Source organism: Fischerella muscicola PCC 7414, from assembly GCF_000317205.1.
In the GTDB taxonomy this organism is placed as follows: domain Bacteria; phylum Cyanobacteriota; class Cyanobacteriia; order Cyanobacteriales; family Nostocaceae; genus Fischerella; species Fischerella muscicola.
This window is the reverse complement of sequence record NZ_AJLK01000008.1, coordinates 1-43,021: the sequence shown is the minus strand read 5'-3', so window position 1 is coordinate 43,021 and position 43,021 is coordinate 1. Positions and strand designations below refer to the sequence as shown.

40 protein-coding genes, 1 tRNA gene and 1 pseudogene are annotated in these 43,021 nt (G+C 40.9%); 12 read left to right on the top strand and 30 right to left on the bottom strand.

Going from position 1 to position 43,021, the window contains the following annotated elements; all coding sequences use genetic code 11:
• Positions 1–499: 499 nt before the first annotated feature.
• Entirely contained in the window at positions 500–2,218 is a 1,719-nt protein-coding gene (locus UYI_RS31700) for a thioesterase domain-containing protein (protein ID WP_085948342.1), read from the bottom strand.
• 207 nt (positions 2,219–2,425) lie between these two features.
• Positions 2,426–3,244: a reverse transcriptase family protein gene (locus UYI_RS0101220; RefSeq protein WP_016864874.1), complete on the bottom strand. Its 819-nt coding sequence runs from the start codon at positions 3,242–3,244 to the stop codon at positions 2,426–2,428.
• Between the two features lie 187 nt (positions 3,245–3,431).
• Between UYI_RS0101220 and acsF the strand changes: the two genes are divergently transcribed.
• On the top strand, positions 3,432–4,508 hold the full coding sequence (gene acsF / locus UYI_RS0101215; protein WP_016864873.1) for a magnesium-protoporphyrin IX monomethyl ester (oxidative) cyclase: 1,077 nt from the start codon (positions 3,432–3,434) through the stop codon (positions 4,506–4,508).
• A gap of 171 nt (positions 4,509–4,679) precedes the next feature.
• Positions 4,680–5,333 carry a hypothetical protein gene (locus tag UYI_RS0101210; protein WP_051035533.1) on the top strand — a complete coding sequence of 218 codons (654 nt, stop codon included), beginning with the start codon at positions 4,680–4,682 and terminating at the stop codon, positions 5,331–5,333.
• Positions 5,334–5,377: 44 nt separating this feature from the next.
• Here the strand turns inward: UYI_RS0101210 and UYI_RS39500 are convergent, their stop codons facing one another.
• The 6 genes from UYI_RS39500 to UYI_RS0101185 form a co-directional block, all read right to left on the bottom strand.
• The gene (locus UYI_RS39500; protein WP_268742077.1) at positions 5,378–5,506 is read right to left on the bottom strand and encodes a hypothetical protein; all 129 of its coding nucleotides are present in this window, start codon (positions 5,504–5,506) and stop codon (positions 5,378–5,380) included.
• Between the two features lie 10 nt (positions 5,507–5,516).
• Positions 5,517–7,037, bottom strand: a complete 1,521-nt coding sequence (locus UYI_RS0101205; protein WP_016864871.1) for an FAD-dependent oxidoreductase — start codon at positions 7,035–7,037, stop codon at positions 5,517–5,519.
• Positions 7,038–7,386: 349 nt separating this feature from the next.
• Positions 7,387–7,854: a BON domain-containing protein gene (locus UYI_RS0101200; RefSeq protein ID WP_016864870.1), complete on the bottom strand. Its 468-nt coding sequence runs from the start codon at positions 7,852–7,854 to the stop codon at positions 7,387–7,389.
• Between the two features lie 159 nt (positions 7,855–8,013).
• Positions 8,014–9,408 (bottom strand): general stress protein, encoded by a 1,395-nt coding sequence (locus UYI_RS38230; protein ID WP_016864869.1) that lies wholly within the window; start codon positions 9,406–9,408, stop codon positions 8,014–8,016.
• A 619-nt stretch (positions 9,409–10,027) separates the two neighbouring features.
• Positions 10,028–10,567 (bottom strand): DOMON-like domain-containing protein, encoded by a 540-nt coding sequence (locus UYI_RS0101190; protein WP_016864868.1) that lies wholly within the window; start codon positions 10,565–10,567, stop codon positions 10,028–10,030.
• Positions 10,564–11,682, bottom strand: coding sequence for a phosphotransferase enzyme family protein (locus tag UYI_RS0101185; RefSeq protein WP_016864867.1), 1,119 nt, complete (start codon positions 11,680–11,682; stop codon positions 10,564–10,566). The genes UYI_RS0101190 and UYI_RS0101185 overlap by 4 nt, the downstream gene beginning before the upstream one ends.
• Positions 11,683–11,848: 166 nt before the next feature.
• Between UYI_RS0101185 and UYI_RS0101180 the strand changes: the two genes are divergently transcribed.
• Both UYI_RS0101180 and UYI_RS0101175 read left to right on the top strand, forming a co-directional pair.
• Positions 11,849–12,268 (top strand): XisH family protein, encoded by a 420-nt coding sequence (locus UYI_RS0101180; protein ID WP_016864866.1) that lies wholly within the window; start codon positions 11,849–11,851, stop codon positions 12,266–12,268.
• Complete coding sequence (locus UYI_RS0101175; protein ID WP_016864865.1) at positions 12,256–12,591, top strand: XisI protein; 336 nt, start codon at positions 12,256–12,258, stop codon at positions 12,589–12,591. Before UYI_RS0101180 ends, UYI_RS0101175 begins: the two co-directional genes overlap by 13 nt.
• Positions 12,592–12,659: 68 nt before the next feature.
• Here the strand turns inward: UYI_RS0101175 and UYI_RS0101170 are convergent, their stop codons facing one another.
• The 3 genes from UYI_RS0101170 to UYI_RS0101160 all read right to left on the bottom strand — a co-directional run bounded on the left by UYI_RS0101170 (position 12,660) and on the right by UYI_RS0101160 (position 15,292).
• The gene (locus UYI_RS0101170) at positions 12,660–13,175 is read right to left on the bottom strand and encodes a hypothetical protein (protein WP_016864864.1); all 516 of its coding nucleotides are present in this window, start codon (positions 13,173–13,175) and stop codon (positions 12,660–12,662) included.
• Between the two features lie 180 nt (positions 13,176–13,355).
• Positions 13,356–13,946 (bottom strand): Uma2 family endonuclease, encoded by a 591-nt coding sequence (locus UYI_RS0101165; RefSeq protein WP_026085678.1) that lies wholly within the window; start codon positions 13,944–13,946, stop codon positions 13,356–13,358.
• Positions 13,947–14,110: 164 nt separating this feature from the next.
• On the bottom strand, positions 14,111–15,292 hold the full coding sequence (locus UYI_RS0101160) for a n-acyl-d-glucosamine 2-epimerase (RefSeq protein ID WP_016864862.1): 1,182 nt from the start codon (positions 15,290–15,292) through the stop codon (positions 14,111–14,113).
• A gap of 233 nt (positions 15,293–15,525) precedes the next feature.
• Between UYI_RS0101160 and UYI_RS0101155 the strand changes: the two genes are divergently transcribed.
• Entirely contained in the window at positions 15,526–17,865 is a 2,340-nt protein-coding gene (locus UYI_RS0101155) for a cation:proton antiporter (protein WP_016864861.1), read from the top strand.
• A gap of 79 nt (positions 17,866–17,944) precedes the next feature.
• Here UYI_RS0101155 and UYI_RS0101150 read toward each other — a convergent pair whose 3' ends face one another.
• Positions 17,945–18,235 (bottom strand): type II toxin-antitoxin system RelE/ParE family toxin, encoded by a 291-nt coding sequence (locus UYI_RS0101150; RefSeq protein ID WP_016864860.1) that lies wholly within the window; start codon positions 18,233–18,235, stop codon positions 17,945–17,947.
• On the bottom strand, positions 18,232–18,582 hold the full coding sequence (locus UYI_RS0101145) for a type II toxin-antitoxin system Phd/YefM family antitoxin (RefSeq protein WP_016864859.1): 351 nt from the start codon (positions 18,580–18,582) through the stop codon (positions 18,232–18,234). Before UYI_RS0101145 ends, UYI_RS0101150 begins: the two co-directional genes overlap by 4 nt.
• A 92-nt stretch (positions 18,583–18,674) precedes the next feature.
• Between UYI_RS0101145 and UYI_RS0101140 the strand changes: the two genes are divergently transcribed.
• Together UYI_RS0101140 and UYI_RS0101135 are read left to right on the top strand one after the other, a co-directional pair.
• On the top strand, positions 18,675–20,597 hold the full coding sequence (locus tag UYI_RS0101140) for a GTPase family protein (protein WP_016864858.1): 1,923 nt from the start codon (positions 18,675–18,677) through the stop codon (positions 20,595–20,597).
• 489 nt (positions 20,598–21,086) lie between these two features.
• Complete coding sequence (locus UYI_RS0101135; protein WP_016864857.1) at positions 21,087–22,859, top strand: chemotaxis protein CheW; 1,773 nt, start codon at positions 21,087–21,089, stop codon at positions 22,857–22,859.
• A gap of 153 nt (positions 22,860–23,012) precedes the next feature.
• Here the strand turns inward: UYI_RS0101135 and cobA are convergent, their stop codons facing one another.
• From cobA to UYI_RS0101115, 4 genes are all read right to left on the bottom strand, one after another.
• Positions 23,013–23,831: a uroporphyrinogen-III C-methyltransferase gene (gene cobA, locus UYI_RS0101130; RefSeq protein WP_016864856.1), complete on the bottom strand. Its 819-nt coding sequence runs from the start codon at positions 23,829–23,831 to the stop codon at positions 23,013–23,015.
• A complete protein-coding gene (locus UYI_RS0101125) occupies positions 23,831–24,547 on the bottom strand; it encodes a sirohydrochlorin chelatase (protein ID WP_026085676.1) in 717 nt (238 codons plus the stop codon). Before UYI_RS0101125 ends, cobA begins: the two co-directional genes overlap by 1 nt.
• 376 nt (positions 24,548–24,923) lie before the next feature.
• Positions 24,924–25,613: a manganese catalase family protein gene (locus tag UYI_RS0101120; protein WP_016864854.1), complete on the bottom strand. Its 690-nt coding sequence runs from the start codon at positions 25,611–25,613 to the stop codon at positions 24,924–24,926.
• Positions 25,614–26,045: 432 nt separating this feature from the next.
• Positions 26,046–26,462: a DUF4359 domain-containing protein gene (locus UYI_RS0101115; protein ID WP_016864853.1), complete on the bottom strand. Its 417-nt coding sequence runs from the start codon at positions 26,460–26,462 to the stop codon at positions 26,046–26,048.
• A gap of 110 nt (positions 26,463–26,572) precedes the next feature.
• Here UYI_RS0101115 and UYI_RS0101110 point away from each other — a divergent pair.
• Positions 26,573–26,645: transfer RNA gene (locus UYI_RS0101110), tRNA-His, on the top strand.
• A gap of 141 nt (positions 26,646–26,786) precedes the next feature.
• Here the strand turns inward: UYI_RS0101110 and UYI_RS0101105 are convergent.
• The 10 genes and pseudogenes from UYI_RS0101105 to UYI_RS0101060 form a co-directional block, all read right to left on the bottom strand.
• A pseudogene (locus UYI_RS0101105) lies at positions 26,787–27,293 on the bottom strand (IS1 family transposase); the annotation flags it as partial.
• A 51-nt stretch (positions 27,294–27,344) separates the two neighbouring features.
• On the bottom strand, positions 27,345–27,662 hold the full coding sequence (locus tag UYI_RS40085) for an IS1/IS1595 family N-terminal zinc-binding domain-containing protein (RefSeq protein ID WP_071588800.1): 318 nt from the start codon (positions 27,660–27,662) through the stop codon (positions 27,345–27,347).
• A gap of 260 nt (positions 27,663–27,922) precedes the next feature.
• Positions 27,923–28,261: a hypothetical protein gene (locus UYI_RS0101095; protein WP_016864850.1), complete on the bottom strand. Its 339-nt coding sequence runs from the start codon at positions 28,259–28,261 to the stop codon at positions 27,923–27,925.
• Positions 28,262–28,370: 109 nt separating this feature from the next.
• Entirely contained in the window at positions 28,371–28,760 is a 390-nt protein-coding gene (locus UYI_RS0101090; RefSeq protein WP_016864849.1) for a nuclear transport factor 2 family protein, read from the bottom strand.
• Between the two features lie 51 nt (positions 28,761–28,811).
• On the bottom strand, positions 28,812–29,573 hold the full coding sequence (locus UYI_RS0101085) for a DUF3598 family protein (RefSeq protein WP_016864848.1): 762 nt from the start codon (positions 29,571–29,573) through the stop codon (positions 28,812–28,814).
• Between the two features lie 26 nt (positions 29,574–29,599).
• Entirely contained in the window at positions 29,600–29,962 is a 363-nt protein-coding gene (locus tag UYI_RS0101080) for a Lin0512 family protein (RefSeq protein WP_016864847.1), read from the bottom strand.
• A 414-nt stretch (positions 29,963–30,376) separates the two neighbouring features.
• Complete coding sequence (gene murJ, locus UYI_RS0101075) at positions 30,377–31,993, bottom strand: murein biosynthesis integral membrane protein MurJ (RefSeq protein WP_016864846.1); 1,617 nt, start codon at positions 31,991–31,993, stop codon at positions 30,377–30,379.
• A gap of 111 nt (positions 31,994–32,104) precedes the next feature.
• Positions 32,105–32,479 carry a hypothetical protein gene (locus UYI_RS0101070; protein ID WP_016864845.1) on the bottom strand — a complete coding sequence of 125 codons (375 nt, stop codon included), beginning with the start codon at positions 32,477–32,479 and terminating at the stop codon, positions 32,105–32,107.
• Between the two features lie 200 nt (positions 32,480–32,679).
• Positions 32,680–33,267, bottom strand: a complete 588-nt coding sequence (locus UYI_RS0101065; RefSeq protein WP_016864844.1) for an O-methyltransferase — start codon at positions 33,265–33,267, stop codon at positions 32,680–32,682.
• 307 nt (positions 33,268–33,574) lie between these two features.
• Positions 33,575–34,141, bottom strand: coding sequence for a hypothetical protein (locus tag UYI_RS0101060; protein WP_016864843.1), 567 nt, complete (start codon positions 34,139–34,141; stop codon positions 33,575–33,577).
• A 314-nt stretch (positions 34,142–34,455) separates the two neighbouring features.
• On the opposite strand from UYI_RS0101060, the gene UYI_RS36365 reads away from it, so the two are divergent.
• Positions 34,456–34,617, top strand: a complete 162-nt coding sequence (locus UYI_RS36365; protein WP_016864842.1) for a hypothetical protein — start codon at positions 34,456–34,458, stop codon at positions 34,615–34,617.
• A gap of 38 nt (positions 34,618–34,655) precedes the next feature.
• Here UYI_RS36365 and UYI_RS0101050 read toward each other — a convergent pair whose 3' ends face one another.
• A complete protein-coding gene (locus tag UYI_RS0101050) occupies positions 34,656–36,095 on the bottom strand; it encodes an LCP family protein (RefSeq protein ID WP_016864841.1) in 1,440 nt (479 codons plus the stop codon).
• Positions 36,096–36,213: 118 nt separating this feature from the next.
• Between UYI_RS0101050 and UYI_RS0101045 the strand changes: the two genes are divergently transcribed.
• Entirely contained in the window at positions 36,214–37,278 is a 1,065-nt protein-coding gene (locus tag UYI_RS0101045) for a mannose-1-phosphate guanylyltransferase (RefSeq protein WP_016864840.1), read from the top strand.
• A gap of 71 nt (positions 37,279–37,349) precedes the next feature.
• Here UYI_RS0101045 and UYI_RS0101040 read toward each other — a convergent pair whose 3' ends face one another.
• On the bottom strand, positions 37,350–39,944 hold the full coding sequence (locus UYI_RS0101040) for a M1 family metallopeptidase (protein WP_016864839.1): 2,595 nt from the start codon (positions 39,942–39,944) through the stop codon (positions 37,350–37,352).
• A gap of 620 nt (positions 39,945–40,564) precedes the next feature.
• Between UYI_RS0101040 and UYI_RS0101035 the strand changes: the two genes are divergently transcribed.
• Together UYI_RS0101035 and UYI_RS0101030 are read left to right on the top strand one after the other, a co-directional pair.
• On the top strand, positions 40,565–42,040 hold the full coding sequence (locus tag UYI_RS0101035; protein ID WP_016864838.1) for a 16S rRNA (cytosine(967)-C(5))-methyltransferase: 1,476 nt from the start codon (positions 40,565–40,567) through the stop codon (positions 42,038–42,040).
• A gap of 57 nt (positions 42,041–42,097) precedes the next feature.
• Positions 42,098–42,523 (top strand): tellurite resistance TerB family protein, encoded by a 426-nt coding sequence (locus tag UYI_RS0101030; protein WP_016864837.1) that lies wholly within the window; start codon positions 42,098–42,100, stop codon positions 42,521–42,523.
• 90 nt (positions 42,524–42,613) lie between these two features.
• On the opposite strand, the gene psb35 is transcribed toward UYI_RS0101030, so the two are convergent.
• Positions 42,614–42,835 (bottom strand): photosystem II assembly protein Psb35, encoded by a 222-nt coding sequence (gene psb35, locus UYI_RS0101025; protein WP_016864836.1) that lies wholly within the window; start codon positions 42,833–42,835, stop codon positions 42,614–42,616.
• Positions 42,836–43,021: the final 186 nt, after the last annotated feature.

Genomic DNA, 43,021 nt, shown 5'->3' with positions numbered 1-43,021 from the left:
AACAACCCTACCCTTACCTTAAGCCACTTCGTGTCTACGGGTTCGCCAGTCCCCCTACCCTTACCTTAAGCCGCTACCTGCGGAAGCCGCTTCGCGTCTACGCGTCTACGTGACGGAGACCGCCTTTTTGGGGGGCTGGTCTCACCAACAACCAACAATCAACAATCAACAATCAACAATCAACTACTAACCACTAAATAGTTAGTAATCACCGTTATATTTACTAAGATAGGTAACACTATTTTAAGTTTTACCATACTTTGGTAGATAAATATGCTGACTTTGATATCGTAAATAGAATCCTTAAAAATAAGGCATCATTTAAAATGAACGACTCAAAAACTCCAAATCAACTAAATCAGTCTCTGGTCATGGGAGCATTAGTAGTGCTGACTAGTGCTAGCGTTATTACGTTGATGAGTTTGTTTTAAGACAAAGATTAAAATTTTAGTAAACAAAGTTTACAAAAGCCCTTTCAGTAATGAGTGGGCTTTTTACATTATTTACAGCATGAATTCAAGCAATCTCTCAATTTTTCCCCCAAAAACTTTACATTAGCTCTGACAATGTTGTTATGATCACCAGGGATGGAATGAATCTCCACTTCAGCTATTCCCCCCCAACCTAAATTGCGATCGCTTCCAAGCCACCAAATCTGTTCTTGGCTTCGGAAAAGGGTGATCTTGCCTGAGTATGGTTGTGGGTGATAGTCTCTGACAGCTAGTCGTTGAGTTTCAAAAACAGCAGCTTCTCTTGAATTTATATTTTGTTCTAGAGGTACAAGTGGTGATTTTTCTGCAACACTACCTACACTGAACCTATTGCCTATCTCCCCAATCTTTTGCAGGCGCTGCTGCACCCCCATAAATAAGTAGTTAAATTTCTCTTTTGGTTCGATTTGTAAAAAATTATTCCAATGACGAGAAATCCATTGACTAAATGACAATTTATGAAAATATTTAGGGCTACAGGTGTCAAATAACCCCAAAAACGCCACCTTCTCCCCTTGGGCTACCAGTTGCTGTGCCATTTCAAAGGTGATCACACCTCCAGCAGAAAAGCCAGCTAGCAAATAAGGCCCCTTTGGTTGAACAGTGCGAATACCTTTGATGTATTCAGATGCCATATCCTCTATTTTAGTTTGGAAAGGTTTTTTACCATCTAATCCGTGGGGTTGTAAGGCATAAACTGGCTGGTCTACATCTAAATAACGGGCTAAGTTGTGGAAGACAAGAACGTTACCATCAGCACCGTGTACGCAGAATAGCGGTGGCTTATCACCATGAGTTTGAATTGGGATAAGCGGTTGCCAAAGTGCTTGTGATTCTTCCTGCTGGAGAATTTTGGCCAGTTGTTCTATTGTTGATGTTTGCAAGAATACCGATAGAGGCAGACTTTTGCCAAATTTCTGTTCAATTTTTCCTAACAAGCGCAAAGCAACCAAGGAATGACCGCCCAAATCGAAGAAATTGTCTGTGATACCTACAGGCTGAATGCCTAAAACTTCTTCCCAAATCTCTGCTAGCTGCGATTCTACATGATCTCGTGGTGTCGCCAAGTTTTTTACCATCTGGGAGCGATTCTGATCTGGTGCTGGTAAGGCGCGACGGTCTACTTTGCCATTTGGTGTTAGGGGTAGGGAATCTAGGATCACAAACGCCGATGGCAGCATGTAATCTGGTAGTGTTTGTTTGAGGAAGTTGCGGAGTTCGCTAACCGTGACTGCTGGTTCTCCATTAGGGACAATGTAAGCTACTAAGCGCTGATCACCCGGAATATCCTCACGGGCCATCACTACGCTTGTTTGTACACCAGGGTGTTGCAAAAGCTTCGTCTCGATTTCTGGTAACTCAATGCGGAAGCCGCGAATTTTGACTTGGTGATCAATACGACCAAGGAATTCGATGTTACCGTCACTTAAGTAACGCGCTAAGTCCCCTGTTTTATAAAGACGTTCAAATGAATTTAGGGGGTTGAGAATAAACTTCTGTGCTGTTAGTTCCGGACGGTTGAGATAACCCCGCGCCAAACCCATACCACCGATATAAAGTTCGCCGGGTTCTCCAACAGGTACGGGTAGCAAATCAGAGTCTAGGATGTAAATTTTGGTGTTAGCGATCGCACAACCTATGGGAGCAGTCACATAATTAGTGTTGCGTTGACACCTCCAGTAGATAGAATCAATAGAAGCTTCTGTAGGCCCATAGCAGTTATGCAGAAATCATTTGTGAAAAACAAGATCCCCGACTTTTCTAAAAAAGTCGGGGATCTGGGCGATGTGATTGTTTACAACTCAAATAGGATTTCTATACGTGGTTCTAACCCTTAACTTCTCCTACACCCCTACACCCTCACACCCATTTTCCAGACAGATATGAACATCTATATCTTCCCTCCTAACCTAAGGTGGAGTTTAAATCTTCACCTAGAGATTTTTGGATGCTTGACCCTTGATTTTGTGTAGCGATTTAATACGTTTTACCTGCTGCTGCAACTCTGCTCCTTTTTCCGGATTCACCATTGCGACAAAATTAGCAAAGCCAGTAATAGCAGCAATTAAATTCGGAGAATTACCCCAATGTTTGCCTTCTAAACCATCTTTTTCTATTTGGTATAAAGTAGCGCGAAATTGTTTTAATGTTTTCTTAGAAATATTGAGCTTATTGTTAACTACTACTCCTGTAACTTCCTGCTGGCGGGATTTCCGAAGAATGCGGGTTTTTTCTTGATTGAGCGTAAAACCCTCATGAGTCACAATTGATTCTGTACGTTTGATAATATTACAGATATAACGCTGACTATCACCAACCGCAGAAAAGGTGAGGTCATCGGCGTAACGAGTGTAAGTAAAGCCGAATTTTTCTGCCATCGCAGTTAATCTGCGGTCTAAGCGACGACACAACAGGTTAGTAATTACCGGGCTTGCTGGCGAACCTTGGGGAAGATGCCTTTCCCCCAGTGCAACATAATATGTCTTGCCATCTAGTTCTAATTCCTCAACCTCGGCGGCGGTACACAGCAAACCAAAAATTGTCGCAGCTGCTTCTGAATAACCAAAAGATTGAAAAAGTCCTTTGACGCGCTTGTAAGAAATCGAAGGAAAAAAGTCTTTGAGGTCAAAGTTAATAATCACATCAGCACCAACATGAGGAGTGGCGTTAGTGACAATAGAACGTTGGGCACAAAAACCATGAGCAGCGTCGTGAACTGCTATTTTTTTGAGAATATTTTCACCAATCCCCAATCCCCAATCCCCAGTCCCCCAATTTGTTGCAACTCTTAATGTTTTATCCCTCTCCTGTCACGCCATGCCTTGGTAGACTGATTTTTAATACACAAAATGCATTATTCTGTCTGTTGCACCGCCTGAAAGCAAAAACCTTGGCTTTCTAGGGCATTGAACAATAAAAAAACACAAGAGCAATCACAACATGGTAGATTCCCTAAAAAAACCAGGTTTTGAAGAATTGCGTCCAGGAATTAAAGTCCCGGCAAAAGAAACCCTGTTAACACCCCGGTTTTACACCACAGACTTTGATGCGATGGCGCAGATGGATATCTCCGTCAACGAAGATGAATTAAGAGCCATCCTAGAAGAGTTCCGCGCTGACTACAACCGCCATCACTTTGTTCGGGATGCGGAGTTTGAACAATCCTGGGATCATATTGACGGGGATACTCGCCGCTTATTTGTTGAATTTTTAGAGCGTTCTTGTACAGCAGAATTTTCTGGCTTTTTGCTGTACAAAGAACTCAGCCGCCGCCTCAAGGACAAAAGCCCTGTCTTGGCAGAGTGTTTCGCCCTGATGTCGCGGGATGAAGCACGTCATGCTGGTTTCTTGAATAAAGCATTGGCAGATTTTAATCTGTCTCTGGATTTAGGATTTTTGACTAAGAGCAAAAATTACACCTATTTCCAGCCGAAATTTATCTTCTACGCTACTTATCTTTCAGAAAAGATTGGTTACTGGCGCTATATCACTATTTATCGTCATCTGGAAGCACATCCAGAAGACCGAATTTATCCAATTTTCCGCTGGTTTGAAAACTGGTGTCAGGATGAAAACCGTCATGGGGATTTCTTTGATGCTGTGATGAAAGCGCAGCCGCAAATATTAAATGACTGGAAGGCGCGGTTGTGGTGTCGGTTCTTCTTGTTATCAGTGTTTGCGACGATGTATCTCAACGATATTCAGCGTCAAGACTTCTATGCTGCTATTGGGTTGGATGCACGGGAATATGACAAGTATGTGATTGAGAAGACAAATGAAACTGCTGGACGGGTTTTCCCAGTAATGCTGGATGTTAATAATCCGGAGTTTTACGATCGCTTGGAAATTTGTGTGAAGAACAATGAGAAATTGACAGCGATCGCTAATTCTAATACTCCCAAGTTTTTACAGTTCTTCCAAAAGCTGCCTTATTACATTTCCAATGGTTGGCAAACTCTGCGCTTGTATTTAATGAAACCTATTGACGCAACTCTTGCTGAGGGTACTGTGCGCTAAGTTCTCTAGGTTTTGCTAAAAATTAAGTGGTTCTGCTGAAGGCAGGGCCACTTTTTTTATTAACCGCCATGACGCCATAGACGCGTCAGCGGCTTCAAGGTAAGAGTAGGACGCCAAGGAATGAGAGACCAGTTGAGAGACCAGTTGTCTATTTTTTGTTTTGGATTGGGTATGAGTTTGCTTTTGGTAGCTAACCCTGGTTGGTGTGAAACTCCTAGTAAGTCTGCCCAGGATTTGGATTTAAGTCCAGAGGTGATTAAAAAGAGTCCTGTTTTGCAGCGCTGGCGACGGGAAGTACCGAATGTATTAGAGGAAATTCAGAATGATCCCAGTTTTCGTACTAAGGTACGGCTCGGCTATTCTCGGTTTACTTCTTGGGAACAGGGAGGGGGAATAATTTTTGGTGTAGAAGATGTATTTATCGGTCGGAGTGGTTTGACGGTGAGTGCTGAGTATGAGTCAGCATTCAACGGTAAGCATGAGTCTTATGGTGGCAATTTATATTATTATCTACGTCCTTTGGGTAGCTATGTTAATTTTGCACCCTTGGTAGGATATCAAAATTTACGAACTAATGATTATTCTACAAATGGGGTAAATGTAGGTATCAAGTTGCTATTGGTATTATCTCGTGGTGGTGCGGCAGATATTTCTGTAACTCAAAGTTGGATGTCTCCCGGTAGTGAAGAAGAAGTGGGTTTAACAACGGCTGCAATTGGTTATGCGATAACTCGTAATCTACGCCTATCTACTGGTTTTAAGCAACAGACTTCACGACAATATCAAGATAGTAGTGTAGGAGTGGTTTTAGAGTGGATGCCATAATGTCAAGGGTCAAGGGTTAGTAGTTAGTAGTTAGTGGTCAATGGTTAATTGTTGGTAGTTGGTTGTTCACTACTCCCCACACCCCACCTCCCCATTGCCCCATCTCCCCATCTCCCCACAGCCCCTAATCCCCAGAGGGGACCGGTGAGTTCCCCATCTCCCCACCTCCCCACCTCATACTTATTAGCCTTGGTAACTTTCTAAATCTTTGACTGGTGGCCCATGCAACACTTTGCCATCACAGTCATAACGTCCACCGTGACAGGGACAGTCCCAACTTTTTTCGGCGCTGTTCCAATTGACAATACAACCTAGATGGGTGCATGTTGCTGAAATGGTGTGAAGTTGTCCCTGTTGATCGCGGTAGGCAGCTATTTTTTTACCATCAATTGTAAGTAGCTTCGCTTCATCTTTTGCTACTGCTGACAAAGAAGAATCATCAAGTCCCTTGAGGCGATCGCCTACCCAATGAAATCCTACCTCTAGGTTATTCTTGAGTGATTCGGTGGTTAAAAATGGAGTTGTACGCGTAGAATCGTAGAGTTTTAACCAATTATTTTCTCTTCCTAAAATTAAATCTGAAAGCAACATTCCTGCTAGTGTACCTTTGCTCATACCCCAGAGGCTAAATCCTGTTGCTACGTAGACATTCTTACTAAAGGGGGTAAGTTTACCAATATAAGGTAGCTGATCAAAAGACACCATATCCTGTGTAGACCAGCGATACTCAAATTGGTCTACTCTAAAACGGGAACGAGCGTAAGCTTCTAGTTTTTGGTAACGTTCTTCGGTTTCGGTAACAGTGCCAACTTTATGTCCGCCGCCACCTACTAATAACAGCAATCCGCCATCGGGAGCAGGAGTTGTCCGAATTGAATGATAGTCGCTGCCAGTACCAATATACATTCCTTCCGGCGCTCTTGCTGGGTCTATGCGAGCAGCAATGATATAGGAACGCTTGGGATAAGTCTTAGCAAAAAATAGTCCTTGATTCAGAATTGGTAAATTAGTAGAAACAATTACATTTTGTGCCTTGACAGTTCCTGTCGCTGTTACTACCTGACAGGGAGTACCTTCTTCGACGTTTTCTACACGAGTATTTTCAAATATATAACTGCCATTACCATCAATTAATTTCGCAAGATGCAACAAATATTTACGAGCATGAAATTGAGCTTGGTTATCAAACTTAATAGCTCCAGCAATAGCAAATGGTAAAGAAGTTTCTGTCACAAAGGAGGCTGGCAATCCTAAATTAACTGCTGCTTCTACTTCTTTTTTGATATCATCCAAATTCTCTGCTGTTTCTGCAAAGGTATAAGCACTTCTACGACTAAAATCACAATTGATATTTTCTTCTTCTACAAATCTTGCTACTCTTTCAATAGCAGCTTGATTAGAATCTGCATAAATTTGCGTTTTTTTCTCACCAATTTCCTTAATCAATTGAGCGTAAATTAATTGTTGAAGTGAAGTAATTTTTGCTGTTGTATGTCCACTAACACCTGTTGCAATCTGTTGTGAATCAAGAATTGCCACAGTTTTTCCGGCACGCTTGAGGAGCATACCAGCTGTTATGCCGACAATACCTCCTCCCACAATTGCCACATCAACTGATATGTCATGTGTGAGAGATGGAAAATTAGACATAGAAATACTTGAAGCAATCCAATATGAGATTGCTTTTCCAGGTAGTTGAGACATGATTATTTCAAGAGTAATGTGTAAATTATTTATATATTTCTAAATATATAAATAATTTATTAAAACTTTCATCCCTCAAGGGGTAAACAGATTACCCATAAATTTCTCTATCAGAAGGAAGAAGTAATATTATGTCTGCTTGAACACTTGTATTATCCGTTGGGATCGATCATAGGTAATTGGTTTTTCCCATTACTAATTACCGACCTTCACAGATATGAGCTATCAAACTTGTACTATGTGAAAATGGTCAAATAGAAAAATGATTTTCTACTTGACCACCAACACTCAACTAATTAGGAATTATTTAGAAAATATTGTTTTTTACTTGCCGTAGTTCTTAACTACTTTAGGTTTTTGGTTTAGCAACTGTAGCTTTAACATTCACAGTTGTTACACCTTTGATTTCCTTAGCTAAACGTTCAATTTTAGCTAGCTCTTGTTGATTTGTCACTGTTCCTGAAACTGTTACAACACCACCCTCAGCAGCCTCAACTGTTAAACTACCTCTGGGAATATTTGCCTCCAACTTAGAGCGGACTTCACTAGCAATGTTGTCTGGATTTCTGTTTTGAGCGCTACCTTCATTAAAGATATTGTTTCGCTGTTCACGAGCGCGAATATCCTGATTTAGTTGTCTTCTGCGAAGTTCGCTTTGGGCATCTTCTTGAGCTTCTTGAGTTTCTTCAGGCGCTGGTGTTTGTGTTTGTACTACATCAGTGTTAACAGGTGCGGTCTGGCTTGTTCTAGCACCATCATTACAAGCAGCAGTAAATATTAAAAGACCACTGATTAAGAAGAAAGTTAGCTTGTTCATTTGTTTAAGTTTTAATAGTAATACGAGAAATTAAAACAGAATAATTGAGTGAAAAGAGTAACTTTTCCAAGGTAGAAAATAGGAAATAACAGGAAAAACTTTATTCTCAATTCTGAATTGCTAATTGTTCTGCCCAATTTCCTATTTCCTTAGTTCCTTTTACTTAAATGTTTCGTCCCGACGGTCAATAATAATGACTTTGGGTTCCTCCACTCCTAATTCCGGATGCACGGGAGTAGCAACATAATCTGTTGCTGTGGGATCAAAAATCTCCCAATGTTGAATTCCGTGACGATTGAGAATGGCAGCAGCACGTTCGATGTCTGCGTCAGTACCACTCACAACTACTATATAATCGCCGTTGTGGAAACGTTCGTTGTAGAAACGAGCGCGATGATCTGGAAGTCTCCATCTGTTGATATCAAAGCGATCGCTCACACTTACCCCTGGGAAACTGTCTCGTCCCAAATCCCTATGAACTAAGGAAATTTGACTCAAGGGAAAGCCAGCAGCCCGCAAATCGTTAATGGCTGCTTCTGCATGACGCAGATTGGAGAAGTAACCAATAGCGTGTTTGTGAGTTACACCTAAATCTCGACTGGGGGTAGCCGTGTAATCTACTGTGGGGTCGAAAATTTCCCAATCTCGAATTCCATGACGATTGAGAATGGCAGCCGCACGTTGGATGTCTGCATCTGTACCGCTAACAACCACTACATAATCTCCGTGATTGATGCGATCATGATAGAAACGACTACGATGATCTGGTAGTCTCAATTTCAGGTTGTGAATGGCATCATCAAAGTGATCGCGTAAAGTTACACCACTAAAGCGATCGCGTCGCGACAAATCTCTGTGCATTAAGGAAATTTGACTCAAGGGGAAACCCACAGCCCGCAAATCGTTAATAGCTGCTTCCGCATCTTCCAGACGCGAGAAGTAACCAATGGCGTGTTTGTGAGTTACACCCAAATCCCGTGCGGGAGTAGCGGTATAATTCGCTGTGCCAACAGGTATGTTATATATCTCAAACTCTTCAATTCCCCGGCGTCGGAGAATTGCTTCTGCCCTAGCAATTTCCTCATCCGTGCCATCTATGATGACTAAGTAATGCCCTCGCCCTACTCGTTCATTATAAACTCTGGCTCGTTCTTCGGGAATTCCCAAACCAATCAAAGCCCCAAGCAAACCACCAGCTACTGCACCAATTCCAGCCCCAGCTAGAGTTGTAGCTAGGGTTGTTGCAGCTGCTCCAGCCAGCATAATTGGGCCAATTCCAGGGATTGCCAAAGTCCCAAGCCCAACTAATAAACCAGTCAGTCCACCTAAAACACCACCAGAAACTGCTCCAGCTGTTGCTCCTTCATCAGCTTTATTACCAATGTTCTCTGTTACTTCAGCGCCGGCTATCTGATCATTGTGATCGGCATCACGCACTACGACAGATACTCTGTCCATTGGAAAGCCAGCATCTCTCAATTCATTTAGGGCTGCTTCTGCATCACGACGATGAGAAAACACCCCTACAGCACGTCTATGTATACCTACAACCATATTTATTTACCACCAAAAAAATTATTTATTTTTAAATGTGAATTAAGGCATGTAACTTTATTAAGCTTTTTATTGTTTAATAATTCATCAATCACTTGGAATAATTTGACATATATACTTTGGTATAAGTCACATATACATCCAAAGAAATAGGTATATATTTTATAAAAAAGAAATCTGGATATTATTGATTAATTCTAATAAATAATATTCATACTAAATGTTCTTTTTAGTAAGTCTATATTTTAAATAGGTATTTTTATTTTCATTATATGAACTTACTTATAAATTAATAACTAAGTACGTGAAGACTCAGATTTAAATGAAAATTTAAGTTTAGGTATTCCACTTTCCTTTAAGCGACTTTATAAGTTTTGACTCTTCGCGAGGCGTTAGATCCCCGACTTTTTTAAAAAGTCGGGGATCTGGGCAACCTATCAAAATCTATTTGGTGAACTAGTAGTTTCAGGATGTACTCAGCTGCGTTCATGCTCATACTCTGTAGTTACTAAGTTAAGTTCCTACAGCTAATATTCCCGGCTTTGGAAGCTAGGATAACAGTATATGAAACTTATCTAGTTGCTTATTTCAGTTGACTTCGTTTCCATAACAACACATCTCACAACTCAATCATAAAACTATCTCGTAGGTGAAAATCAGCCTCTTTACCGTGATGAGTTAACGCCCAATAACTTACTTCACTATCTCTGTATTTAATAACAGTAGTAATCGCAACTTCAAGGACTTGCTCTTTTGAGACGATACCACTCAAATCCATATTTAAAGTAAGCACTAAAGTATCTGATTGATGCTGGACATTAAACGGCAGGGTTGTAAAGGCTGTTTCCTCTTGCATACCTTGACGGTATCCATCAAAACGATAAATATTCCAGTGTCCAGCTGGGGAAAGGTTGAATTCCCAATACTGTTGCGAGTCTTTGATGCCTAAGAAGAACTCAAAGCAGGTGTCTTCCCAAAGTTCATGCTTGCGCTGAGGTGTATCTGATAGTGGGGCGATCGCAATTTCTTCTAAGTCACCAGAAAGTGTGTAGCAGAGATTGAGTTGATTACCATATCGCCCAATATTGCCTGTGATTTGTAAATTAGGCAGCGAATTGTTAGCAGCGAAAGGTTGCAGCGAAAATTTTTGCTTATTCATTTCATATCCCGAATAATTTTGCGAATGCTTGCTTCCTGAGATTCAATGCTTTCAGTTAACTTAAACTGAACAAGCGCCCTCGCCAAGTTGTGTTCTGGGTACTTGACTTTGAAATAGACATTCCCGGCTAGATAGTCCGCAAAAAACCGCAGTCCTAATTCAAAGGCGATGAGACGGATCGCGTCGTAGATATAGGTATAGTCATTTTCTGTAAGAAATTCCTTGGCGACAGAGAGATAACCCTGGAGAATTCCCTGACATAGTTCTGTATCAAAATAAACGCTTTCCCACTCTTCTGTTTCTTCTCCAGCAGGATTACAGCCCGATCGCAAACAGTCGCCAATGTCGTAATGTATCAAACCAGGCTTAACGGTATCGAGGTCTATGACACTCACAGCTTGGTTAGTACTAGTATCAAACATGACGTTATTGATTTTGGGGTCGCCGTGCATTAGACGCAAAGGTAGTTTGCCTGTAGCTTTGGCATTTTCCAGAACATGGGCAAAATTTTGGCGATCGCTCACAAACTGCAAGCAATAATTTACTTCTGGGGATTGACACGGGCTAGTTTTCGCTAAAACTTCGTTGTATTGCTGAAGGTAAAGCGGCGTAATATGGAAACCTTCGAGGGTGTCGGCGAGTCTTTCTGGGGGCAAGTCGCTGATCAGATTGTGGAACATTCCCAAGGCATAGCCAATTTCTTTGGCTTGTTCCGTATTTTGCATTGTGTCAAAAGATTGCGAGTCTGCAATAAAACTAATTGCCCGCCAGAACGAACCTTCAGTATCTCTGCAATAATCTTGACCATCTTTGGTCAGTAGTACGCGTGGCACTTCCCAACGACGATTGAGGGGGTGAAGTTGTAACCGATTGCGAACATGTTCAGTGAAAGTACACATGTTCTGCATAATCAACTGTGGCTGACGAAATACCTGTGTATTGATGCGTTGCAAGATAAAATGCTTTTCATCTGGAGAATCTAGTGTAACTAGAAAAGTGTCATTTATATTACCACTTCCAAAGGACTGAACAGTTGTAACCTTTCTCTGAAGAGTAAATTGATCAGCAATATTAACAAGATTGTCTGTGTTCTGTGTTTTGAGATACTTGCTCATATTCTTGTACAACTCCCCACATAATTGCACAAAGGCAATAGGGGATATATTAGCGCAAGTGTCACACCAGGTTTGATAAATAAAGCGTTAATATCCTTAAGAATAGTCAAGGATTTCTTACGATATGCTACTGATTTAAAATCAGGTTATAAGTATGTGAGGAGAAATGTCAGCCAAAGACCGATTTCATGAAGCAGTCAAAAAAGGTCTTCAGAAACAGCAATGGGTTATTACACATGACCCTTTAAGAATTGAGTTTGGTGAGGAGGATGAAGTTAGAATTGATTTAGGAACAGAGCGATTGTTAGCAGCAGAAAAAGCAGGAGAAAAGATTGCAGTAGAAGTCAAAAGTTTTTTGAGTGACTCAGCATTGTTTGATTTTCATATGGCACTAGGTCAATTTTTGAATTATCGTCTAGTTTTAGAAGCAAGTGAAAGAGAACGCAGCCTATATTTAGCAGTACCAATTGCCGCTTATGAGTCATTTTTCCAACGTGATTTACCCCAAGCATCAGTGCGGCAGTATCAAGTCAAGCTGATTGTATACGATCCAGTGGATGAGGTAATAGTCAGATGGATAAACTAGCATTTTATCGTCAGTGTATTCAAGAACTATTAACCGAGTACAGCAAGTGTACACCCATAAATGGTGAAATTGAGGTGCAAACAATTTTTGATAAGGAACACGATCATTATCAAATTGTTGATTTGGGATGGGATAAACATCGCCGCATCTACAATTGCGTCATGCATTTGGACATTAAAGACGGTAAAATCTGGATTCAACGCAACCAGACTGATAAGTTGCTTGCTGATGAATTAGTAGCAATGGGTGTGCCAAAGAAAGATATTGTGTTGGGATTACAGCCTGTCTATGCAAGAGAATATACAGGATATGGTGTGGCGTAGGGGTAACAAAATCTTGAGTCACCAAAAGATATTGCACAGGCGATCGCTCGTGTAGATAATTAATTCAGTTAGCAGTCTAAGCTTAAACTAGAGCGATCGCTTTCTAGCTGTCTTTTCATCTTTCTGCACCATTCACTGACTGCCCTTGCCAGTATTTCTCCTTCACTAGCAGCACTTTCTGCAACAGCTAAAAAGTCATCAACTGCTTCAGTAGGTGAACCTGGGTGTGACTTCACCATGCCATGTATGGCTTTATTTCTCAAAATCCGCCACTGATCCACTGCTTCTTGAAGATTAGATCGTCCCATAGCGGCAATCGGCATAGGGTGTGATTTCTTCCATAACTTGAGCAATTCGTAAAAATTTGGATATTTATAAACTTCTGTTGGTTGCTTAATTTCTCCAACAAATACTAGATAGTTAATCAGACGGTCTGTAATGATACTCTCCTCAAGCGTGATTGCTTCAAAGAAGAAACCTTCTTGGCGGGCTAATTTGATCCGCGTCCATGCTTCTCTGTAACTAAGATATTTGGTTGCATTCCCTTTGGGAGAGATTGTAGGGGATTGGGATTTTTTTGCCATCACTAATTATACCTTTGTTTTTTTCAGTATACTGATATCTACCAAAAATGCAAAGTATATCCGGAAACAAAGGGATAACGTGAGAGCTAATCTATAGCTAGCAAAGCAAATGTTGAGTATTGATTTCAGTTTGTAAAAATCTATATACAGACGGCCCCAAAAAGTATTCTGTCTAAATAGTTACTCAGCAACATCACCCATTGGAAAAATCCGACTCAAATCCAATAACACATCTTCAAACCCAGGAATAGGCACAGACTCATTCGCTAAAGAAATTTGCTTGCTGAGATAATTAAACTGACCTTGAATATTTTGATAAGGCTCTTTGTAACGCTCTAATTGACGAGTATTTAAATCCACAATCCAATAATTAGAAATTCCGGCTTCGGCGTATAGTTCTAACTTCTTTGTTTGGTCATATATCAATGTAGAATCTGAAATTTCGACAACCAAAAAAATATCTTCGGGGTAAGGATGATGAGCCAGATAATCCTCATCTTGTCCGCGTGCAATCACGACATCTGGTTCTGGTTCACTTTGATTTGGTAGTGTAATTGGATCTTGTCCACGAATAACAGCGCGATCGCCTAAAATTCGATCTAGTTGACGGCACAAAATAGAATTACAAACTGTGTGTGGTCTTCCCTTTGCAGTCATTTGGATCAGTTCTCCCCGAATTAACTCAATGCGATCGCCCTCCCTCAGAAATCCAAGTTCAATCAACCGATGATATTCGTCAATTGTGAATCGCTTCGGTGTAACAACATTCATAAAGACACCCATCAGATAAATCTGTTTTTACTCTAGCTTCCCAACACAGGCTAAACAGGATCATCCCAATTATTTGAAAACACAAAACCCAGTAACTCTGACTAACACTCTGCGTCCCTTTGCGTAAACCTCTGCTACCTGGTGCGTTTAAAAGATACTCCTAGCTAAACTGACTGCGAACTCAACGCCTCAAACTGCTGCCAACAAATATACATAGCACGTGGCACATGAAAACATCCCTTCCACTTGCCACCTTTAAGATTCAACAGCACTTCCCCACGCCGATTGAGATAACCAAACCACTCACCGAATTCAGGATCGGCAAAGTGCGACCAAGCGTAATCATGTACTTTTTGATACCATTGCCAACATGCTTCCCGCCCCGTCAAACGATAACCCATTACCAACGCAACCAATGATTCTAAATGCACCCACCACAGCTTTTGATCCCATTCCAGTTGTTGTGGAGGATGACCGTCTGCATCCATAAAATAATACAAACCACCATATTCATCGTCCCAAGCAAAATTGAGAATATTTAACACCACATCAACAGCTTGATTAATAGTTTTAGTATCATTTTGGCGACGGGCAATGTCCATAATAAACCACATCGCTTCAATACCATGACCGGGGTTAATTAACCGTCCATCAAAACAATCAATATGTGAACCATCGGGAGCAACACTTTCGTACATTAGCCCCTTTTCTTGATCTAAAAAATCAGTCATCACTTCCTGAACAGTTGCAGCTAAAACATTTTCCAGAATTTCACTAGATAGCAACCATTCCATTTCTAAAGTTAGGTTAGCCAAAATCATTGGCACAGCTAAAGATTTCATCGGGCGTGTGCCGGGATAGGTTTTGGTATATTTACCTTTGGGATTATCTTTCCGCCGCAAAACGTTATTGTAAGCTTGGATTGCCACATCTTTTGCCCAATCTTCACCGCTAGCGAGGGCATATTGACTAAATGCCATTGCCGCAAAGCAATCAGAAAAGATATTATAGGGCTGCACTAGTGGTTCACCTGCCCGAGTAAGTGCAAAGTACCAGTTACCATCAGCATCTCTACCATGTTGGGCGAGAAAATTAGCACCGTTGCGAGCAATATTTAACCAATTTTCGCGTTTTTCTAGCTGATTACAAAGCATCGAAAAAGTCCATACTTGGCGGTTTTGCAGCCAGATAAATTTGTCTGGATCGTAAACTTTACCCTCACGATCCAGACAGGTAAAATAACCGCCGTACTCCCAGTCCAAAGAATGTTTTTCCCAAAAAGGAAGTACATCGCCAAGGAGAGTGTTTTTGTAAAGTTCTGCTAACGCTTTCAAGTCATATCCCATAAATTTCTTCCCCTTGTGTGCCAAAACCAACAGTGACAATTATCGCTTTCCTGTGGATGGGCTACAAGTTTCCTTGACAATTCATCTTGTTTATGCATATTACAAATAATCGCAGGGAACTACATAAAATCCATTTCAAAGCTGTTATTTCATTTACTGCGGAACTCTCCACAGCCATATGAAACTTTTGTATGCTGATTGTTAATAGGTCTTAATAGTTCTTTGAAAAACTTGTGCAAGAAGATTTTAGATTAATTGTTGATTTAGTGTCAGTTCTCGCTGTCGCCGCCTGCGGCGGACTTTTGGCGGCGCTTTTAAGACAACCTGTTTTACTAGGGTATCTGATTGGGGGGATTGTTATCGGTCCAACGGGACTGGGACTAATTAAAGAATTAATTCAAGTCGAGACTCTGGCACAGTTCGGCGTTGCCTTTCTATTATTTGCCTTGGGAGTTGAGTTTTCCTTTGCGGAACTCAAAAAAGTCAAAGCGATCGCCCTCGGTGGCGGTGGACTGCAAATTACCCTGACAATCGCAGTCACAGTTGTGGTGTGTGGTTTGACAGGGTTTTGGGGAACTTTACCAGCTAAGGGCGTGTTTTTGGGAGCAATTCTATCTTTGTCTTCCACAGCAGTTGTCCTCAAATGCTTGATGGAACGCAACGAAACGGAAACCCCCCACGGACAGGTGATGCTGGGAATTCTGGTGGTGCAGGATTTGGCGCTGGGACTGATGTTGGCAGTTTTGCCGGCTTTGCATCAACCAGGGGAATCGATTGTGATGGCGGTGCTGACAGCCCTGGTGCGGATTGGCTTGTTTGCAGGGGGTGCTGTGATCGCTGGGAAGTGGATTATCCCGCCTTTGTTGCGGATGTTAGCCCGCACAGAAAGCCGAGAGTTATTTTTATTAGGAGTGGTGGCGCTGTGTTTGGGTATTGCCCTGTTGACAGAGTATTTAGGGCTGTCGATTGAAATGGGAGCATTTGTTGCGGGTTTGATGATCTCGGAAGTGGAGTATGCTGATCAAACCCTGACTTATGTGGAACCACTCCGAGATATTTTTGCGAGTTTATTCTTTGCCTCGATTGGGATGTTAATCGATCCAGTGTTTTTGTGGCAGAATCTGGAATTGATTTTGGGGCTAGTGGCGATCGCATTTATTGGTAAATTTTTGATTATCACACCGCTAGTCAAACTGTTTCGCTACCCTCTGAAAACGGCGTTAATTGCGGGGTTAGGACTAGCGCAGATTGGGGAATTTTCCTTTGTTTTGGCTAGTGAAGGACAGGCGCTAGGACTGGTTTCTCGGCAGATATATTTACTGATTTTGGGAACAACGGCAGTAACTTTGGTACTGACTCCTTTTGTGTTGCGGTTAGTACCGATTATTTTTGACTGGCTAGAATCGATGCCTTGGTTGAAGCCCTATTTCAGCAGCGAGGGTAAGCCGTTAGAAGTCGCGGAAGAATTACCAATTAAAGACCATATCGTGGTTTGTGGTTATGGGCGAGTCGGTAAAAATTTGGTGAAGTTGTTACAGCAACACGACTTGCCTGTAGTGGTAATTGACCAATCTGAACGTAGAATTCAAGAGTTACGTGAGGCGGGAGTGCCTTATGTGTATGGAAATTGTGTGAGTTTTTACGTTTTAGAAACTGCGATGGTTAGCCAAGCTAAAGGAATGGCGATCGCACTTCCTGATCCGATGAGTATTAGGCTTTGCCTGAAACGGGCTTTAGAATTATCTCCTGATTTAGATGTAGTAGTTCGTGCTACCAGCGATAAAAATATTGAAGTTCTTTACCAACTGGGTGCTAGGGAAGTTGTGCAACCAGAATTTGAAGCAAGTCTAGAAATGGCAACCTACATATTAAATGTATTAGGATTCTCAAGTGTTTTAGTACAACGGGAAATGCAAGAAATCCGCAACCGTCATTATTTAGACTTGCGTCCAGAACAATCAGCATCCCAAGTTTCTCGTCATTTGCGCCAGGCTACTCAAGACTTAAATAATCGTTGGTATACTTTACCAGAAACTTCACCTCTGATCGGTATGACTTTAGACGAAGCCGATATGCGCTACTTAACGGGGGTAAGTTTAATGGCTATTCGCCGCGCCAGTGGGGAAGAAATAGATTATCCCGATGCTAGTACTAAGTTGGAAAAAGGCGATCGCTTATTGGTAGTGGGTTCGGATGAAGAATTTGCAGCTTTAGAAGAATTTGCTCTTGGTAGGGCAGCTGTTCCTGGAGACAATAGTGCATGTCAGTGGGTAATAGTCAATGCTGATTGTCCAGTGCTTGGTAAAACTTTGGCAGATTTGAATATCCGCGAAAAATATGGGGTGCAAGTGCAATCAATGCGCCGCGAGGGTAAATTTATTCGCTTCCCCAATGGCAAAATGGAATTGCAAGTGCAGGATCAACTATTATTGTGCGGTAGTTTGACAAGTTTGAATCAACTAGAACAGTTATTTGCTCCGTTAAATTCACAATCGTTATCTGTTCCTGTTGTGAAAGCTAGTGAGGCGGAAGGGTTGAAAGAGTATTTGCCGATGGATAGTGTGATTGATTAAGCTTTTTATTCAGTTATCAGTTAATTGTTCACTGTTAACTGACTGAGGCAACTCCGATATCAATTACAAGTCCTAAAAGTCAAGAAAAATAATTTTCAATATCTCTTGATTGATGTAAGACTCGAACAATTTCTATCCCGTCGGTAATTTTTGTATAAAAGACGATGTAAGGTTTTACAGGAAAACTTCTTAGTCCTTGGAGTAAATCATCTCGCTTTCTGCCCATGTCAGGAAACTGAGCTAACATTGGCAGGCGATCAAGAAGTTGAGCAATCTGCTTGTCGCCTGCAAGTTCATCGTGTTGAGCAAGATAAATCCAGATGTCCTCCAAATCTTGTTCTGCTTGCTGAGAGAGTCTGTAACGATTCATTGTGAGCTATCCTGAGCCAGCCGACGTTTTCCTCGTGCCTTAATGTCGTCTAGCAAATTAGGTAAAGACTCATCATCGTATTCGGTGTACTGTCCATTTTTCAACTGTTCGGCTCCGATCGCAACATCACGCTGTAGTGCTTCTAACTTCAGCTTTTGCACTTCTTTTTCTGCCTGTTGCAGCCTATCCATCATTTCTTGAAAGGCACTTGCATCTTGAACAACGATTTCTGCTTTACCGTTAACAGTAAGGACAAGAGGAGATTTATTTATTTTGATGCGTTCTAGAAACTGTTTGACGTTGCGCTTGAAGTCTGTAAGAGAGTGAATATTATCTAGGTTAATCATAAGATTTAGCACCTAATTAAATACTAAATTAAATCATAATTAGATACCATAAATAGTAATACAAAAGCTCCACTTTGGACAGGTATAGGGCAATGGTGCGACTAAAACTTTGGCAATGGCTTGTTTTGGCAACTCCCATCGCAACCATCATCATTTTCTTACTGGTATCGGCGGGGTTGCAAATTCACGAGTGGGGGCTGAATTGGATTTGGGGTGTGTTTATCCTGGTGTTTGTGGGCTGGCGTTGGCTGCTGGTACATTGGACTCGCCCTGCGATCGCCCAAGTAGAATCTGTGATGGCAGAGGTGACAAAAGAACTAGAGTCTGTAACAGGTGATACAATCTCTTCAGAAAAAACTGATGCAACTAATCGAGCTGAAGCAGCACTCCAAGAAATTCTGCTAGCATCACAAAGCGATCCCCCGATTTGGGAAGACTGGCAAACTTTTTGGCAGCGTTGTCAAGCTGTTGTTGTTGCCATTGCCAATATTTACCACCCCGAAGTTAAGTATCCTCTGCTCAATATCTACGTTCCCCAAGCTTATGCCCTGATCCGAGGTACGGTAGATGAGATGGATCAGTGGATGCAAAAGTTATCTCCGGCTCTAAATCAAGTTACCGTTGGGCAAGCATTCCAAGCTTATGAGATGTACCAGAAGTTGGAACCTTCTGCTAAGAAACTATTACGTGCTTGGAACTGGGCGCAGTGGCTATTGAACCCAGTTGCAGCAATAGCAAACCGCGCCAGTCAAAGTTACAGTAACCAAGCAAATCAGCAACTACTGGTGAATTTCAGCCAGTTGCTGAGGGAAGCAGCACTGAGGAATTTATGCCAACAGGCGATCGCTCTCTACAGTGGTATGGTGCCTGTTGTCGAATCTCCTGTTGTCTCACCATCTCCCGCCCCTACCAAAACTCAAACCCTGCGAGAAATCCTCGCACAAGCCGAACCCGTGGAGGTAGTTGAGCAAAAACCCGTCAATATTCTTTTGATAGGGAGAACCGGGGCTGGGAAAAGTAGCTTGATTAATACTTTATTTCAGGCAGATTTAGCAGAAGTTGATGTATTACCTAGTACAGATAAAATTCAGAGTTATCACTGGCAAGCACCAGAAGGCGAAGCCCTGAGGCTTTGGGACACACCTGGTTACGAACAAGTCAACCGTAACGATCTACGCACACTTGTGCTTGATTACGCCAATCATGCAGACTTACTGCTACTAGTCACCCCTGCCCTTGATCCGGCTCTGCAAATGGATGTGGATTTTCTGCGAGACATGAAAGAGGAAGTGGCAGATTTGCCTGCTATTGCCATTGTTACCCAAGTTGATCGCCTGCGCCCGATTCGAGAATGGCAGCCTCCCTATGATTGGCAATGGGGAGAACGACCGAAAGAAGTGGCGATTCGGGAAGCAACTCAGTACCGCGCTCAACAGTTGGGCGATTTTTGTAACCGAGTTTTGCCTGTTGTCACGGCAGATAGCAACACAGGTCGGAGTGCTTGGGGAATAGATGCCTTATCTTTAGTGTTAATTGATGCGATCGCACCTGCCAAGCAATTGCGTCTAGCTCGTTTTTTGCGTAACCTAGAAGCCCGGAGTGTTGCTGCTGCCAAAATCATCGACCACTACACTTTCCAAATGGCAACAACTCAAGGACTGACTGCATTACTCAAAAGTCCAATTCTCAAATTTATTTCAACCCTCTCAACCGGATCTCCCACTTTGGCAACTCTACTTGCCGAGAAAATCCCAGCCGAACAGTTGCCAATTGTGATTGGTAAACTCCAGATGGCTTATGATTTATTTTTACTCTTGAGTACTGATAAAACACTGAAGTTTGATTTACTTGTTCTGTGGCCGTTACTGTTAGAAAACTCTGGCTCACCTAACCAAAATGCCTGGGCATTTGGTCACACTTTGCTAGAGTACTGGACTCATAATTTAACCGTTGAGCAATTACGAGAGCGCTTTGTATATTATCTAGGACTTTCATTGCAAAAAGACAAAGCCTAGTGCTGTGTCATGGATAACGGTTATTTTGACCACATCCTGAAAGCGGACATCAATGAAAACTTTTAATATTGGAAGGTTGCTTGGTAAAAGGGAATGGCAAGGGACTAAATTGCTTATTCTACGCCTTTTTTCTTTTACTTTTTACCCCAAAACCTTCAAGTATTAGCAGATACATTGATATTATTCATGTGTTATATGCTTTTTAAAATTGGTATAAATATGAATATTTTTTTGGTATTTAATGTTATTTTCTTACTTAAATAAAGTAAATAAAGATTTAATTAAGAAAAATAAATTATATAAATAATGAAAATTGAACAATATTTGACAGTTTCATTCTTGATGACTAATTTATAATTGAATAATTTCTGATTCGCTATACCTGTTGATTCATTGTGATTTAACAATACCTACGGCATCGACTATTGTCTAAAAATTTTAAATTGACAATGTATTCCCTTTCATTTGGTAGCAAAAATAATTCCAACTATGTTAAAAGATAGGGAACTAGAAAACCAGATAAACTTCCTGGAAGAAGCCAACAGGAATTTGAATACCCTAGAATCTATATTCTTGGAACTCAAATCTAACCATGAAAGCTATTTGCAAAATATTGATTTAGCTCTCAAAGTGATTCATTCGATCAAAGCTGGTGCAGATATTATAGGCTTTCCTTTACTGAGTGATTTTACTAACCGTTTAGTAGATGCGCTACAAGATTTCAAAAAACAGACAAACTTTTTAGAAGTTGACACCGAGTTACAGACTTTACTCCTATCTAGCGTTGAATGGTTACGTCAGATAGTTAAATTACTTTCTGTTGGCTATGTTGTAGATGAGCAATGGTTAGCAAGTTTTTGTTTTCCAGTGTTTGAGGAGTTAAAAAAGCGTTTAAATCAGCAAATTTGGACAAATAACTCAACACAGTACTCACCTCCTCAAGAACTAGAAGACATCATCTTATTAATTTTCCAAACTGAAGTAGAAGAATACCTACAACACCTAAAATCTTTACTAGCTAAAACAGATAAGTCTGCTTTAAAAGCAGAAGTCATCATGATAGCTACTCAGTTGGGTGATTTAGGTGAGTTACTTCATTTAAAGGCTTTTACCCAGCTTTGTCAGTCAGTTATGCAACATTTAGAAGTAGCTGTATCCAATACAGATGTCACAGAAATTGCTAAATTAGCATTATTGACATGGCAGCGATCGCAAACATTAATACTGACAAAGCAACTTGCACAATTGCCGACTGAAATTCCTGCAAACTTGGATAAAAAAGGAAAATTTATTCGGGAATTTCCAGAACCAGAAGTAATATGTTTAGAACTGTTACAAGATGTATTGTTTTCTAGTTGCCAGAGAGAAAATCAAGAAATAACAGCGCGAACTCCTGCCAATAAAATTGAGAAAATCAATTTTTTATTTCAGGAACTTACTATCCAGCAACAAAACCTAAAAATGCACATAGATAGATTACATAAGCTCATTCACAATCTTAGTCTGCGCGTCAAAAAGCTGGAATTAGAAAATTATGAACTACATCTTGCCTATGACAAATTCGCCACAAATGTATCTACATTGACGAAGATACATACACAAAATGCCAACCCCTATTACGTTGTTGCCGATTATCATCTCACAGACAACAGCCAAGAATTAAATTATCTGTCACAGACAGTCATTGAAACTATTGCTAAAATTCAAGCAATCACAAAAGATATTGAGAACAATATGGCTGATGCCAATCAAGTTAATTGTCTTTTAGAAAAAACAGCCCAAAATCTCAGAGAATCTTTTGTACAAACACCCTTACATCTCTCTAGACAGCGAGTCATGCTAGTAGAATGTAATGGTATGATCGTGGCATTGCCAACAAATATAATTGTAGAAACATGTTTGTTGGAACAACTTGATAGTGAATTTTTGTACTGGCAAGGTTCAACAATTCGCTTAATTAAGCTTGAGCAATACTTACAATCTTATAACTTATATCCCGCAATATCATCTTTAGATTCTCTGCCACAAATCGATACTGCTAATGTGTTAATCATTAGAGATAACAATCAACAAGTTGCAATACAAATACATCGTTGTTGGGGTGAAATAGAAGTTTCTATTCATCAAATTGAAGCTAATACAACCCTACCTACTGGCATTAGTAACTATACAATTTTTGATGATGGGCAAATAGTGCCTGTGCTGAGTGCTGGCGATTTGCTGAATTGGATTGTTACTAGTCAATTCTCAACAGCTACTTGACATGCATATGAATTTAAGGTGGGAATTACCCACCCTAACATTGATTTAACAATTAGCGATCGCATTAATTTTGATGGACTGCTAGATCCCCGACTTTTTAAAAAAGTCGGGGATCTGGGCCTCGCAAAGAGTCAGAACTTATAAGGTTGATCATCACAAACGACAACCAGATAAAATTTTGTGCATATGCACCACCGCCCCAATCACCACAATCGCAGGCGCTTCAAATCCAGTTTGCTCAACCTGCTCTATAATTGTCCCTAACTCACCAAGCAACTCTTGTTGATCTGGTCTTGTACCCCAACGTACTAAAGCAATAGGAGTTTCCAGACTCAACCCCGCCTTCACTAACTCCTGGACAATATAAGGCAAATTGTGAATCCCCATATATATCACTATCGTTTCGGAACCGTGAGCGATCGCACTCCAATTCACGCTCGGTCTATACTTACCTGCTGCCTCATGCCCAGTCACAAATGTTACTGAAGAACTATACAACCGATGTGTCAAAGGAATACCTGCATAGGCTGGAGCCGCTATCCCCGATGTAATACCCGGCACAACCTCTACATCTACTCCCGCTTGCAATAATTCTTCCATCTCTTCGCCACCGCGACCAAAAACAAACGGATCACCCCCCTTCAACCGGACGACAACCGCATGTTCCTGTGCTTTCTCAATCATTAACTGAGTCGTTTCTTCCTGCACAAGTGAATGACGTCCCCGCCGTTTACCAGCATTAATTTTCTCCGCTTGGGGATTAATCATTTCTATAATTGCTGGACTCACTAAAGCATCATAAATTACAACATCTGCACACTCCAACAACCCCTTACCCTTGAGTGTCATCAACCCTGGATCGCCTGGCCCTGCGCCCACCAAATAAACCTTTCCCAAACAATTCTTCCCCTCTTCCTTGGCGTCTTTGGCATCTACCCTACGGGAAGCCACTTCGTGTCTATGGCGGTTCATTACTTTATCAAATCCCAAACTAAATCAGCTAACTCTGCACTTGCTCCTAAAGGTTCTGCCAGCTGCAAATCCACCCCAGGAAACTGTAATTGTAACTTTTCTGTTAACTGAGCGATCGCATCAGTTATTCCACCTGCGAATAAAAAGTATGGTAATATTGCAATTTTTCTGTGTCCAACCTTAATCAACTCTTTGACTTGCACTTCTAAACTGGGAGGTACAGACCAATAGGCAGTCACTGCATCTAAATTTTTCGCTATAGCTTCCACTCGTATTTGTGATCCCGGACGACGGCTACCATGCGCTAAAAGAATCCTCGCTGTCGCTGTTGTAGCAGCGAATTGCTTGGCTAAAAAGTTCTCTAAACCAGAGTGACTACCTAAATGTGGCTGTAATTCTATCAAAATATCTTCGCCAAGAGCCGCTCTTGCCAGCCTTACTTCATGAGGAATATCATCCATGACATGTACCCCTGGTAGCAAAAACAGTGGCACAACTTTGAGATAAACCTTCTCCCAACCAACAGAATTTTTAACAAACTTAATGATTTGCTCGTGCAAAGGTTCTGGATTGAGTTCTAAGCACGCTGTACCAACTGTAAATCCAACTTCAAGACTTCGCGCCTGAGCAATTACAAGCTTTGCCAACTCCTGCATGGCAACTTCTGGACGTGGATCTCGACTACCGTGGGATACTAGTAAACATGCAGACACCATTAGCAAGGGAAAATTTAAAATATATAGTCAATAATCTTAGCAAATTTTAAATACTATTTTTATTATTTTGACACACTAGTGGTCTGTCCCATTAATTTTTATGGCGTTGCCTATTTGCGGGATGATTTTATTTTCTCTTTTGATTGAAAAACTCAATTCTTGGCGTTCTTGGCATCTTAGCGGTTCATTATTCATCCATATTTTATGCAACGCCATTTTTATGGACTGTCAGATGCCCGACTTTTTTAAAAAGTCGGGCATCTGACCCCTCGTAAAGAGCCAGAACTAATTGACACAGACCACTAATAGTTGATTGTCGGTAGAAAAATTGTTTTTCCAAACAACAAACAACTAACACCAAACACCAACTAACTAATTACGATTGCTTTTCTGCTAAAGGATCAGCAATGTAACGGAAAGTTGGTTCTGAATTCCAAGGACCACGCTCATCTTTGCCATCTGTAGACAAGTTATAGTAAATATCAACAGTGCTATCAGGTTGGATATTACCAAAGAACGGATCTGTTAATTTACCCAAAGAATCTAATGCTTTCATAAACATTTGGGTGTGGGATATTTCTCTTGTCAAAAGATGAACAAGAGTATTTTTAGTACCTTCATCTGGTGCTAATTTAATTAATGCTTCGTAAGTTTGACGTGCGCCAGCTTCAGCAGCAATATCTGCTCTTAAATCGCGTACGACATCACCACCTTCATTGACGTAATTAGCATTCCAAGCAACACCTTGGCTATCTAGTAAGTGTGGTCCCATACCACGTACAGCGAACAAAGTACTTTTATAAGCTTCAGTTTGGTCAACATTTTTGGTATGCGCTTCGATGAGTTTACCCACCATTTCTAAATGACCAAACTCTTCAATGGCAATATCTTGCAGCATATCTCGAATTCCAGTATGCTCACAGTGGAATGACTGAGTCCAGTATTGCAAAGCTGCTGTTAATTCACCTGTTGCACCACCAAACTGCTCTAAAAGTAATTGAGCAAAGCGTGGGTTAGCTTTTTTAACATCAACGACATGAATTGTTTCTTTTTTGTGAAAGAACATCAGTTACTCTCCTCTCTTAAGAGATCTACTTTCATCACAAGCTATTAGGGATAAAGCATTGTTAAAAACTTTAATATTGATGTCAAAATTATTGACAATACTTTTTCCCAAACACCAAAGCATTGGTAGTTGCTAAATTTTCACAACTAACTACTAGTAGTCAGTAGAAAAAATGATGTTTGTCAACGCTGATCTACTTAAAAATGCTAAACATAACAGCAAATTTTCACCTTTACCTAAAGAAAGACTTGCTGTTTAATTATTTCTAACTAAAGCTTCATTTATTTCTTACAAATATTTAATTAAAATTAGAGACTTACGCTCCTACGACAACTAACAACTTGACAATTGCTAAAGCAGATAGTCAGCAGCTAGTAAAATGCGATCGCTCACAGTTACTTAGGTGAACAAGCCACATAGAAGGGGAAATATCTATTGCTGTTCAGCCTTATAGGTGTAAAACTGGTTAAAAGCTCCCAGTGTCTCAAATTGATAACCAGGTGTAGAAGGCAAAATAGAATCAAGTCTAAGTGCAGGTATCAACGAATTTACGTTTAAATCTGTACGGTAAATACTGAAAATGATAAAATCTTGACGTACCGTACTATCAGCTATGATCTCCCGTAGTTGCGGCTGGGCAGAATCTACAACTTGCCTACAATTAAACTGTATAACGTTTTCTAAAAATTTTGGGGTTTTTTTGCAGACACTCGTGTTCAAATATTCTGTTAACCGTTGTACTGCATACTCTTCGTATTCAACCTGACTAGGATTCGTCTTAGTCATAGCTACTCCCAAAGCAGCTAGACCTAAAACTCCCACATATGCCATAATATTTGAGGCTTTCATTGTCTGAACAGTGATTTGCTGTTGTTTCTAGACTCCAGATTAGCTGAGTCCGTTCCTTGAAAAAATGTGGATTAATTTCCCAAAGAAGTGCTATAATGTGAAATGCAATGGCGAGCGTAGCCAAGTGGTTAAGGCAGAGGATTGTGGTTCCTCCATTCGTGGGTTCGAGTCCCATCGTTCGCCCTCAGTTTTCAACTAAAGTATATCCCCAGTAATGGCAAATCTCTATAGTTTACTAGGTGAGAATAGCTCAGCTGTCAGATTTTTATGGTTGGCGTCTAGGCGTTTGGTGTAATTGTTTCGGTAGTAGTGCATAGTAATGATTCAGCTTCGTAGCTTGGCATTGTAGTGATGGACAAAATACCAAATCGCACCAATATGGTTGTCCAGCATTTTAGAGAACGACAATGTTTTACGAACTAGCCGTCCAACTCGTTGCCGTAGAGTGTTGTTGAATCTCTCAATATAGCTTGTCTTTCCACTGTCTTTGCCTACTGGTTTATGTCTAGTACTAGGTAAAACCCGTTCATAGGATTCCCAAAAATCAGTGTAACAAATTGCACATTGACGATAAACTGGTGGTAAAGATAGCCATAATTGTTTAGCCGATTGGCTTGAGCGATCGCCAACATATACCCCAACAATTTCTCGTGTTGTTACGTCAATAGCAAGCCAAATCCATTCTTTATTCTCTTTTGACCCTACATATGACCACATCTCATCTATTTGGATGATTAATCGACCTGGCTTTTTTTTAGTAACTTCAACCGATTTAGGAACTTGGTAGTATTTCTGGTTTACATAGTATTGAAGCCAACGTAATGAAACCCCTTGCGGAAACCTGGACAAAATTGCTAGAGCGTGCGGTGCGGGCGTTTGATCTCACAAACTGGGAGTTGATATGTATAAAAACGCCCGCACCGCCACCCCTTTTTCAGGATTGTTACTGGGAAGATATGTATAAGGCTGGGCAATTTTGTCTAATTGTTTTTGAACCCCACTCACACGCGCGATCGCCCTTAATGAAACTCTCTCAAGTAGAAGTTTATCGATTAGTTCACGTGTTGAGAGATCAATTGGTTGTCGGGTTGGGCTTTCTACAAATTGTCGCCCACAGTTGTGACATTTGAACCGTTGTTTCCCATAATGGGTGTGTCCATTTTTGACTATGTTGTCCGAGTTACATTTAGGGCAATGCATAGTTCCTGTATTGAGCGACACTACCTGATTTTATCATTACTATGCATTACTACCATTGTTTCCAAATCAAAGTTTTTTGACTGTAAAGCATAATGAGGAGCTGGAATTATCTAATTTTTTACTCTTAGCCGAATTGATTCTACCTGATCCACGTTCTAGCATTAGTGATCATTCACCTCAAAAGATAATTGTTGAATCTAAGGACAAATGAGGCATCTAACGAGTTAGCTTTATTTGTGGCGACTTGACTTGCTTACTTTTTAATCTTCATCAAGAGCAGGAAAATATTCCTCAAATTGCCATAATTCATTTCTATTTTCAAAAAACCAAATCCGAGTTGCTGGAGTTAATTTACTCCAAATAATTTCAGGGGAGATATGAGGAGATGCATATTGATATTCCTGACCAAGGGCTTGGAGATTTTCTGTAACATCATCAGGGATACCAAATTCTTGCCAATCAACTTTTCTATATATTCCAGACACACCTCTAGCAGGATCAAAAATTAATTGTGCAGCTCTAATTAAGTCCGCAAAGTGTACTGGCTTGAGTTTGTTGATTTCCTGAATTTCAATTGATTCGTTGTTTTCGGGAGACATCATGACTGGAGTGGTGAATAGTAACTATTTGTTAGATTTACTTTAACGAGACTCCTACCCCGATGCCTCTAGTTTAGCGCATAGCAACAAATGTGAGCGTCGCTCACCTCTAAGAACGCAGCTGTGCAAGCATTAGCGCCGGATTCCAATAAGCACGTGTTGTTTGAATCTTGCCAAAATTGTTAATTTCAAACACTGTTATTCCTTCAAATGTCACTGATTTGTCAGTTTTACTAATTCCCTGCATAGTCCACTTAACAGCTACTTCATTACCTACAATAAAAATATGCTCAGTTGTCGCTTCTAATTTATTAAAGACTGTTTTTAACTGACTGATAAATGCACGAAAATTTTCATGAATTTTGGTTGGTGGTTCTCCAACTGGGTCATAACTAACAGCATCTTCTGCAAAATTTTCAATCCAATCTTCAGCATTCATGGCAGCAATATTGCTAAAGTAGTTAGCAATTAAATTTGTGATTTCTTCGTTTGTTATCATGTTTTCTCTAGATTTTTCGTTCAAATATTTACTAAATATTACTAATGCCTTTTATCTCTCGGCAATAAATGTTTGTAGTGTAAAATTAGTAAAATCATAGCTGTCATAATTACGACTAGCACGTATCAATAAATTCGGGTTAACTTGCCACTCAAGTACTGCAAAAAACGTTTGTGTAGTTACTATTTTGGGAGGGCAAGTAACAGAAATGCCATCACAGAAATGTAAAGTTAGGAAATTATCGCCTAAGTTTTCTAATTGATTCCAAGAAATATCCACAGGCGATGATACTATCCAATCAGGTGTGATAGTTTTAGCTGTTCCTTTCCAAGTGTGAGGAGACTCTATAGACTTTTTACCTAAGAGAGGAGTTGGTGTTTCTGGAAATGAAATTAAATTTTCAGGAATAACTACAATTCTTTCTAAGTTGCCAGCCTCATCATACATGATGACCACACTAGTGCGCCTATCTTCGTAGCTCAAACCTGTTTCAAAACCAAAATTTGTACCTAATTCAATTTTTTGAGAACCCCAAGAAAAACTATTGTCTAAAAATAATGCTCTGGTAATAGGTTTTTGATAAGGACCAAAGATTTTTGTCTCCTTTGTGCCATCAGCATATGTATAGTGATTTTGGTGATATATTTCACTACCATCGGCATTGATTTTAAAACTTCTAATACAATTAAAACTCTCAATTTTTTCTCCATCCGTAGAATATTTTGTCCAAGTACCATACCAATCTCTATTGGCATGATATCGACAAAAATTATCCCAATTTTGTAGTTGTGCTGCTGTATTGTCTGTACTCATCAATTTTGTTTTGAGTGCTTTAGTTACTAATTTTCAACTAGGACTGTAACCGCAGCCACAGCTATCAACATTTCGTCATTTTTATCATTGAGTTCGGGGATGGCTCTACCTTGCACAACCATTCCCCCTTGTTCAACTGTCAAGGATTTACGACCAAAAGGTAGTACAGCTAGTACCTCTTGTTGACGGACTTTTTCTGGGTAAGGTACTGCAACTTGCACTTCTACAATCATTTCATTGGGGTGACTCAAGCCCGCTACCTCCCAAACACCAGGTAAAGCATTGTTGGCGATCGCATTTCTCACAGCCCTGGCTGCTGCTACTGTTGGATCTTGTCCATGCTGATCTATCCCCATCCCCATTTCGATAATTAACCGTTTACGTGCCATAGTTACCTCTGATACTGTTTTTGGATTGTAGAAGCTCATACAACTGGGCGGGAAAGATGCTAGCCCACAACTCGATAAAACATAAGAAAAGCTTATGCAGGCCATTGAATATTCTTTGTCAAGTCTAATTGACCTTTTGTAACAATTTACTTTATATTTATTTACATAAATTAACTTTTTTAAATATCAATATCTCCCATCGACATTTGGATTCCTCATGGTCGCCTCGGTACAAAACACCGAGGCTTTTTGTTTATACAAAGGCAGGGGGCAGATGGCAGAAGGAACACAATAAGTTAGTTGGGTATCGAGCATGGGAAAATGATGAGTCAGTATATTAATTACCAATTACCAATTACCCATTACCCATTACCGACCCCAACGGATAGTATAAGTATTTAAGCGAACATGATATTATCTCTTCAAAAACCGTTGACGTAGACGAAAAACAAAAAGATTTACCTCTTGTAACTTCATAGCGGCAACGATCACACCAAAAACAACCAAACCAACTAAGCCACATACAGCTAATTGCAACAGTTGAATTAGCAAACCATCTACACCTAGAAAACGTTGACAAATTACAAGACTACCGTAACTAGCAAAACCTCCGACCACGCTAGCACCAGTCAAACCCAAAATTGCTACACTCCATTCTCCCCAAGGTAAACCTTTCAACCTGCGATCAAGTAACCATAAAAGCATCAATGTGGAACTCAAATTCACCCCTACGGTTGCTAAAACCAAACCAGGCGCCCCAAAAGATTTGATCAAAATCCAATCCAAGAAAATATTCACAAAGATGTTAAACAGGCTGATGCGAAAAGGTGTATCTCCATCGCCTAAAGCATAAAATACTCGTACTAAGACATCACGTCCTAAGTAAACAAACATCCCTACACCGTAAGCAACCAGCAGGGAAGATACCATATTTGAGGCAGCTTGATTGAAAGCCCCGCGCTCATAGACTAAGCGTACAATTGGGTCGGATAGAGCTATCATCAAAGCACCCAAGGGCAACATTGTAAAAGCAGAAAGGATGAGTCCTTGGCGAACACGTAATTTTAACTCAGGCCAGTCATTGGGATCGGTAAGTCGAGAAAATATTGGTAGCAGTGGAACCAAAACGACATTGGAAATTACTCCCAAGGGAGTTTGTACTAGTAAATTGGCATAATTCAAGCCAGAGGCAGCAGCAGGAATAAAAGAAGCGAAAATAGAATTTATCTGCCAGTTAATGTAGAGCATCCCAGAAGAAAAGGTCGCTGGGAGCATGATCTTCATGACTTCTTTGACTCCCGATTGATTAAAATCAAATCGTAGGTGGAATGAACCCATACCAATACGTGCTTGTGCTACCAGTTGCACCAGCCATTGCAGCAACGCACCTGCTAGGGTTCCAATCGCTAATACTGCGCCACCATACCTCAGATATTCCGGGGCATAGATTTTATTACCTAGTTGTAACCCCAGAAAAGCCATCGCAATTACAACTGTAATGCTTGATAACAGAGGACTAATCGAGGGTAGCCAGTACTGGTTTGCAACATTGAGTGTGCCAAACCCAATACCAATCAGCCCAGCTAAAATAGCCATTGGTGACATGATCTGGAGTTGTAAAGTTGCGATCGCTTTCACCAACTGTCCATCTGCCCGTTGATCTAACCCTGGTGTTGTCAACTCAATAATATGTCCGGCAAAGATGATCAAAAAAATCGTCACAACCAACAGCACACAACCAACTAGGGTAGTCATCGTTTCTACCAAAGGTGCGGCTTCTTCTTTCTTGCGCTTGGCTAAAACACTGACGATCGCGCTGTAAAAAGGCCCATTAATTCCACCAAGCAAAATGAGCAGAAACCCAGGAATAATGTAAGCGAAGCTATAGGCATCAGCAACAGCACCAGTACCAAAAGCTGCACCAATTGCCACCTGCCGCAATAAACCAACAACTTTACTGATGATTGTGGCAACAGCAACAATGCCAGCAATGCTAGTAAGGGAACGAGAAACCTTTTGTTCTTCTGTCACAAACAGTACCCAATAACCAAAAATGGCCCATACTTGAAAACATTTAACCGAAAATTCGGTACTTTGTCAGGGTATTTTTGATCAAAGGGAGTAAAATTGACCTTATGCTCTTCAAGCATCACTCATGATATCTACAAGAAGAGTGATATTGTTAAGCTTTTCTTCCTCGCCAAGAATTCTCCTACCATATTTCCAAGACACTACACCGTCAAACCTATTTGCTGCAACTGGAACAGGATGTCCTACTTTAACATAGTGATAAAGTACTGGATGAAATTCTACGGTGCGTCCATCAATATGTCGAACAGTGATGTAACCATCGCCAGTTACCATATTGCAGATAGAACAAAATGCAAATCCTCGGGTCATCTGAGGTTCAACTGTAACTTTACCAGACGGACTGGTTATGTACGGAGTAAATGGAATATTAACGTTTTGATAAGGGTCGAGTTGAGCAACTTTCATAATTGCCTCTTCTAAGGTCATAACCATCTCTCCTTTGAAAACTAAGCAATATTTAACTATCACTTCAGATTTCTAAGTGTCGATTTCCCATTCCTACTTTGGAAGTAAATGATCATATGTGAACTTGATCCAAAGCTCTGCTGATTGTTCATGTCCCATTTTGTACTTTTGACTGTGATAATATACAATGCCCTGAACAATTCCTTGGGCGTAGTCACAACTTATTGTGCTTGCTTTGTGACAATAATGATTCCACTTGCCCAGTTTAGCTTTGTCAAAAGCAAATCATGCCTGCCTTCTAGTTCCGTAATCAACGCGGCAGCTTTTAACTGATGACCTTCAACCCAATTTGGCTGTGGCAGCATATCATCAATTACATACAAACCACCAGGTTTGAGGGCATGAAGTGCAGCTTCAAGCTGAGTATATTTACCGGCCCAAGTATCAGCAAAGATGAAATCGAACTGTTGACCTGTTTGTTCAAGCTGCTCAAGAAATGTTCCAGCATCCTCAATATAAAAGGAGACCCGCTGAATATCTAAATATTTTTCAGCAATGGAAACGACTGCACTGTCATTGTCAACTGTGACAATTTTTGAGTTTTTGTCCATACCATCAAGTAACCAAGCTGTAGCAACACCTGTGCCAGTGCCAAGTTCTAGGAAGTTTCCAGCGGGTTTGCTAGCAGCTAAAGTTCTGAGTAAGGAACCTACTAATGGTTCGGATGCCATTTGAAATCCGATTTTAGTAGTTTCGGACAAAATCTTTTCGACTACGCTGGGAGTTTTGAGATTTTTCAGGTCATTCATTAGTTTCTCCAGCCGCAAAAAACCAAGGACACGTAGCAACAGCGATCACTCCTAAATCCACTACAGCAATGTATTAGCTGCAACAAAATAATTACGTAGATAAATCAAAGAGTAATAGGTACATCAAAAAGTTCTTCTCACGCAAACCAACGTTCCAGTCAGTCTTCCAAGGAGTTATCTTCTACAAAAAGGCATTCACCAAGATAATTATTGCCAAATCTGCTGGTAAATCAGCACATACATGCTCCATGTCGGATTGCATCTGAATCACGCGATCGCTCCCCGACTTACAGTCTACAGCTTACCATTACCAAGCCTTATACCAAAAGTACAATGCCAGAATCAGGTAGTTAAGCATCCAGAAAATAGTAAAGATACTGTCGACTGAAGTCAAATGAGACACATATTGAGCTTTGGTAATCTCTACAGGTGAGAGATTTACTTCCTCTAACATTTCTGTGTCATTGTTCCCACGACGTAAAAAGTAAACTTGTTGAATCCAGTATTTACCATCTTGTTTATAAATTCGCCGTTTACCAGGCTGAGGACGAAACCAATTAGTTGGTAACAGCACAATGATCAGTGAGTAGATCAGAAAAAGTGCGATCGCTAACTTTGCCCATAGTGGTAAAAATTTCCAAAAATCCCGAAAAAACTTAACAAAGTGAGTTCCATCCCATAATTGTTCCAAAATAAAAAGCAAGCAATTTCCCAGCATTAATCCGAAATGTAATACCAGTTCCCATTTGGGAAAAGTTAGGGTTATTAACTGTTCAACTTCAGCTTCAGAAAAAATACAAAATATTACTTTAATATGCCGTATCAGGCTGGCAAAAAAACCAATAACGGCTAGTAAGAACAATATCAGGAACATAACAAATAAAATGACCTGAAGAAATGTCTTAACTTTTGCCTCATTGCCAGAAAAAAATAAAAAGTAAACAAGTGAGACTGAAAACGTACTTTACAGTATTAGCAAATAATATAGCATTTCTAAATCATTCGTGAACAACAATATCCCCGACTTCTTTTATAAGTCGGGGATATGGCTCTTTCAATTTTTACAGATCAGTAGGATTGCTATACTAATTATTTACCTCTATCTCATACCATTTCACGTTAATCACGATACATTTAAATCCTGTACCAGACGTGCCATGGCACGTCTCTATAACACAAATATGTTTCATGTTTAAAGGGAATTGGTATCACTTCTTCTTAGAAGAAATAGCAGGTTTGGCATTTAGCATTACCCATAAAAATGCAAGAGCCAAAATCAAAATTAAGCCTAACAAGCGCAGCAAAATTTTTGACATAACAGCAGTGTTGTTTGTTGGTAGTTGGTGGTGATTCCAAACAACCATCAACTACTAACAACTAACAAATGACTACTTCCAATCTTTTCCAATTCTAATAGTGAGATCAGATTCTATGTCACCCGTTGCTGAGACTTCAATAGTTCCCAAACCCAAGATTTTTTGCAGTTGTTCTGCGGCTTGGCGGTTGCCTTTTTGGGCAATAATCTTAGTTTCGCTACGCCCGTCAGGCCAATCTGAGGTAGTGTAAACGTTTTTGAAGCCTTTGCTTTTAAGAGAGTTGATCACCTTGCCAGTTAGCTGGGGTTGATTGGAGGCATTTTGAATAGCAATTTTTAGACTAGGTAGCGATCGCGTATCTGGTTTCAGACCACCTATACTTACTCCAGTATAATTATTGAGCAGGTCAACTTTTCCAGTTAAATTCAACCAATAACTATCCGGGTCTGCACTTAAACGACTAAAAATACCTGGTAGCATGGTCATTTGGAAATTATCCCGTTCCATGTTCAAAGAGAAGTTGACCAGTGCCATCATCTCTTCGACTTTCAGGTTTGTGTCAAAGTACTTGCCCATAATGTGGACTAACTGTGGCAACCTGGGTAAAACCGTGGGACTAAACAAGCGTTCGCGTAACCCCATCAGCAATGCTTGCTGTCGCTGTACTCTTGCGAGATCCCCTGTGTTAGCTTCACGGTAACGTACAAACTGTTCAGCTTGTTCACCGTTAAGAGTTTGCCAACCACTGACTAAATTAATTGAAAACTTACCAGCGGAGTCTTTGTATTCCATTGGTTTGGGAACAAACACTTCTACGCCACCCAACTGATCTACTAACTGCCGTAACCCACTAGTAGAAATACGGATGTAGCGATCAATGGGTGCATTACTCAGAGTCCGACTCACAACCCGCGCCGCCAAAACTGGCCCCCCTTGGGCGTTGGCTTGGGATACTTTAGTTAATCCCTTTGATTCTGGGATCGCAATCATGGTATCCCTGGGAATCGAAAGCACGCGTATGGTATTGTTTTCTGGGTTTAGCCTTACCAACAACATCGTATCGCTGCTACCAGCATAACTTTCTGGAGAACCATTAACGCTACCACGGACAGGTTCGACACCCATAATCAAAATATTCATTGGGCGTGTGAGCTTATATTGAGAAATATTGCTCCAAATCTCCCCTGGTAATGGCGTTTTTTCTGCGTCTGGCCCGCCCATACCTAACTCTTCGTCTGTTCGATCTATGTCGCTCCAGAGCGGAGTCCAAAGCGCTAAAGTCGATACTAATAACCCTGAAAGTGTGATCCCTACAACTATTGTCAACAGCCAAAATAGCCACCGAGGCATAGCCAAACCCAACCTTTGATAAAGTTGGCTGGGTATGGAACCTACAGATTCTACAAACTGAGATGATACATTCGCTTGTTGCTGTGAGTTTGCCTCATCAGTAGATTTTTGTGCTTGTTGAGATTTACCCTGATTTTTGATCTGTGCTACTTGTTTTACCACAAACTATCTCCCCACTCATCCACTCCCTAAACCTAATGTTAATCTAAGCAACCAATCTTGCCAGTGATGAAGACCACAGTACACTTAGTAGTGTTCTTGAGTAAGTTTCTATGACAACATGACTAGAGCATTGTTCCCTGTAATTCTTGCTGGTGGTAAAGGTGAACGTTTTTGGCCCTTAAGTCGCCAAAATCGACCCAAACAATTTTTGAACCTAGATGGTAGCTCTAGAAGTCTTCTACAAGCAACGGCTGATCGACTGCTACCACTAGCAGGCGGTTGGGATCGCTTGTTGGTTATTACTTCTAGTCAGATAGCCCAAGGAGTTAAGGAACAACTGCCCGAACTACCACCGAATAACTTGCTAGTCGAGTCTCAGGGAAGGGACACAGCCGCAGCAGTTGCTTGGACAAGCTTGGAAATCAAAAAGCGTCACGGGGATGACGCTATTATCGGCTTTTTCCCTGCTGACCACTGGATTGCTGACCAAAATGTTTTTGCACACACAATAAATGCAGCAATTGAACTAGCAGCAAACACAGCAGCAATTGTCACACTGGGGATCAAGCCCACCTTTCCATCAACTGGCTACGGTTACATAGAACAAGGCGAAAAGATTGGTTGCTTTAATGACTTGCCAGCTTATCATGTCAACCGCTTTACTGAAAAGCCTGACCGTCAAACGGCAGAAAATTTTCTCGCGACGGGACGTTTTAGCTGGAATAGCGGGATGTTTATTTTCCGGGCGGGTGTTGTTCTCAAGGAACTGCATATCCACGCCCCAGAAATTATTGAACCGTTGATACAGCACGGCCCTGATATCTATCCCCAGTTACCTAAGAAGAGTATAGACTATGCGCTCATGGAAAAAACGAATTTGACACATGTCTTACCAGTAGATTTTGGCTGGGATGACTTAGGTGATTGGAATGCGATCGAACGTTTATTAAAAAAAGAAGATAGCCCAAATGTAGAACTAGGTACTCATGTGGGGTTAGATACTAAGGGTGCTATTGTTTATACTAACAATGCTGATGAGGTAGTTGTCACTATTGGTCTAGAAGATGTAGTAATTGTACGCGATCGCAATGTTACTCTTGTTGTCAAAAAAGACCGTACTCAAGAAATCAAGCAAATCCTGAAAACTTTACAAAGTGATCCCCGATTTATGGAATTGTTGTAATAGGGTTGATGGTTGGCAGTTGGTTGTTGTTTGGAACTACCAACCATCAACCACCAACCACCAACAAACAACTACTTCGCCTTCGCTTCTAAATTTTCCAAACGACTTCTCAGTTCTTGATTTTGTTGTTTGAGTTGATCAAGTTCCTCGCGCAGTTGTTTAACTGCGCTGTCTGTACCAATATTCTTTTGCACTTTGGCAATTTCTTCTGCCGCATAGCGGCGTACACGCCCATCTGCTGTTTGATCGCCAAGGGATTGCAAGATACTGATGGCTTTGGGAGTTTCCATATTTCCCAAGGCTGTCACTACCGCCACTTGAGTTAAGAAGAATCTTTCTTTAGCAAGTTCTGCCAAATGGTCTAAGATTCGCTCTATATTGGCAGGAGTTTGACCGACAGAGACTGTACCTAATGCCCGAATTGCTGTCAAGCGCAAAGCCTGGGGAACACCTATTTTGGTGTATTCCAAAATCAGATTTAAGGCTGCTTCGGAAGTTTTGAGTTTGGCTAAACCAGCGATCGCCCCACTGCGTACTACTTCATTCCAACCAGCTTTTTCTTCTAAAACTGTTTTTAGCAGTTTCAAAACTTTTTCTTCTTTGGGTTTGTCTTCCAAACTCGCGGCTGCAATTGTACCAACTGCCCGGGCTGCGGCAGCTTCTACATAGTAGCTGCCATCTCCATTCTCAACTACTTCTTTGATAGCCTTATAACTGGCGTAGGTTTTGATTTTTGCCAGTGCTTCTACTACAGCTCGACGTACATGGGGATTATCATCTTTTAACCCTAGCACTAAAGCATCAAAGGTTTGGTCTAACTTAATTTCTGCTATTTGGGCAGCTACTTCTGCACGCACACCCCAAAAAGGATCTTTTTGCAGTGCTGTTTCTAGTGCTTTGAGGACTTCTAATCCTCCTTTTTTCGCCAAGGCTTCCGCTGCATAAATGCGCGAAATTGGATTGGGATCAAATTCTAACTGTGCTTTTAACTCTGGTACTGGGTACTCCAAAGCAACAGTTTTCAAGAAATTATTCCCCACATCAAAGCTGACAAACAGCGGTTTCTCTTCTAGTGGAAAATAGAAAGCTTGTTCACGTTCGTGAACCCGTACCTTGAAAATTTTTAATTCCGCAGTAGCACCATTTTCGGCATAACCAAAACCAATGGGAATTCGCAGGTCAAATAAATAACTGCTACTACCATTCTTATCAGATGATGCTTGGGTTTGAGTCACCGTCACTTTAGCTAAGTTAGCATCGCCATCCCAAGAGTATGCCACTTTGAAATCAGGGTGCCCACCTCTAAAAACATACTGATCAAACAGGAATAATAAATTACGCCCAGTTGCCTTTTCGATCGCCCGGAGTAAATCTATTGTTTCTACGGTTTTATGGGCATTATCCTGTACAAATGTCTGCATTGCTTGCCAAAACATTTCGTCGCCCAACTCCGTACGGATCATGTGATATACACAAGAACCTTTTTCATAGATGTGGCGGTCATAAAGTTCGATCGCTTCTCGGTAGATGTGTGTCACCATCGGACGGCGATAGCGACTGCTATCTTCTGCTAGATAGCTGCGGGCTTCTCCTAAACGGTAGTAAGCTGCTTCATCTGCACCGTACTCATGCTCTGTCCACATTACTTCAGAATAAGAGGCCATACCTTCTTTTACCCAAGCATGTGACCAGTGCTTGATGACAACTAAATCACCAAACCATTGGTGTGCCAGTTCGTGGACTACTAAACTTTCTGTGTTGCGGTTATCTAATGCTGCTTTTGCATCCAGCAAACATCTATCTGTTAACAGTGTGGTGGAAGTGTTTTCCATGCCACCAAAGATGAAATCATCAACGCAGACTTGGGCATACTTGGGGTAGGCGTAAACATAGCCATATTTTTCGCTGAGAAAATCCATCATCCGGGGAGTTTTGCCCATACTGCGTTTGGCGTCTGCTTCCCGTCCCTTTTCTACGTAGTATGTAACAGGTATGCCGTTCCATTCATCGCGAATTTCCGCAAAGTCACCTACCGCCAATGTCATCAAATAGGTAGGATGAATTTGCTGCTGCGACCAGTGATATATTTTATAATCACCGTCTGCTTCTGTAGCAATGAGTTCTCCGTTGGAAATGGCAATCAGTGGTTTGGGAACACGGACACGAATTTCGGAAGTAGACAGCTGTCCTGGATAGTCAAAGCAAGGAAACCAGAAGCGTGAGTCTTCATCTTCACCCTGTGTCCAAACTTGGGTGGGTTTGTGGGGATAATGTTTATTTGGTTGGATGAAGTAGATCCCCCGTTGGGGCTTTTGGACAGAGTAGGCGATCGCGATCGCAAGCCGTTGATGAAGAAGGGTGGGTGAATGTAGTTTAATCGACAGTTTTTCACCGTCGTAATCAAATTTCTGCTGTACTTCATCCACAAACACAGATTCAATGTTCAAGTTAACAGCATCCAAGATTAAACGGTCAATACCGTTACGGATGGGCAATAAAGTAATATTACACTTACCTTGAACGCTCTGGTTGGGAATATCTAAATCGAGATTCAGAAAAATATGTTCAACCTGTCCGGGGCGATCAGGGTTATAGTGTGGTTTTGCCCCTGGCAGTTCAAAAGATTTGTAACGATGATTTTCTGTATCAAAAAAATAATAAGACATTGATGCCTACTGACCTTTTAATCCTGATAACTCTAAATGAATTTAGTTAACAAAGAAGAAAAAAAGTAAAAAAATGAAAAATTGCTACATAGTACACTTTTTCCAAATCGACCCTTGATGCTCCCTGTTGTCATTTAGTCGAGAGTGTCCTACGCTCTATTCGGTTTTCATTGAGTAAAAATACTCCAAACATTTATATAGCTTTAGGATAGCTTGTTGCTATTGTTAATATTAATTTTTTTTCGATGAAGAACAGAAAATTTCTTAAATTTTATCTTCATACTTGTGTGGGAGATTCCGATTTATTGACAATTTAAGTTTTTTTATTTACTGGTCAATCAGTAAATTCAACTAAGAGAGTAGATAAAAGCAATTAAGACCAAGCACCCAAAATAAAGTCTTTGTCTTGATGACAAATTCATAAAAATACAATAATAGAATAAAAATACCTAAAACAAAAACATGATGTTTTGAATTCGTGATAAATTAACAGCCGCAGTTGTAGTAAAAATTGATGAGTATATGAGTATAGGGGTGTTAGAGTATCGGTGAAAATTAATTTAAAATTTATTTAATCATTTAAAAATCTCAGAATTGGTATAAAAGAACTCAGAATTACATTGCAACATCAAAAATCTAGAAATCAAAATATTTCACCCCGGCAACTAGCTTTTATTGCCTTGCGAGAAGTCCACAAGGGAGCTTATGCTGATGTGGCACTAGACCGAGTGTTAGCAAAATCAGACATAGTAGAAGGTGAAGTTGGTGCAAAGATACTCAGCGATCGCCGTTTAGTCACAGAATTAGTCTACGGCTGCACCAGAAGACAGCGCACTCTCGATGCCATTATCGATCAACTTGCCAAAAAGAAATCCCATCAGCAACCCAAAGACCTCCGCACGATTCTGCATTTAGGCTTATACCAGTTGCTGTATCAAGAAAGAGTTCCTCCTAGTGCGGCTGTGAATACCACCGTGCAATTAGCCAAGGACAATGGTTTTGCGGGACTGGCTGGTTTTGTGAATGGTTTATTGCGGCAGTTTCTTCGCGTCATGGAAGAGGAGGTGGGGAGGTGGGGAGGTGGGGAGACTGGGAATATAGATGAAATACTCTCTGCGTCACCGGGTCTTTCTTTCCTCACATCTTTCTTACAGCTACCAGAAAACCCGGTTGAACGTTTGGGTATTCTACACAGTTTTCCTGACTGGATAATTCAAGTTTGGATAGACCAATTTGGGGTGATGGAAACAGAGAAACTGTGTATCTGGATGAACCAAACCCCAGCAATTGATTTGCGGGTGAATCCACTTCGTGCTGATTTAGAAACAGTAGAAGCAGCATTGCAGGCGGCTGGTGTTTCCTGTCAACGTCTTCCCCACCTCCCACAAGCTTTACGATTGTTGAGTCACCCTGGTCAAATTCAAAATCTGCCTGGCTTTAGTCAGGGTTGGTGGAGTGTCCAAGATAGTAGCGCCCAACTGGTTGGTCATTTTCTTGATCCCCAACCGAAAGAAGTAGTGATTGATACCTGTGCTGCACCCGGTGGGAAAACTACTCATATTGCCGAGTTAATGCAGGATACGGGGAAAATTTGGGCGTGCGATCGCACTGCTTCCCGGATGCGGAAACTTCAAGAAAATATGCAACGGCTTTATTTCAAGTCTATAGAAATTTGCATTGGTGACAGCCGCAATTTATCTCAATTTCGTAACTCTGCTAACCGTGTCTTACTGGATGCACCTTGTTCTGGCTTAGGGACTCTACATCGCCATGCTGATGTGCGCTGGCGACAAACACCAGACTCAGTCAAAGAACTTTCCATTCTACAGAAAGAATTATTATCACATACAAGTACTTTTGTCAAAGAAGAAGGGGTACTAGTTTATGCTACCTGTACGTTGCATCCAGCCGAAAATGAAAGCGTCATAGAATCTTTTCTCACAGACAACTCTGATTGGAAAATAGAGACTCCTTGTCAGAATGTATCTTTTCATAGGTATTCCACGTCACAAGGCTGGGTGAAAGTTTTACCCCATCAACATGACATGGATGGCTTTTTTATGGTTCGTTTAAGAAAAACCAATAATTCAGGGTGAATACTGTTAGCAGTTGTAAGATTTCAAGGAGGGCAGAGTCAACTATAGGAGGCTGTGATGTCAGTGAACTCCAGTAACGTCAAAAACTTAGTTAAAATTCTGATTGGAGCAGCTTGGATAGATGGCAGAATCCAAGCAGAAGAAAGGCAATATCTGCGTCAAATCGCTCAAGAGAAGGGGGTAGCTAGCGATCCAGATATTAAGCCTTTATTGTACGAATTAGTTCCCGTGAAGCCAATCGAATGCTACGACTGGGTAAAGGAATATTTAGGTGAGCATCCGAGTATGGAAGATTGCCAAAATCTCATTCAAGCCATCAGTGGTTTAATTTACAGTGATGATGAAGTGGCAATAGAAGAAGCGAAACTGCTGATGAAATTACAACAATTATCCACGCAAGAGCAATCAACCCAAGCCGGATTAAATGCCCTTCTCAAACAAATTCAAAAGCTTTACCGTCGTTGGGTTGAAATTCAAAATTAATCATTGTCAAAAGTCCATTGTCAAGTGTCTATAGTCAAGATTTTTCACTATTGACCATTGACCATTGACCATTGACCATTGACCAAATGACTATTTCGGTTTACCTAAACCAGGTGTTTCGTCTTTGTCAACTTTGGGAACAAAGTCGGGGCGTTCTTTATCTTCCCAGCCTACAGGACGCTTGGAATTGTACCAAGCAATTGAACCAATTGTGACAGCAGCAATAAAGCCAATTACATAAACCGCAGTAAAAGCGAAAGGAAAATGAGGTTCATTAGCTGCTTGTGCCGCTGCTTGCATTAATAAATTCATGAGTATAATCTCCTAAAATAAGTAACACTACTTAAAAACTTATAAAAAGAGCATACCACCCACATCCCCCACAAGTCAGAGGGAAGGGGAGGAAATTAGGTTGGTGGTTGTTGGTTGGTGGTTGTTGGTTGGTGGTTAGTGGTTAGTGGTTAGTGGTTGGTTGTTGATTGTTGGTTGATGGTTAGT

What these genes read in the sequence shown, in the direction of transcription:
- UYI_RS0101065 (WP_016864844.1), bottom strand. Translation starts at nt 33,267, where the DNA reads ATGAATGACCTGAAAAATCTCAAAACTCCCAGCGTAGTCGAAAAGATT.
- UYI_RS36365 (WP_016864842.1), top strand. Translation starts at nt 34,456, where the DNA reads ATGTTTAAAGGGAATTGGTATCACTTCTTCTTAGAAGAAATAGCAGGT.
- UYI_RS0101115 (WP_016864853.1), bottom strand. Translation starts at nt 26,462, where the DNA reads ATGAAAGCCTCAAATATTATGGCATATGTGGGAGTTTTAGGTCTAGCT.
- UYI_RS0101095 (WP_016864850.1), bottom strand. Translation starts at nt 28,261, where the DNA reads ATGTCTCCCGAAAACAACGAATCAATTGAAATTCAGGAAATCAACAAA.
- UYI_RS0101185 (WP_016864867.1), bottom strand. Translation starts at nt 11,682, where the DNA reads ATGAGCAAGTATCTCAAAACACAGAACACAGACAATCTTGTTAATATT.
- UYI_RS0101030 (WP_016864837.1), top strand. Translation starts at nt 42,098, where the DNA reads ATGTCAGTGAACTCCAGTAACGTCAAAAACTTAGTTAAAATTCTGATT.
- UYI_RS0101085 (WP_016864848.1), bottom strand. Translation starts at nt 29,573, where the DNA reads ATGAGTACAGACAATACAGCAGCACAACTACAAAATTGGGATAATTTT.
- psb35 (WP_016864836.1), bottom strand. Translation starts at nt 42,835, where the DNA reads ATGAATTTATTAATGCAAGCAGCGGCACAAGCAGCTAATGAACCTCAT.
- UYI_RS0101175 (WP_016864865.1), top strand. Translation starts at nt 12,256, where the DNA reads ATGGATAAACTAGCATTTTATCGTCAGTGTATTCAAGAACTATTAACC.
- UYI_RS0101125 (WP_026085676.1), bottom strand. Translation starts at nt 24,547, where the DNA reads ATGGTGTCTGCATGTTTACTAGTATCCCACGGTAGTCGAGATCCACGT.
- UYI_RS0101165 (WP_026085678.1), bottom strand. Translation starts at nt 13,946, where the DNA reads ATGAATGTTGTTACACCGAAGCGATTCACAATTGACGAATATCATCGG.
- UYI_RS0101210 (WP_051035533.1), top strand. Translation starts at nt 4,680, where the DNA reads ATGAGTTTGCTTTTGGTAGCTAACCCTGGTTGGTGTGAAACTCCTAGT.
- UYI_RS0101060 (WP_016864843.1), bottom strand. Translation starts at nt 34,141, where the DNA reads ATGTTCCTGATATTGTTCTTACTAGCCGTTATTGGTTTTTTTGCCAGC.
- UYI_RS40085 (WP_071588800.1), bottom strand. Translation starts at nt 27,662, where the DNA reads ATGCATTGCCCTAAATGTAACTCGGACAACATAGTCAAAAATGGACAC.
- UYI_RS0101040 (WP_016864839.1), bottom strand. Translation starts at nt 39,944, where the DNA reads ATGTCTTATTATTTTTTTGATACAGAAAATCATCGTTACAAATCTTTT.
- UYI_RS0101170 (WP_016864864.1), bottom strand. Translation starts at nt 13,175, where the DNA reads ATGGCAAAAAAATCCCAATCCCCTACAATCTCTCCCAAAGGGAATGCA.
- UYI_RS0101070 (WP_016864845.1), bottom strand. Translation starts at nt 32,479, where the DNA reads ATGACCTTAGAAGAGGCAATTATGAAAGTTGCTCAACTCGACCCTTAT.
- UYI_RS0101180 (WP_016864866.1), top strand. Translation starts at nt 11,849, where the DNA reads ATGTCAGCCAAAGACCGATTTCATGAAGCAGTCAAAAAAGGTCTTCAG.
- UYI_RS38230 (WP_016864869.1), bottom strand. Translation starts at nt 9,408, where the DNA reads ATGGTTGTAGGTATACATAGACGTGCTGTAGGGGTGTTTTCTCATCGT.
- UYI_RS0101205 (WP_016864871.1), bottom strand. Translation starts at nt 7,037, where the DNA reads ATGTCTCAACTACCTGGAAAAGCAATCTCATATTGGATTGCTTCAAGT.
- UYI_RS0101080 (WP_016864847.1), bottom strand. Translation starts at nt 29,962, where the DNA reads ATGGCACGTAAACGGTTAATTATCGAAATGGGGATGGGGATAGATCAG.
- UYI_RS0101045 (WP_016864840.1), top strand. Translation starts at nt 36,214, where the DNA reads ATGACTAGAGCATTGTTCCCTGTAATTCTTGCTGGTGGTAAAGGTGAA.
- UYI_RS0101145 (WP_016864859.1), bottom strand. Translation starts at nt 18,582, where the DNA reads ATGATTAACCTAGATAATATTCACTCTCTTACAGACTTCAAGCGCAAC.
- UYI_RS0101150 (WP_016864860.1), bottom strand. Translation starts at nt 18,235, where the DNA reads ATGAATCGTTACAGACTCTCTCAGCAAGCAGAACAAGATTTGGAGGAC.
- UYI_RS0101160 (WP_016864862.1), bottom strand. Translation starts at nt 15,292, where the DNA reads ATGGGATATGACTTGAAAGCGTTAGCAGAACTTTACAAAAACACTCTC.
- UYI_RS0101090 (WP_016864849.1), bottom strand. Translation starts at nt 28,760, where the DNA reads ATGATAACAAACGAAGAAATCACAAATTTAATTGCTAACTACTTTAGC.
- UYI_RS0101120 (WP_016864854.1), bottom strand. Translation starts at nt 25,613, where the DNA reads ATGTTCTTTCACAAAAAAGAAACAATTCATGTCGTTGATGTTAAAAAA.
- cobA (WP_016864856.1), bottom strand. Translation starts at nt 23,831, where the DNA reads ATGAACCGCCATAGACACGAAGTGGCTTCCCGTAGGGTAGATGCCAAA.
- UYI_RS0101200 (WP_016864870.1), bottom strand. Translation starts at nt 7,854, where the DNA reads ATGAACAAGCTAACTTTCTTCTTAATCAGTGGTCTTTTAATATTTACT.
- UYI_RS0101140 (WP_016864858.1), top strand. Translation starts at nt 18,675, where the DNA reads ATGGTGCGACTAAAACTTTGGCAATGGCTTGTTTTGGCAACTCCCATC.
- UYI_RS0101135 (WP_016864857.1), top strand. Translation starts at nt 21,087, where the DNA reads ATGTTAAAAGATAGGGAACTAGAAAACCAGATAAACTTCCTGGAAGAA.
- UYI_RS0101190 (WP_016864868.1), bottom strand. Translation starts at nt 10,567, where the DNA reads ATGAATAAGCAAAAATTTTCGCTGCAACCTTTCGCTGCTAACAATTCG.
- acsF (WP_016864873.1), top strand. Translation starts at nt 3,432, where the DNA reads ATGGTAGATTCCCTAAAAAAACCAGGTTTTGAAGAATTGCGTCCAGGA.